The 54,510-nt window shown below is 68.7% G+C and carries 53 protein-coding genes and 4 pseudogenes; 36 read left to right on the top strand and 21 right to left on the bottom strand.

Features of this window, described 5'->3' with window-relative positions; genetic code table 11:
• Positions 1-756: hypothetical protein (locus JWN68_RS10695; RefSeq protein WP_297738520.1), on the bottom strand; the 756-nt coding region annotated here is incomplete at its 3' end.
• Between the two features lie 427 nt (positions 757-1,183).
• A pseudogene (locus JWN68_RS10690) lies at positions 1,184-1,362 on the bottom strand (IS256 family transposase); the annotation flags it as partial.
• Positions 1,363-1,713: 351 nt separating this feature from the next.
• Between JWN68_RS10690 and JWN68_RS10685 the strand changes: the two are divergent.
• The 3 genes from JWN68_RS10685 to JWN68_RS10675 all read left to right on the top strand — a co-directional run bounded on the left by JWN68_RS10685 (position 1,714) and on the right by JWN68_RS10675 (position 3,914).
• A complete protein-coding gene (locus JWN68_RS10685; RefSeq protein ID WP_297738518.1) occupies positions 1,714-2,430 on the top strand; it encodes a hypothetical protein in 717 nt (238 codons plus the stop codon).
• Between the two features lie 115 nt (positions 2,431-2,545).
• Positions 2,546-3,124: a sigma-70 family RNA polymerase sigma factor gene (locus JWN68_RS10680; protein ID WP_297738516.1), complete on the top strand. Its 579-nt coding sequence runs from the start codon at positions 2,546-2,548 to the stop codon at positions 3,122-3,124.
• Position 3,125: 1 nt separating this feature from the next.
• The gene (locus tag JWN68_RS10675; RefSeq protein WP_297738515.1) at positions 3,126-3,914 is read left to right on the top strand and encodes a hypothetical protein; all 789 of its coding nucleotides are present in this window, start codon (positions 3,126-3,128) and stop codon (positions 3,912-3,914) included.
• Positions 3,915-4,052: 138 nt separating this feature from the next.
• Here the strand turns inward: JWN68_RS10675 and JWN68_RS10670 are convergent, their stop codons facing one another.
• Both JWN68_RS10670 and JWN68_RS10665 read right to left on the bottom strand, forming a co-directional pair.
• Positions 4,053-4,193: a hypothetical protein gene (locus JWN68_RS10670; RefSeq protein WP_297738513.1), complete on the bottom strand. Its 141-nt coding sequence runs from the start codon at positions 4,191-4,193 to the stop codon at positions 4,053-4,055.
• A gap of 111 nt (positions 4,194-4,304) precedes the next feature.
• Positions 4,305-4,568 carry a hypothetical protein gene (locus JWN68_RS10665; RefSeq protein ID WP_297738511.1) on the bottom strand — a complete coding sequence of 88 codons (264 nt, stop codon included), beginning with the start codon at positions 4,566-4,568 and terminating at the stop codon, positions 4,305-4,307.
• Between the two features lie 646 nt (positions 4,569-5,214).
• Here JWN68_RS10665 and JWN68_RS10660 point away from each other — a divergent pair.
• Positions 5,215-5,919, top strand: a complete 705-nt coding sequence (locus tag JWN68_RS10660) for an HAD family phosphatase (RefSeq protein ID WP_297738509.1) — start codon at positions 5,215-5,217, stop codon at positions 5,917-5,919.
• A gap of 47 nt (positions 5,920-5,966) precedes the next feature.
• Here the strand turns inward: JWN68_RS10660 and JWN68_RS10655 are convergent, their stop codons facing one another.
• Positions 5,967-6,866: a PD-(D/E)XK nuclease family protein gene (locus tag JWN68_RS10655; RefSeq protein WP_297738507.1), complete on the bottom strand. Its 900-nt coding sequence runs from the start codon at positions 6,864-6,866 to the stop codon at positions 5,967-5,969.
• A 64-nt stretch (positions 6,867-6,930) separates the two neighbouring features.
• Here JWN68_RS10655 and JWN68_RS10650 point away from each other — a divergent pair, with 64 nt between their 5' ends.
• The 4 genes from JWN68_RS10650 to JWN68_RS10635 all read left to right on the top strand — a co-directional run bounded on the left by JWN68_RS10650 (position 6,931) and on the right by JWN68_RS10635 (position 11,328).
• A complete protein-coding gene (locus JWN68_RS10650; protein ID WP_297738505.1) occupies positions 6,931-8,073 on the top strand; it encodes a site-2 protease family protein in 1,143 nt (380 codons plus the stop codon).
• 24 nt (positions 8,074-8,097) lie between these two features.
• Positions 8,098-9,078, top strand: a complete 981-nt coding sequence (locus JWN68_RS10645) for a tRNA (adenine-N1)-methyltransferase (protein ID WP_297738503.1) — start codon at positions 8,098-8,100, stop codon at positions 9,076-9,078.
• A gap of 130 nt (positions 9,079-9,208) precedes the next feature.
• Entirely contained in the window at positions 9,209-10,963 is a 1,755-nt protein-coding gene (arc, locus tag JWN68_RS10640; protein ID WP_297738501.1) for a proteasome ATPase, read from the top strand.
• Positions 10,960-11,328, top strand: a complete 369-nt coding sequence (locus JWN68_RS10635; protein WP_297738499.1) for a hypothetical protein — start codon at positions 10,960-10,962, stop codon at positions 11,326-11,328. The genes arc and JWN68_RS10635 overlap by 4 nt, the downstream gene beginning before the upstream one ends.
• Here the strand turns inward: JWN68_RS10635 and JWN68_RS10630 are convergent.
• From JWN68_RS10630 to JWN68_RS10620, 3 genes are all read right to left on the bottom strand, one after another.
• On the bottom strand, positions 11,325-11,450 hold the full coding sequence (locus tag JWN68_RS10630; protein WP_297738497.1) for a hypothetical protein: 126 nt from the start codon (positions 11,448-11,450) through the stop codon (positions 11,325-11,327). The genes JWN68_RS10635 and JWN68_RS10630 overlap by 4 nt on opposite strands.
• A 209-nt stretch (positions 11,451-11,659) precedes the next feature.
• A complete protein-coding gene (locus JWN68_RS10625) occupies positions 11,660-11,899 on the bottom strand; it encodes a methyltransferase domain-containing protein (protein WP_297738495.1) in 240 nt (79 codons plus the stop codon).
• Positions 11,791-12,099, bottom strand: coding sequence for a hypothetical protein (locus JWN68_RS10620; protein WP_297738525.1), 309 nt, complete (start codon positions 12,097-12,099; stop codon positions 11,791-11,793). The genes JWN68_RS10625 and JWN68_RS10620 overlap by 109 nt, the downstream gene beginning before the upstream one ends.
• A 48-nt stretch (positions 12,100-12,147) precedes the next feature.
• Between JWN68_RS10620 and dop the strand changes: the two genes are divergently transcribed.
• From dop to prcA, 4 genes and pseudogenes are all read left to right on the top strand, one after another.
• Positions 12,148-13,659 (top strand): depupylase/deamidase Dop, encoded by a 1,512-nt coding sequence (gene dop, locus JWN68_RS10615; RefSeq protein ID WP_297738493.1) that lies wholly within the window; start codon positions 12,148-12,150, stop codon positions 13,657-13,659.
• A 162-nt stretch (positions 13,660-13,821) separates the two neighbouring features.
• Positions 13,822-14,019, top strand: coding sequence for a ubiquitin-like protein Pup (locus JWN68_RS10610; protein WP_297738491.1), 198 nt, complete (start codon positions 13,822-13,824; stop codon positions 14,017-14,019).
• 1 nt (position 14,020) lies between these two features.
• Positions 14,021-14,851, top strand: coding sequence for a proteasome subunit beta (gene prcB / locus JWN68_RS10605; protein ID WP_297738489.1), 831 nt, complete (start codon positions 14,021-14,023; stop codon positions 14,849-14,851).
• Between the two features lie 64 nt (positions 14,852-14,915).
• A pseudogene (gene prcA, locus JWN68_RS10600) lies at positions 14,916-15,614 on the top strand (proteasome subunit alpha); the annotation flags it as partial.
• A gap of 449 nt (positions 15,615-16,063) precedes the next feature.
• Here prcA and JWN68_RS10595 read toward each other — a convergent pair.
• Positions 16,064-17,536: an FAD-dependent oxidoreductase gene (locus tag JWN68_RS10595; protein ID WP_297738487.1), complete on the bottom strand. Its 1,473-nt coding sequence runs from the start codon at positions 17,534-17,536 to the stop codon at positions 16,064-16,066.
• Between the two features lie 91 nt (positions 17,537-17,627).
• On the opposite strand from JWN68_RS10595, the gene pafA reads away from it, so the two are divergent.
• The 9 genes from pafA (at position 17,628) to JWN68_RS10550 (ending at position 27,381) form a co-directional block, all read left to right on the top strand.
• On the top strand, positions 17,628-18,989 hold the full coding sequence (pafA, locus tag JWN68_RS10590) for a Pup--protein ligase (protein ID WP_297738485.1): 1,362 nt from the start codon (positions 17,628-17,630) through the stop codon (positions 18,987-18,989).
• Positions 18,990-19,133: 144 nt separating this feature from the next.
• A complete protein-coding gene (locus JWN68_RS10585) occupies positions 19,134-20,099 on the top strand; it encodes an FKBP-type peptidyl-prolyl cis-trans isomerase (protein WP_297738483.1) in 966 nt (321 codons plus the stop codon).
• Positions 20,100-20,129: 30 nt separating this feature from the next.
• Positions 20,130-21,101 carry a WYL domain-containing protein gene (locus JWN68_RS10580; RefSeq protein WP_297738481.1) on the top strand — a complete coding sequence of 324 codons (972 nt, stop codon included), beginning with the start codon at positions 20,130-20,132 and terminating at the stop codon, positions 21,099-21,101.
• A complete protein-coding gene (locus JWN68_RS10575; RefSeq protein ID WP_297738479.1) occupies positions 21,098-22,084 on the top strand; it encodes a WYL domain-containing protein in 987 nt (328 codons plus the stop codon). Before JWN68_RS10580 ends, JWN68_RS10575 begins: the two co-directional genes overlap by 4 nt.
• A 39-nt stretch (positions 22,085-22,123) precedes the next feature.
• On the top strand, positions 22,124-22,411 hold the full coding sequence (locus tag JWN68_RS10570; protein ID WP_297738477.1) for a Sec-independent protein translocase subunit TatA: 288 nt from the start codon (positions 22,124-22,126) through the stop codon (positions 22,409-22,411).
• A 24-nt stretch (positions 22,412-22,435) separates the two neighbouring features.
• Positions 22,436-23,275: a twin-arginine translocase subunit TatC gene (gene tatC / locus JWN68_RS10565; protein ID WP_297738475.1), complete on the top strand. Its 840-nt coding sequence runs from the start codon at positions 22,436-22,438 to the stop codon at positions 23,273-23,275.
• 34 nt (positions 23,276-23,309) lie between these two features.
• Positions 23,310-23,720, top strand: a complete 411-nt coding sequence (locus JWN68_RS10560) for a hypothetical protein (RefSeq protein ID WP_297738473.1) — start codon at positions 23,310-23,312, stop codon at positions 23,718-23,720.
• 53 nt (positions 23,721-23,773) lie between these two features.
• Positions 23,774-24,646: a diacylglycerol kinase gene (locus JWN68_RS10555; RefSeq protein ID WP_297738471.1), complete on the top strand. Its 873-nt coding sequence runs from the start codon at positions 23,774-23,776 to the stop codon at positions 24,644-24,646.
• Positions 24,643-27,381, top strand: coding sequence for a DEAD/DEAH box helicase (locus JWN68_RS10550; protein ID WP_297738469.1), 2,739 nt, complete (start codon positions 24,643-24,645; stop codon positions 27,379-27,381). Before JWN68_RS10555 ends, JWN68_RS10550 begins: the two co-directional genes overlap by 4 nt.
• A 4-nt stretch (positions 27,382-27,385) precedes the next feature.
• Here JWN68_RS10550 and JWN68_RS10545 read toward each other — a convergent pair whose 3' ends face one another.
• A complete protein-coding gene (locus tag JWN68_RS10545; RefSeq protein WP_366519789.1) occupies positions 27,386-28,315 on the bottom strand; it encodes a 5'-3' exonuclease in 930 nt (309 codons plus the stop codon).
• A 64-nt stretch (positions 28,316-28,379) separates the two neighbouring features.
• On the opposite strand from JWN68_RS10545, the gene JWN68_RS10540 reads away from it, so the two are divergent.
• Positions 28,380-28,817, top strand: coding sequence for an Lrp/AsnC family transcriptional regulator (locus tag JWN68_RS10540; RefSeq protein ID WP_366519791.1), 438 nt, complete (start codon positions 28,380-28,382; stop codon positions 28,815-28,817).
• A 75-nt stretch (positions 28,818-28,892) separates the two neighbouring features.
• On the opposite strand, the gene JWN68_RS10535 is transcribed toward JWN68_RS10540, so the two are convergent.
• Positions 28,893-29,639: a hypothetical protein gene (locus tag JWN68_RS10535; protein WP_297738465.1), complete on the bottom strand. Its 747-nt coding sequence runs from the start codon at positions 29,637-29,639 to the stop codon at positions 28,893-28,895.
• Between the two features lie 406 nt (positions 29,640-30,045).
• Positions 30,046-31,515, bottom strand: coding sequence for a lysine 2,3-aminomutase (locus JWN68_RS10530; protein ID WP_297738463.1), 1,470 nt, complete (start codon positions 31,513-31,515; stop codon positions 30,046-30,048).
• A gap of 172 nt (positions 31,516-31,687) precedes the next feature.
• On the opposite strand from JWN68_RS10530, the gene JWN68_RS10525 reads away from it, so the two are divergent.
• The 7 genes and pseudogenes from JWN68_RS10525 (at position 31,688) to JWN68_RS10495 (ending at position 38,687) form a co-directional block, all read left to right on the top strand.
• Complete coding sequence (locus JWN68_RS10525; RefSeq protein WP_297738461.1) at positions 31,688-32,722, top strand: L-erythro-3,5-diaminohexanoate dehydrogenase; 1,035 nt, start codon at positions 31,688-31,690, stop codon at positions 32,720-32,722.
• Positions 32,722-34,290: pseudogene (locus JWN68_RS10520) on the top strand (lysine 5,6-aminomutase subunit alpha). The gene JWN68_RS10525 and the pseudogene JWN68_RS10520 overlap by 1 nt, the downstream one beginning before the upstream one ends.
• On the top strand, positions 34,287-35,060 hold the full coding sequence (locus JWN68_RS10515) for an OAM dimerization domain-containing protein (protein WP_297738460.1): 774 nt from the start codon (positions 34,287-34,289) through the stop codon (positions 35,058-35,060). The pseudogene JWN68_RS10520 and the gene JWN68_RS10515 overlap by 4 nt, the downstream one beginning before the upstream one ends.
• Positions 35,057-35,449 carry a 3-aminobutyryl-CoA ammonia-lyase gene (locus tag JWN68_RS10510; RefSeq protein ID WP_297738458.1) on the top strand — a complete coding sequence of 131 codons (393 nt, stop codon included), beginning with the start codon at positions 35,057-35,059 and terminating at the stop codon, positions 35,447-35,449. The genes JWN68_RS10515 and JWN68_RS10510 overlap by 4 nt, the downstream gene beginning before the upstream one ends.
• Positions 35,450-35,873: 424 nt before the next feature.
• Entirely contained in the window at positions 35,874-37,406 is a 1,533-nt protein-coding gene (gene lnt, locus JWN68_RS10505) for an apolipoprotein N-acyltransferase (protein ID WP_297738456.1), read from the top strand.
• 40 nt (positions 37,407-37,446) lie between these two features.
• Complete coding sequence (locus JWN68_RS10500; protein WP_297738522.1) at positions 37,447-38,181, top strand: polyprenol monophosphomannose synthase; 735 nt, start codon at positions 37,447-37,449, stop codon at positions 38,179-38,181.
• Positions 38,178-38,687, top strand: a complete 510-nt coding sequence (locus JWN68_RS10495) for an FxsA family protein (protein ID WP_297738454.1) — start codon at positions 38,178-38,180, stop codon at positions 38,685-38,687. The genes JWN68_RS10500 and JWN68_RS10495 overlap by 4 nt, the downstream gene beginning before the upstream one ends.
• A 16-nt stretch (positions 38,688-38,703) precedes the next feature.
• Here JWN68_RS10495 and JWN68_RS10490 read toward each other — a convergent pair whose 3' ends face one another.
• The 5 genes from JWN68_RS10490 to JWN68_RS10470 all read right to left on the bottom strand — a co-directional run bounded on the left by JWN68_RS10490 (position 38,704) and on the right by JWN68_RS10470 (position 43,796).
• Positions 38,704-39,087 (bottom strand): RNA polymerase-binding protein RbpA, encoded by a 384-nt coding sequence (locus JWN68_RS10490; RefSeq protein WP_297738452.1) that lies wholly within the window; start codon positions 39,085-39,087, stop codon positions 38,704-38,706.
• A 194-nt stretch (positions 39,088-39,281) separates the two neighbouring features.
• Complete coding sequence (locus JWN68_RS10485; RefSeq protein WP_297738450.1) at positions 39,282-40,643, bottom strand: MFS transporter; 1,362 nt, start codon at positions 40,641-40,643, stop codon at positions 39,282-39,284.
• Positions 40,640-41,422: a glycerophosphodiester phosphodiesterase gene (locus JWN68_RS10480; protein WP_297738448.1), complete on the bottom strand. Its 783-nt coding sequence runs from the start codon at positions 41,420-41,422 to the stop codon at positions 40,640-40,642. The genes JWN68_RS10485 and JWN68_RS10480 overlap by 4 nt, the downstream gene beginning before the upstream one ends.
• 19 nt (positions 41,423-41,441) lie before the next feature.
• Positions 41,442-42,260 (bottom strand): GNAT family N-acetyltransferase, encoded by an 819-nt coding sequence (locus JWN68_RS10475; protein WP_297738446.1) that lies wholly within the window; start codon positions 42,258-42,260, stop codon positions 41,442-41,444.
• A gap of 9 nt (positions 42,261-42,269) precedes the next feature.
• Entirely contained in the window at positions 42,270-43,796 is a 1,527-nt protein-coding gene (locus JWN68_RS10470) for a UDP-N-acetylglucosamine 1-carboxyvinyltransferase (protein WP_297738444.1), read from the bottom strand.
• Between the two features lie 103 nt (positions 43,797-43,899).
• Between JWN68_RS10470 and JWN68_RS10465 the strand changes: the two genes are divergently transcribed.
• From JWN68_RS10465 to JWN68_RS10455, 3 genes are all read left to right on the top strand, one after another.
• Positions 43,900-44,916, top strand: a complete 1,017-nt coding sequence (locus tag JWN68_RS10465; protein ID WP_297738442.1) for a zinc-dependent alcohol dehydrogenase family protein — start codon at positions 43,900-43,902, stop codon at positions 44,914-44,916.
• The gene (locus JWN68_RS10460; protein WP_297738440.1) at positions 44,913-46,619 is read left to right on the top strand and encodes an alkaline phosphatase D family protein; all 1,707 of its coding nucleotides are present in this window, start codon (positions 44,913-44,915) and stop codon (positions 46,617-46,619) included. The genes JWN68_RS10465 and JWN68_RS10460 overlap by 4 nt, the downstream gene beginning before the upstream one ends.
• A gap of 339 nt (positions 46,620-46,958) precedes the next feature.
• Positions 46,959-47,858 carry an NAD(P)H-binding protein gene (locus tag JWN68_RS10455; protein ID WP_297738438.1) on the top strand — a complete coding sequence of 300 codons (900 nt, stop codon included), beginning with the start codon at positions 46,959-46,961 and terminating at the stop codon, positions 47,856-47,858.
• A 9-nt stretch (positions 47,859-47,867) separates the two neighbouring features.
• Here JWN68_RS10455 and JWN68_RS10450 read toward each other — a convergent pair whose 3' ends face one another.
• A complete protein-coding gene (locus JWN68_RS10450) occupies positions 47,868-48,518 on the bottom strand; it encodes a hypothetical protein (protein ID WP_297738436.1) in 651 nt (216 codons plus the stop codon).
• A 24-nt stretch (positions 48,519-48,542) separates the two neighbouring features.
• A complete protein-coding gene (locus JWN68_RS10445) occupies positions 48,543-49,712 on the bottom strand; it encodes a benzoate/H(+) symporter BenE family transporter (RefSeq protein ID WP_297738434.1) in 1,170 nt (389 codons plus the stop codon).
• Between the two features lie 89 nt (positions 49,713-49,801).
• On the opposite strand from JWN68_RS10445, the gene JWN68_RS10440 reads away from it, so the two are divergent.
• From JWN68_RS10440 to JWN68_RS10430, 3 genes are all read left to right on the top strand, one after another.
• Positions 49,802-50,443, top strand: a complete 642-nt coding sequence (locus JWN68_RS10440) for a hypothetical protein (RefSeq protein WP_297738432.1) — start codon at positions 49,802-49,804, stop codon at positions 50,441-50,443.
• Between the two features lie 179 nt (positions 50,444-50,622).
• Positions 50,623-50,889: a hypothetical protein gene (locus JWN68_RS10435; protein WP_297738431.1), complete on the top strand. Its 267-nt coding sequence runs from the start codon at positions 50,623-50,625 to the stop codon at positions 50,887-50,889.
• 44 nt (positions 50,890-50,933) lie between these two features.
• Positions 50,934-51,953, top strand: coding sequence for an LLM class flavin-dependent oxidoreductase (locus JWN68_RS10430; protein WP_297738429.1), 1,020 nt, complete (start codon positions 50,934-50,936; stop codon positions 51,951-51,953).
• Between the two features lie 3 nt (positions 51,954-51,956).
• Here the strand turns inward: JWN68_RS10430 and JWN68_RS10425 are convergent, their stop codons facing one another.
• Together JWN68_RS10425 and JWN68_RS10420 are read right to left on the bottom strand one after the other, a co-directional pair.
• A complete protein-coding gene (locus JWN68_RS10425) occupies positions 51,957-52,274 on the bottom strand; it encodes an AzlD domain-containing protein (protein ID WP_297738427.1) in 318 nt (105 codons plus the stop codon).
• The gene (locus JWN68_RS10420; RefSeq protein ID WP_297738425.1) at positions 52,271-52,972 is read right to left on the bottom strand and encodes an AzlC family ABC transporter permease; all 702 of its coding nucleotides are present in this window, start codon (positions 52,970-52,972) and stop codon (positions 52,271-52,273) included. Before JWN68_RS10420 ends, JWN68_RS10425 begins: the two co-directional genes overlap by 4 nt.
• 97 nt (positions 52,973-53,069) lie before the next feature.
• Between JWN68_RS10420 and JWN68_RS10415 the strand changes: the two are divergent.
• Positions 53,070-54,510, top strand: a pseudogene (locus JWN68_RS10415) (excinuclease ABC subunit UvrA); the annotation flags it as partial.

Here is a 54,510-nt window from a genome sequence, read left to right as displayed (position 1 = left end):
GTTGGGGGCCAGGTTGTCGGCCGCCTCGTCCGGGTCGGTGGCGGGGTCATCGAGCAACACGTGGTCGGGTCCGGCGATGAGCGGGTCGTCGGCCTGTAGCGGGACGAACACGCTGCCACCGCTCTTGACGGTCAGGTCGACCCCGTGGTCGAAGAACTGCCCGAACAGGGTGAACCAGGAGTTGTACGGCGGTGAAAGCCCCACGTCGGTGGTGACGTTGGGGATGAACAGCGTGTCGTGCGACGGCACACAGCCCTCCGGGACGCCGGGAGTGGCGCCCGAGGGGTCCGTGGTGCACGGGACTGCGGTCGGGTCGGAGTTGAGGGCCCGGTGCGGCCGACCAGCGGCCGCGATGGCTGCCGGGTTGGTCGCGGTCTGGTCGACGATGAGGTTGCTGATCACCCGCGGCTCGGAGTCGACCACGACTCCACCGCGCTGGCCGTACGAGGTCGCCGGCGCACCGGGAGGACCGAAGACCCCCGGCACCTCCGCGTCCCTCCACTGCGCCGCTGCGAACCGGGGGAAGGGCAGGCTCGCGGCGCCGAAGTGGCTCTGGCCGCCGATCCCGTTGTTGTCGGAGCCGTCGACGGTGCGCAGTCCGTACGGCAGAAGCGGGCTACTGATCTGTAGGAACTCGTTCGTTGCCGTGTCACGCTGGCTGCCGAACAGCGGCAGGCCTGCCGTCGGCACCCCAGCGGCGTTCTCGCGGGTCGCGTTGTTCTCGGCGTACCGGATCTGCCTGAGGATAAATCTCAAGTCGGATGCGTTAAGTTTGAATCCTTGCCCGGGTGGCGCAGCATGCGCCGGGGCGGTGAGCAACGCAGGTGCGAGCAACGCCAGCCACAACAGCAATGCGGACGCAGCAGCAAGAAGTTTCCTTCCGCCCTGCGTGACCCTTGTCAGGTCGCTCTTCGAGATGTTCATGTGCCCCTCGCCTCCGTGAGATTCTTCTTCGAGTCGGAGCCGCAGTCACGCCGACGTTTGGATCAAATTGACACCGCTCTCAGGAGGGGCGGCGTTGTGCAGACGGATTGCCCTACAATGGGGTACGCGCGAAGCGACTTCACGGCGAGACGGCGAGCGGTCATCTCGTGACCCCCCTCAGCTCCGGGCGATCCGGGAACCGCATCAGTGGGTCACGTCCGGTGACGTGGTGTACGCCGTGACCCTCGTCGTTGGCGGGTCAGGCCGTGAGGGCTTGGAGGACTGCTTGGTTCACCTCCTCGTCGGTGGTGATGTCGACCGCCCGTGATCGGGCGAAGACGTCGAGTCCGAGTAGCGGCGCCCTCCGGCCCATTCGTCGTGTTGCTCGGAGAGGACTGCCCCGACGAACCGGATGACTGATGTGGGGTCGGGGAAGATGCGACGACGTCGACGGTTCACGGTGTGCAACCGTGCGACCGACTGGATTCGTGGGGCGTTCGTGGCGTGACGTAGTGAGTAGATATTGAGTTCGTAGCCTCAATCGAAAGTGGGCGTACCCCTAGACGGTGGCCGGGCGATGTTCACCTGTGCCGGGCGGGAAGCGTGCGGCGCTCATCCAACGGAAGGCATCACATGTCACTGCAGTCCACTCGCCGGGTACGGCTTGTTGCACTCGCCACCGGGGCGGTTCTGGCTTTGGGAGGTCCAGGAATCCTCGCGTCGGCGGTTGCTGCGGCCGGAGCTAGCGACGGCGACGGAATGCCCAGCCGGTGGGAGACGCGCCATGGGTTGAACCCGACCCGTGCTGACGCCGGCCGCGACAAGGACCACGACGGTTTGCGCAACCTCACCGAGTACCGCCTCGATCTCGACCCCGTCGACGAGGACAGCGATAATGACGGCGCGGACGACGGCGACGAGGTCAAGGATGGGTCCCGATCAACCGACCCGCACGTGCGCGACACCGACAACGACGGAACGCGTGACGGCGATGAGGACGCTGACGGCGACGGCTTCGACAACGAGGACGAGGACGACTCCCTGGAGACGTGCCTCACCGATGACGATGACCGCGACGAAGATGGGGTCGACGACGAGGACGAGAACGAGCAGCATTCAGGTGCTCGCGACTCCGACTCCGACGACGACGGCATCGAGGACGGCGACGAGGACGGCGACCACGACGGCGAGCAGAACGAGGACGAGGACGACAGCGTCGAGGACAATTGTGAAGCCGAGCACGGTGAGGACGACAGCGACCTGATGGGTACCATCATCAGCTTTGATGCAGGAACCGGCGCTCTCGTGATCAACACACTCGCCTCTGAGGCACACCTCAGTCTGGTCGTGACCGAGGAGACCGAGATCGAGTTCGACACTTCGGGCTCCGGTTCGAACGACGAAGACGGTTCCGCAGCGGACCTGGTGCCGGGCGCTGAGGTGGCCGAGATCGGCATGGACGACGGCGCCACGTTGGAGGAGATCGAACTGGTCCGCGCGAGCTGACCACAACTTCGCCTGCACGCGGCCGCGCCACCGGCGGGGCCGCGCTGGGGGATCCGGTCCGGGGGACGTCATTCGGTTCACAGGAGATCGCGCGTTGTCCGAGGATACTGAGGTCGTGGACCGGGACGTACCACTGAATGATGTGCTCTTTCGGGCACGGTCAGGCAGCCCAGAAGCGTATGCGGAGATTTGGCGTCGACTCTCGCCCTCGGTCGGCGGCTTCGTCCGGTCACGCGGCTCGCGCGAACCTGACGACCTCACAAGTGAGGTGTTCTTGGCCGCTTTCCGGGCGCTGCCGAGTTTTGTCGGCGGAGAACGGGAGTTCCGTGGCCTCGTCTTCACGATCGCGAAGCGCAGGTTGGTCGACGAGTTCCGACGCCGGGGACGCCGCCCGATCGAGCTTCCGTGGAGCGCGGAAACCGACCATCGATCAGCGATCAGTGCCGAGCAGGCGGCTCTTCAGGTGCACGGCACCCACGAGGCCGCGGCTTTGCTCCGCGGGCTAGCGCCGGACCAGCGGGACGTTCTCGAACTCCGCATCCTCGGCGACCTCACCGTCGACCAGATCGCCGCGGTCCTTCACAAGTCTCCCGGCGCGGTGAAAGCCCTGCAGCGTCGGGGCCTCGAGAGTCTGCGTCGAAAGCTCGAGCCGTCGGGCCGTGCCCCCATTGCTCCCCAGATCGAAGGAAGGTGAGATGAGCATGTTCCTCACAGACGAGGACGTTGAGTCCCTGCTGTCGGGCGTAGCATCAGTCGACCGTCCGGACCTTCGGCGACTGGCCGATGCCCTCCTGGCCTACGAAGAGGCTACAACCGACATCCCGCCGGTCGCGTCCGCGGAGCTCGCCGCGTTCATCGCACGAGGTGGCCCCCCGACATCGCAGAAGACATGCAGCCGGAGACCGCGGCGGATGGCAGTAGCGGTTGGCTGCGTTGCGGCCCTCGTGGGCGGCCTTGGCATCGCAGGCGCGCTGCCGGCTGCGGCCCAAGCGACGTTCAATCGAGTGGTCTCCGACCTCACTCCATTCGAGGTGTCGATGAGGGCGCGCACGCCTGAGCCGACGGAGCAGCCGGGTCAGGCACCGCAAGAAGTCACGACGGATGACGCTGGCGTCCCAGCCGACCGAGATGAACCTGACGTTTCGCCGGCACCGGCACCGGCACATGAAACGAGGGAGCCAGGCACCGGACAATCGCACCCCGGCCACGACGTCGACGTCGACGACGACGAGGAAGGTTCGAAAGACCGGCCCTCGGAGTCGCGAGATGCCCGTCATGACGACGAATCCGATCCGGAGGAGCCGGACGACTCGGGGTCCGGCAATGATGAGGGGCCAAACGGGTCGGCCAGCGGCTCCGACGACTCCGCTGATTCGGAGGAGGCGGACGGTTTGGAGGAGGCGGACGGTTTGGAGGAGAGTTCCGGTTCGGAGGGCTCGGGTGGTTCGGAGGGCTTTGAGGAGTTGGAGGTGTCGGACGAGTAGCACGTGACGCACGGGGCGGCTCTCGTGGCATGGGACCGAGCCACGGATCCCGCAAGCGGCAATCCCGACCGCTGGGGACGTCCCAGGGGCGCGCGCCGAGTGGCAGCATTGCGGCGACCCGGCCGGGGGATGCGTTGACTACTCGGACTCGTCCGCGTCCTGGTGACCGGGCTCGTCGGGGTTGGCATCGGGACCTTGATCGAGACTGTCGTCGGCCTCCTCGACCTTGGTCGCGTCGGTGTCGAGCTCGCGGTCACCGTCGGACTGCTGCACGATCAAGGGGGCTTCGCTGTCTGGCCCGAGGTTGCCCGGCGTGTTTCGGGTTCACGAGATCCTGGCGACGATCGCTTCGTCCAGCGCCGCCAGAAAGATGGTGTTGACCCAGTTGGGCTAGCGGACGACCGTCGAGGTGGCGAGGCCTGTGCCGGCTCGTTTGGTTGACGGCGCTTGTCGGGTTCCGTTCTCCAGGTCGCGGTAGGCAGCCGCTAGGTCGGTGGCGCGGATCTCGACGAGGGGGACGGCTCCGATGTAGGGCGCCATCGCGTTGATGACGCGTTGGATGTAGACGCGGGTGCCGTTGGACCCGGCGTATCCGTCCAGCCAGCGTTGGGCGTAGGCCTGCCAAGTGTCGGCGCCCGGTCGGCGGGGAGACACGCCGCGGATGAGGTCGGCTCGAAGCAAGGTGAGCTCGGTGTCGGCTTCCTCGTAGCTGGCGAAGTCCCCCGGGTCCTTTTGCGCGCCTCGGCGCGTGGACCCGAGGAGTCGACGGGCAGCGCCAATTCGAAGCGCCAGCGGGTGCCCGTCTTGGTCTGGTACGACGTGATGGATCCGGAGCCCCGGTCCGGGCGGGTCGTCGACGCGATGTGGGCCTGCTGGTGTGGCTCATGACGCGTTCCCATCCGGGGGGAATGATCACCGGGGCGTGCGACCTCGCGTCCGGTGAGTCCGAGAACCGCAAGGAACGCGCGGCGGGGATAAGGACCCGGCGACCGAGCCGGATGCTTGGGAGGGTGCCGTCCTCGATGGCGTGGTCGACGGTGCGTGGGTCGACGGCGAGCAGGGTGGCGACCTCGGTCCGATTCAGGACCTCGCGGTCGCTGGAGCGCAGGTCGGCCCACGTGGTGATGGGGGTGGCGATGGTGTGGTTGGTCATGTCGGTACTACGTGCGCCTGAGTCGTGCCAACGGTCACCGCGCACCTAGAAGTTGTGTGGTTTGCGGGGTGCTCCGCTATGCGGGAGGGTGCCGATCTAGGGTGGTTCGTCGCATGGGACGTCGCATGAAGCGCTTTGGAGGGCATCGTGGGTACCGCCGATTCTGGGTTTTTCGCAGGTCAGCGCCGTGATGTTGATGCGAGGTGGCCGAAGGCCGTCCTGTGGGACATGGACGGGACCCTCGTCGACACCGAGCCGTACTGGATCGAGACCGAGTACGCGATGGCGGAGAAGTACGGCGGCACGTGGTCGGAGGAGCACGCACTCAACCTCGTCGGAAACGACCTGCTCGAGTCGGGCAACTACATCCGGGTGCACATGAACATCGACCGCACCCCGCAGCAGATCGTCGACGAGCTGCTCGACGGTGTCGTCGAGCGCGTCCAGCAGTCCGTGCCGTGGCGTCCGGGGGCCCTCGAGCTGCTGGCCGACCTCCGTGCCAACGACGTGCCCTGCGCCCTCGTGACGATGTCGTGGCAACGGTTCGTCGAGCCGATCCTGGGGCACCTCCCCGCTGACAGCTTCGGGACCATCGTCACGGGTGACCGAGTCGAGTTCGGCAAGCCGCACCCCGAGCCCTACCTCACCGCGGCGGCAGCGCTCGGGGTCGCCCCTGAGGACTGTGTCGCGATCGAGGACTCCAACACCGGCGCGAAGTCGGGCGTGGCCGCCGGCTGTCTGGTGCTGTGCGTGCCCCACCACGTGCCGATCCTCGAGGGGGAGCGCCGCGTCTTCCGCGACACCCTGCTCGGTATGACGACCGCCGAGCTGGCGCACCTCCAGCTGCCGTGACTCGGTGTTCCGGTGCCACCGGGTGGCACCGAATCGCCGTCATCTCGTCATGGCGCCGTGAGGCCTTCGTCGGTGTCGAGGTCGCCTGCCGGGTCGGGCACCGGGAGTCGCGCGGGGAGCGGCAGGATCGTGCCGCCGAACTCCGGGCAGTGCTTCTGGAAGGAGCACCAGGAGCAGAGGCGTGACCTGCGAGGGCGCCAGTCGCCCGACTCCTTGCACTCCGAGACGGCGCACCAGATCGCCTCGACCTTCCGCTCGGTGGCGAGCAGGTCGGCCTCGTCGGGCTCGTAGCGGAGGAGCTCCCCGTTGCCGAGATAGACGAGCTGCAGCATCGCCGGGACGACGCCGCGGGTGCGCCAGATGACCAGGGCGTAGAACCTCATCTGGAACAGCGCCTTGGCCTCGAACTCGGGGCCGGGACTGCGCCCGGTCTTGTAGTCCACCACCCGGATGCGGCCGTCGGCCGCGATGTCGAGGCGGTCCACGAAGCCGCGCAGCAGGAGCTTGCTGCTCAGGAGCGCCTCGACGTAGAGCTCGCGCTCGGCGGGCTCCAGGCGGGCCGGGTCCTCCAGGGTGAAGTAGCGCGTCAGCACCTCCCGGCAGCTGGTCAGCCAGGAGGCGACGTCAGGGCCCTCGCCGCCGAACATCTCGGCGAGCTCGGGGGCCTGGTCGAGCAGCGTGCCCCACGACGGCACGAGCAGGTCGGCCGCCCGGTCGGAGGTCCGCTCCGTCGCTGGGAGGTCGAAGAGGTCCTCGAGGACCTTGTGCACGAGCGTGCCTCGCACCGCGTCGACTGAGGGCTGCTCGGGGAGCCGGTCGATAGTGCGGTAGCGATACATCAACGGGCACGTCAGGAAGTCCGCTGCCCGGCTCGGCGAGAGCGCACCGAGGACCTCGACGCCGTCCACGGGCGTGGAGACGCTTTCGGCGGGCGACGTGCTCGGCATGACGGCCACCCTAGGACGCTGCACCGACATGGGCGGGCGACGTCCTCCCGGCTAGGCTCTGGTGGTGACGCAGACGCCTCCCGCGGGCCCGAACCGGCCTCCCGGGACGCTCCGGATCGGCTCCGTGGCCGGGATCGACGTGCTGGTCAACAGCTCGTGGTTCATCATCGCTGCGTTGATCGCGTTCGCCATCGAGCCGCGAATCGAGCAGGTGCAACCCGGTCTGGGGCCCCTCAAGTATGTGGCCGGGCTCATCTTCGCGATCGTGCTCTATCTCTCGATCCTGCTGCACGAGGCGTCGCACGCGATCATGGCGCAGCGTCTCGGCTTCCGGGTCAACTCGATCACCTTGCACTTCCTCGGGGGCATGACGGAGATCGAGGACACGGCGCGGCGGCCACGGCAGGAGTTCTGGATCGCGGTCGTCGGCCCGCTCACCTCGATCGCCGTCGGAGCCGCGGCCGTTGGACTCTGGTTCCTGCTCCCTGAAGGGCTGGTCCGGGTCGCGGTCGAAGGCCTCGCCGGGGCCAACCTGGTGATCGGGGTGCTCAACCTGGTCCCCGGGCTACCGCTGGATGGTGGGCGCGTGCTGAAGGCCCTGGTCTGGGGGGCCTCCGGCAACGCCACCCTGGGCACCGTCGTCGCAGGCTGGGGCGGGCGCCTGACGGCCGTCTTGGTGCTGGCTTGGCCGATGATCCAGCGCGAGGTCTTCGACGTGCCTGCCACGCTGTTCGACTACCTGCTCGTGATCGTGCTGGGCCTGTTCCTGTGGACCGGGGCCACCGCTGCCATGTCGCAGGCACGGCTGCGTGGTCGCATTCCGCTCCTCGTGGCCCGGCCGCTGGCCCGCCGTACCCTCGCCGTGCCCGGAGACACCCCGTTGGCAGAGGCCCTGCGCCGTGCCCAGGGGGTGGACGCCAGCAGCATCGTGACGGTCAGCCCGGCCGGGACCCCCACCGGGATCGTCAGTGAGTCAGCCGTCCGGGCGACCCCGCAGGAGCGCCGGCCATGGGTCACGACCAGCACGGTTGCCCGGACGCTCGAAGAGGGCCTCACGCTCCCGGCGACGATCGCGGGCGAGGACCTGATCTCAGCGATCAGCCGGCGTCCCGCCGAGCAATATCTCCTCATCGAGGACGACGGGTCTGTCCTGGGAGTGCTGTCGACCGCCGACGTCGACAAGGCCTTCCGCGAATCACGCCCTTGAGGGAGTCCCACTAGGGTTCCGCGCATGCCTGAGAGTTCAGTACAGCCCAGTCCCGACGTGCCCGCAGAGGCGTGGTCTGGCGTCCACCGCGGCCCGTTGCGCGAAGGCGAGTGGGTACGTCTCATGGACCAGAAGGGTCGCAAGCACAACTTCGAGCTGACTGCCGGCAAGCGCTTCTTCTCCAACAAGGGCCACCTCGACCACGACGAGATGATCGGCCGGGACGAGGGGTTCACGGTCGTCTCGTCCGCCGGCGGGGAATACCTCGTCTTCCGTCCGCTCCTCTCGGAGTTCGTCGTCTCGATGCCCCGTGGGGCGGCGGTGGTCTACCCGAAGGACGCCGCCCAGATCGTCGCGCTCGCCGACATCTACCCCGGTGCTCGGGTGGTCGAGGCCGGAGCCGGCTCGGGAGCGCTGACCTGCTCGCTGCTGCGGGCCGTGGGTCCGTGGGGCCGGGTCACGTCGTACGAGCTGCGCGAGGAGTTCGCCGAGGTCGCCAAGCGCAACGTCGACCAGTTCTTCGACGCACCCCCCGGCGCCTCGCACCCCGCCTGGGACCTCCGGCTGGGCGATCTCAAGCTTGAGCTGCCTGAGCTGGACGGTCAGGTCGACCGGATCATCCTCGACATGCTCGACCCGTGGAACTGCGTCGACGTCGTCGCCGACAAGCTCGTCCCTGGTGGCATCGTGTGCGCGTACGTCGCCACCACCACCCAGCTGTCGCGCGTGGTGGAGACCCTGCGCGCACACGGCGGCTTCACCGAGCCGCACCCCTGGGAGTCGCTCGTCCGAGACTGGCACGTCGAAGGCCTCGCCGTGCGCCCGGACCACAAGATGATCGGGCACACCGCGTTCCTGGTCACCGCCCGGAGGATGTCGCCGGGGGAGAAGCCGCCGCGCAAGACCCGCCGGCCTGCCCCCGGTGCGTACGGCCCGGACTACACCGGTCCTCGACCCGCCGACTTCCCACCCGTGACCGAGGCGGCCGACGAGTCGGTGGAGTGACCATCGAGTGGTCCCCTCGCGCCCGGCCCGCGCGGCGTACTGCATCTAAATCGTGACCAACACAGCGGGATAACCACTTCCGTCTCATCGGCCGGTGGGTAATGTCGAGAAGCAACAGGAGGTGACGCACATGTCCGATTCGACAGAAGCCGCCGCGGGTGCCGGGATGAGTCCCGACGAGCTCGCCACGCAGGTCCGCTTCCTGGAGTCCGAGGTCTCCGACCTTCGGCGCCGTCTGAGCGAGGGGCCGAGCCACGCGCGTGGCCTCGACCTGCGGCTCGCCGACACGCAGCGCTCCCTCGCGGCGGTCACCAGCCAGAACGAGCGGCTGGCACAGACCCTGCGTGAGGCCCGCGACCAGATCATGAAGCTCAAGGAGGAGGTCGACCGCCTGGCGCAACCGCCGGCGGGCTTCGGCACCTTCCTGAGCCGCAACGAGGACGACTCCGTCGACGTGTTCACCGGCGGTCGCAAGCTGCGGGTCAACGTCAGCCCGGCGGTCGCGCTCGACGAGCTCGTCAAGGGCCAGGAGGTCATGCTCAACGAGGCGCTCAACGTCGTCGCCGCGCTCGTGTTCGAGCAGGTCGGCGAGGTCGTGATGTTCAAGGAGCTGCTCGAGGACGGTGTGCGCGCCCTGGTCATCGCGAACGCGGACGAGGAGCGTGTCGTCCGCCTCGCCGCTCCGCTCCTCGCCGCCCTGCCCAAGGCGGGTGACTCGCTGCTGCTCGACGCGCGGGCGGGCTATGCCTACGAGCGGGTGCCCAAGTCGGAGGTCGAGGAGCTCGTCCTCGAAGAGGTGCCCGACATCGACTACTCGCGCATCGGTGGCCTGGTGACGCAGATCGACGCGATCCGCGACGCGGTCGAGCTGCCGTACCTCTATCCCGAGCTCTTCAAGGACCACAAGCTCAAGCCGCCGAAGGGCGTGCTGCTCTACGGACCTCCCGGCTGCGGCAAGACGCTGATCGCGAAGGCGGTGGCCAACTCGCTGGCCAAGAAGGTCAGCGAGAAGACAGGCAGCTCCGGCAAGTCCTACTTCCTGAACATCAAGGGCCCCGAGCTGCTGAACAAATATGTCGGCGAGTCCGAGCGCCACTTCCGCCTCGTCTTCCAGCGCGCCCGGGAGAAGGCCTCGGAGGGCACCCCGGTCATCGTGTTCTTCGACGAGATGGACTCCTTGTTTCGCACCCGCGGCTCGGGTGTCTCCTCCGACGTGGAGAACACCATCGTCCCGCAGCTGTTGAGCGAGATCGACGGCGTCGAGACGTTGGAGAACGTCCTGGTGATCGGTGCCTCCAACCGCGAGGACATGATCGACCCGGCGATCCTGCGCCCGGGGCGTCTCGACGTGAAGATCAAGATCGAGCGTCCCGACGCCGAGTCCGCGCGCGACATCTTCACCAAGTACCTCACCGCCGACCTGCCGCTGCACGCCGTGGACCTTGCCGAGTTCGGCGGAGACGCCGAGGCGTGCGTGGGCGCGATGATCCAGGCCACCGTCGAGCGGATGTACACCGAGTCCGAGGAGAACCGCTTCCTCGAGGTCACCTACGCCAACGGCGACAAGGAGGTCCTCTACTTCAAGGACTTCAACTCCGGGGCGATGATCCAGAACATCGTCGATCGCGCCAAGAAGATGGCGATCAAGGACTTCCTCGACCAGCAGCAGCGCGGCATCCGCGTCCAGCACATGCTCCAGGCGTGTGTCGACGAGTTCAAGGAGAACGAGGACCTGCCCAACACGACCAACCCCGACGACTGGGCACGGATCTCCGGCAAGAAGGGTGAGCGGATCGTGTTCATCCGCACGCTCGTCACCGGCAAGCAGGGCACCGAGCCCGGCCGGTCGATCGACACGGTCGCCAACACCGGCCAATATCTGTGACACCCGGCGACGAGCTGGAGCGGTCCGAGATCGAGGCGGTCCTCGAGACCCGCCGCGAGCTCGGCCTGCGGTACGACGCCGAGCTGGTCGACGGGTTCGCGGACCGCATCCAGGCGGAGGTCGAGCGTCGCGTCGGCAACGAGGTCCAGAGCCGAGACGCGCGTCAGGCTGCGCAGAAGTCGGCCGGCGCCCGCCAGCTTGCGCTGGGCATCGTCTCGTTGATCGCCGGGATCCCGATCACCGCGATCAGCCTCGGTGCGACCGAGAGCGGTGACCTCTCGTTCTTCACCCTGGTGCTTTCGTGGGGTGGCATCACGGCCGTCAATCTCGCGCACGCGCTCCAGGCGCGTCAGTCACGCTCCTAGCGGCTGACGAGGGCTACAGTGCCGAGACCGGGCACAGCGAAGTGCCCCTCATCCCCGGGAGTTCCCATGCTGCGCACCATCATCATCATCGCCGTCATCGTCGTCGTCGTGCTGCTGGTCATGGGCATGCTTCGCGGACGCCGCTGACTCAGCGCGCTCGCGCCACACCGAAGTAGACGTAGCTCCACGGCCGGGACAAGCGCACGCCGGGAGCGTAGGGTTTCTCGAGCGTCTCGATCTCGAAGCCTGCCTCGCGCACCAGGCCCGGGATGTCTCGAGTGAGGTGACAGCCGCCCGCCATCCGGCGTTGCATCGGCTCCAGTCGCTGCTGCTACGTGTGGACCCGCGCATCAGGGGCCAGTCCGTGCTCGAGGAAGTGCAGCGCGGCGCCGGGTGCGATCACGCGCCGTACCTCCGCGAGTGCCCGCGCTGGATCCGGGATCGTGCAGAGGCTGAAGGTGCTCAGCGCGGCGTCGTGCGAGCCGTCCGGCTCGGTGAGGCGTTGTCCGTCCAGGCCAGACCTTGGATCGGTATGTCGCTGGCAGCCCGTCGCTTCGTGGAGAGACCCCACCCGACGTCGGAAGGCTCCACGGCGCTGACGCTGGTCACCTCCAGGCGATAGCAGGCGATGTTGAGACCGCTGCCGAAGCCGATCTCGAGCACCTGTCCGTGCAGCCCGGGACACACGCGCTCCCGCAGCTCCGTCACCTCCGACGTCCGCAGCGAGGCATCGGCCAGTCGGGGGACGACCCGATCGGTCCAGAGCGACATGACGCCTCCCGTGGCGCGCCGGTGGTGGTGTGCTCGTAGGCTCGGACCATGAGCGTACGGCGCGTGATGGGCACCGAGGTCGAATACGGGATCTCGGTCCAGGGCCTGCCCCTGGCCAATCCGATGGTCGCGTCCTCCCAGGTGGTCAACGCCTATGCCTCGGCCACCGTCAAGGCCAGGCGCGCCCGCTGGGACTTCGAGGAGGAGTCGCCGCTCCGTGACGCGCGGGGCTTCGACATGGCACGGCAGATCGCGGATCCGAGCCAGCTCACCGACGAGGACCTCGGTCTCGCCAACGTGATCCTCACCAACGGCGCGCGGCTCTACGTCGACCACGCCCACCCCGAGTACTCCACCCCCGAGGTGACCAGTCCGCTGGACATCGTCATCTGGGACAAGGCAGGGGAGCAGGTGATGCTCGACGCCCAGCGGCTCGCCTCCCAGGCCCGGAGCTCGACGCCGATCGTGCTCTACAAGAACAACACCGACAACAAGGGAGCCTCCTACGGCGCCCACGAGAACTACCTGATGCGCCGCTCAACGCCCTTCGGCGACATCGTGCGCCACCTCATCCCATTCTTCGTCAGCCGCCAGGTCGTGACCGGCGCGGGGCGGGTCGGGATCGGGCAGGACGGCCGCGAGCACGGGTTCCAGATCAGCCAGCGGGCCGACTTCTTCGAGGTCGAGGTGGGCCTCGAGACGACGCTGAAGCGACCCATCATCAACACTCGCGACGAGCCGCACGCCGACCCGGAGAAGTACCGCCGGCTCCACGTGATCCTTGGCGACGCCAATCTCGCCGAGGTGTCGACCTACCTCAAGGTCGGCACGACCGCGCTCGTGCTGTCGATGATCGAGGACCGTTTCATCACCACCGACTTCGCCGTCTCGTCGCCGGTCGCCTCCCTGCGGGCCGTGTCCCACGACCCGACGCTCCAGCAGCTGTTGACCATGCACGACGGCCGCACCATGACCGCCGTCCAGCTCCAGCTCGAATACCTCGACCTGGCCAGGAAGTACGTCGCAGAGCGACTCGGCGACGATGCGGACGCCCAGACCCGTGACGTGCTCGCGCGGTGGGAGTCCGTGCTCACCAGGCTCGAGCAGGACCCCCTGCAGTGCGCGGGGGAGCTCGACTGGGTGGCGAAGCTCAAGCTGCTCACCCAATATCGCGATCGCGACAACCTCGACTGGAACGACGCCAAGCTGCACCTCATCGACCTGCAGTACAGCGACATCCGGCCCGAGAAGGGTCTCTACTCCAAGCTGGCGGCGGCTGGCCGGATCGAACGGCTGGTGGACGACCCGACGATCGAGCGGGCCATGCACGACCCGCCCACCGACACACGTGCGTACTTCCGCGGTCGGTGCCTGGAGAAGTTCGCCGGCGATGTCGCGGCCGCCTCCTGGGACTCGGTGATCTTCGACCTTCCCGGCCGGGAATCCCTGCAGCGCGTGCCGACGATCGACCCGCTGCGCGGCAGCAAGGAGCACGTCGGCGATCTTCTCGACGAGTGCGACACCGCCCTCGAGCTGGTGTCTCGACTCACCGCCCGCTGAGTGTCTGCCGGCGATCGACAGGTCTCGGGCCTTCCTCAACCGCCGTGCTGCTGCTGTTTCGCGCGGGTCTTCGGCCGTCCATGACCTCTGGCCGCACGTCGACGTTCCTGGACCTCCGGCGGGGTGGCGTGCATGGCTTCCCCTTCTGGATAGGGTCGGGACATGGCCCAGGAGCAGAAGCAACCGCGCAAGTCCACCCAGGACGAGACGTCGACCGAAGAGGTCGTCGAGACCGACGTCGCGGAGCGGAAGGAGGTCATCGACGACGACGTCGACGCGATCCTCGACGAGATCGATGACGTCCTCGAGACCAACGCCGAGGACTTCGTGAAGTCCTTCATCCAGAAGGGCGGCCAGTGAGGTGAGCGAGCCTCGACTGCCGTCGGCCTATCTCATGCCGGGGTCCGCGTCCTTCAGCGAGTTCCTCGCCGGCCAGGCGCCCGACCTGTTGCCGTCTCGACGGGCAGTCCCGGCGGGCCATGCAGGCGACCTCGCGCCGCACGCTACGACGATCGTCGCCGCCACCTTCCCGGGCGGCGTCGTGATGGCCGGTGACCGGCGCGCCACCATGGGCAACATCATCGCCCAGCGCGACATCGAGAAGGTGTTCCCCGCTGACGAGTACTCCGTGGTCGGCATCGCCGGGACGGCCGGCCTCGCCGTCGAGATGGTCCGGTTGTTCCAGACGGAGCTCGAGCACTACGAGAAGATCGAGGGAACCACGCTGTCCATGGACGGCAAGGCCAACCGGCTCGCAGCACTCATCCGTGCCAACCTCGGCCTTGCTATGCAGGGCCTTGCGGTCGTTCCCCTCTTCGCGGGTTTCGACCTCGCGGCCGACCAGGGCCGCATCTTCAGCTACGACGTCACCGGCGGACGCTACGAGGAGCAGGCCTTCCACAGCGTCGGCTCGGGTTCGCTGTTCGCACGGGGGTCGCTGAAGAAGCTCTATCGCGAGGACTTCTCGGCCGACGATTGCGTGATGGCCGTGATCCAGGCGCTCTACGACGCCGCCGACGACGACTCCGCGACAGGCGGTCCCGACCTGACGCGCCGGATCTTCCCGGTGGTCCACGTGGTGACGGCCGAGGGCGGTCATCGCGTCCCCGAGGCCGAGGTCGCCGAGATCGCCGACCGCATGCTCGCCTCCCGCATGCAGCGCCCCGACGGCCCCGCTGCCGCACTGATCTGAGGACTGCCATGAATCCATCGAGCTGTTCCATGCTCTCCGCCCGTACTGCCACGGAGGCGTCACGATGAGCACACCGTTCTACGTCTCGCCCGAGCAGATGATGAAGGACCGCGCCGACTTCGCCCGCAAGGGCATCGCGCGGGGACGGTCGGTCGTTGTCATCCAGTACGCCGACGGCATCCTCTTCGTGTCCGAGAACCCCTCGCAGGCCCTGCACAAGGTCTCGGAGATCTACGACCGGATCGCCTTCGCCGCCGTGGGCCGCTACAACGAGTTCGAGAACCTCCGGATCGCCGGCGTGCGACTGGCCGACATGCGCGGCTACGCCTACGACCGGCGCGACGTCACCGGTCGTGGGTTGGCCAACGCCTACGCCCAGACGCTCGGCTCGATCTTCTCCAGCGGCGGTGAGAAGCCCTACGAGGTCGAGATCTTCGTCGCTGAGGTCGGGGACACACCGGCTGGGGACCAGATCTATCGGCTCACCTATGACGGACAGATCGCCGACCAGCAAGGCTTTGCCGTCATGGGCGGCAACGCGGAGTCCACGGCCAGCCACCTCGAGGAGCACTACACCGAAGACGCCACCCTCGAGGATGCGCTGCACGTCGCGGTCGCGGCCCTGGGTCACACCGATGCCGGCGACCGCGTGATCCCGGTGGCCGACCTCGAGGTCGCCGCCCTGGACCGGACGCGGACCAAGCCCAGAAAGTTCGTCCGGCTCCGAGCGGAGCGCCTGGCCTCGATCCTGGGCGACCGCGGACCGGAGGAGGCCGGTGCCCCACAGCCCGAGGACAACGGGGGCGCGACGCCGCCCGGGTCCGGAGCCACCGACGACCCGAGTGACCCGACCGACCAGGTGAGCGGCGGAGTGCCCCCGCTGGAGGACCCGACGACGGGCGAGCCCCTGGAGCACCCGGTGGCCCCACCGAGCGGCCCTGCCGGCACGTCCCCGGTGCCGCAGCCGACCGATCCGGCCCAGCCCGGAGAGGCGCCGCCACCCGCGCCACAGCCGTTCGTCCCTGACCCGACCGGGCCACCCGGTCCGGCGGCGCCTCCGCCCGAGCCGACGGGCCCGGCTGACCTGACGGACCCGCTGCCCTGAGGGACTCGCACCCCGGACTATTCACCACGGTATGCAGACGAATGGGGCACTGCCATGGTCAATTGACCGTGGGAAGTGTCCATTCAGCAACATCCCATGGTGAACCGTCAGTGCGGCGGCAGTGGCCGCGTCGCCGGTCCCTCCAGCACGTGCCCGTCAGGAGCGAAGCGCGAGCCGTGGAGTGGACAGTCCCAGGACTGCTCGGCATCGTTCCAGCACACGATCCCGTGCATGTGGGGGCAGACGGCCGAGACCTCGTGGGTGACGCCGTCAACGGTGCAGACCGCCGCGGGCTTCCCGGCGCGTTGCGCGACCGTGCCGGTGCCCTCCGCCGGCTGGGGAGGCTGGCCCCCGACGTAGGCCCGCAGCCAGCCCTGCGCCATGCGGTAGCCGACGGCTCCATTGGCGACGAGGGCCCGGGGGATCCCGGTCGCCTCCCACGGCGACCAGCTGCGCATCGCCTCGGAGTCGAGCTCGCGCCCGGTCATCCTCGCCGTCAGCAGCTCCGCGGCGCCGGCGGCGTTCGTGAAGCCCCACTTGTCGAAACCGGTGGCGACCAGCACCCGGTCGTCCCCCGGAAGCAACGGCCCGACGTAGGGCAGCTCGTCCACCGGGCTCTGGTCCTGGGCGGACCACGTGTGGGTGACCTCGCCGGCGCCCAGGTCCGAGTGCGCCCAGTCGAGAAGGTCAGCCAGGTGGCCCGCCTCTGAGTCGACCCGGCCGGTGACGTGGCCGTAGCCCCCGACGAGCAGGACGGCATCGCCCTGCCACTCGGCGCGCCTGATGGACCGGGACGGCGCCTCCGCCGACAGGTACATCGCGTCGGGGAGCCACCGCGGTCGGAGTGCTGCGGCGTAGGAGCGCTGGGGCGTCTGCCGCGCGAAGAAACCGCCGCGGTCGAGGACGGGCATGCTGGTGGCGACGACCAGGTGGCGTGCTGTGACGGTCCCGGTCCCGGTCCGGGCCTCGACCCCGGCGTCGCTGCGCGAGACGTCCTGCACCCGGGAGTGCTCGTGGAGCACCCCACCGTTCGCCTGGAGGTCGGCGGCCAGCGCCTCCACCAGCTCGATCGGATGGATCTGGAACTGGTCCTCCAGCCGCACGCCGCCGATCACGGGGAAGGGCAGCTCGGCGGCGTCGGTCCACCCGGCGTCGAGGCCGACTTCCCGAGCCACGTCGAGCTCGGCGCGGACCCGCGCCTCACCGGCGGCGGACGTCGCGTAGGTGATGGCGGCCTGGGTCTCGGCGACGACGCCCGATGCTTCGCAGAAGTCCCACAGCCATTCCTGGCCGCGGCGGTTGGCGTCGACGTACGACCTCACGATCGAGAGGGGATGCGCGCGCCGGATCCGCCGCAGCTTCGTGCCTTGGAGGAGGCTCACCTTGGCGGTCGTGTTGCCGGTCGTGGCTGCCCCCGCCGTGCGGGCCTCCAGGACGATCACCGACAGCCCGGCGCGTGCGGCCTGGACAGCGGTCACGAGGCCGGTGACCCCCGCCCCCACGACCACGATGTCGCACGTGGCGTCGTCGGGGAGGACGGCGCGGGCGGCCTGGGGGTGTTCGAGCCACAAGGAGGTCATGTCCCTTGTCTACCCAGTTCCGGCTCCAGATGCGCCAATCCCTCACCCGAATGAGCGGGACCGGCGACCGTGTGCGGCCTAGGGTGGAGTCATGGACCGACGCATCTTCGGGATCGAGAACGAGTACGGCGTCACGTGCACGTTCAAGGGGCAGCGACGACTCAGCCCCGACGAGGTGGCGCGCTACCTCTTCCGCAAGGTGGTCAGCTGGGGGCGTTCCAGCAACGTCTTCCTCCGCAACGGCGCACGGCTCTACCTCGACGTCGGCAGCCACCCCGAATACGCGACGCCGGAGTGCGACGACATCACCGAGCTCGTCACGCACGACAAGGCCGGCGAGCGGATCCTCGAGGGGCTGCTCCTGGACGCCGAGCAGCGCCTGCACGACGAGGGCATCGCCGGCGACATCTACCTCTTCAAGAACAACACGGACTCCGCGGGCAACTCCTACGGCTGTCACGAGAACTACCTCGTCGGCCGGGCGGGGGAGTTCAGCAAGCTCGCGGACGTCCTGATCCCCTTCCTGGTGACGCGGCAGATCGTGGTGGGGGCAGGCAAGGTCACCCAGACCCCACGTGGGGCGTCCTACAGCGTCTCCCAGCGTGCCGAGCACATCTGGGAGGGCGTCTCCAGCGCCACCACCCGGAGCCGGCCGATCATCAACACGCGCGACGAGCCCCACGCGGACGCGGAGAAGTACCGCCGCCTGCACGTCATCGTCGGCGACTCCAACATGAGTGAAACCACCACCATGCTCAAGGTCGCCTCCTGCGAACTCGTCCTCCGGATGATCGAGGAGGGGGTGGTGATGCGCGACCTCACGATGGAGAACCCCATCCGCGCCATCCGGGAGATCTCCCACGACGTCACCGGGCGCCGCAAGGTCCGCCTGGCCAACGGTCGCGAGGCGAGCGCGCTGGAGATCCAGGGCGAATACCTCGGCAAGGCTCGCGATTTCGTCGATCGCCGGCAGATCAGCACCCCCCTCATCGAGCGGGCCCTGGACCTCTGGGAGCGCGGGCTCAAGGCCGTCGAGTCCGACGACCTCGGACTCGTCGACCGCGAGATCGACTGGGTGATCAAGTGGAAGCTCATCGACCGCTATCGCGCCAAGCACGGGCTGCCGATGGGCCACCCGCGGATTGCCCAGCTGGACCTGGCGTACCACGACATCCACCGCGGTCGCGGGCTCTACTACCTCCTCGAGAAGCGCGGGGCGGTCGCGCGGGTGACCACCGACCTGAAGATCTTCGAGGCCAAGAGCGTCCCTCCCCAGAACACCCGGGCCCGACTGCGCGGGGAGTTCATCCGCAAGGCCCAGGAGCGGCGTCGTGACTTCACGGTCGACTGGGTGCACCTCAAGCTCAACGACCAGGCGCAGCGCACCGTGCTGTGCAAGGACCCGTTCAAGGCGTACGACGAGCGCGTGCAGCGACTCATCGACGGCATGTGAGTCGTATCCGGCGGTCGCGACAGCGGAGCACTCAAGATGCTCAACGGTCGCGACAGCGGAGCACCGACTACTCCGCGGCGGCTCGGGGCGGCCGGATAGGGTGGCGCCGCTGTCCTGCACACCAACCGATTAGGTGACTCCATCGTGTCTCGCTCTGCCGCCACCCGCGCCCTTCCTCGCACCCGACTCGCTGCGGTGGGTGGTGTGCTGCTGTTGTCCGCCCTCAGCCTCACTGCCTGCGGTGACGACGACGGCTCCGGGGCCGACGCGGCCGGAGGGTTGGACACCATCAAGGTCTCAGGTGACGTCGGCAAGGCGCCCAAGGTCACCTTCGACGGTGAGGTGTCGCCCGACGAGATCGAGACCGACGTCCTCACCGAAGGTGAGGGGGAGGAGCTCTCCGCCGAGAGCAGTGCGCTCGCGCACATCTGGATCGGCAACGGCTTCAGCGAGGAGGAGGTCTACAACACCTACGACTCCGAAGCTCCTCAGCTTCTGCTCTCGGGCGCTGTCTCCGAGCCGTTCAAGAAGGCCATCGACGGCCACACCGTCGGTTCCCGGGTGGCCGTCGCCAGCTCGGCGGAGGACGCGTTCGGTGAGGGGGGCAACCCCCAGATCGGCATCGGCAACAAGGACGGCGTCGTCTTCGTGATCGACCTGCTCAGCGCGGTCGCCACCGAGCCCACCGGTGAGGAGCGCCCTGCCGCCAAGTGGGCGCCGACCCTGATCGAGTCCGACGGCACCATCACCGGGTTCGACTTCGTTGACGCGAACAAGCCGAGCAAGAACCTCCTCGACACCACCCTGATCAAGGGCGAGGGCGCCGTGGTCGAGAAGGGTCAGACCATCGCCGTCGACTATCTCGGCCAGGTCTATGACGCCAAGAAGCCCTTCGACGAGAGCTACGCCAAGGACCCGACGTCGTTCCCCATCGGCATCGGCCAGGTGGTGGCCGGCTGGGACAAGGCCCTCGTCGGCAAGACCGTCGGCTCCCGCGTCATCCTCTCGATCCCGCCGGCCGATGGCTATGGCGAGGCGGGCAACAAGGACGCCGGCATCAAGGGCACGGACACCCTCTTCTTCGTGATCGACATCCTCGGCGCGGCCTGAGGCTCGTCCGGCGAGGGTGGGAGGCGAGTCATGGCGGAGAAGTCCGAGCGGTTGCTCAACCTCTACATCATGCTGCTCGCCCAGACCCGCTTCGTCTCCAAGCAGGACATCCGTCGGGCGCACTACGGCGAGTACTCCGACAACACACGCGGCGACGAGGCCTTCGAGAAGGCCTTCGAACGTGACAAGGAGGACCTGCGCGAGCTCGGGGTCGTGATCGAGGTCGGCTCCCTCGACCACTACTTCGACGACGAACAGGGCTATCGCATCTCACCCGACACGTCGTCCCTGCCCGAGATCCGCTTCGAGGCCGACGAGGCCGCGGTGCTCGGCATCGCCGCGCGGGCGTGGGAGCAGCACACGCTTGCTCGGGCCACCACCGAGGCCATGCGCAAGCTTGCGGCCCAGGGCGTCGAGATCGACACCAGCAGGCTCGATCTCGTGCCGCCGAGCCTGCGGGCCGAGGAGCCGGCCTTCGACGCCTGCTGGGAGGCCACGCAGAAGCGTCGCGAGATCGCGTTCGATTACCGTCGACCCGGCCAGGAAGCCACCCGTCGCCGGCTGCAGCCCTGGGGCGTCGTGCGCTCCTCGGGGCGTTGGTACGTCGTGGGACATGACGTCGACCGGCAGGCCGAGCGGGTCTTCCGACTCTCGAGGGTCCGGGGCAAGGTGACGATGCTCGGCAAGTCCGGGGCGTACGCCGTCCCGCCCGGCACCGACGTGAAGGCCATCGCCGACCAGCTCGTGCACACCACCCCGGACATCGACGCGACGGTCCTCGTCCGCCAGCGAGCCGGCGTCGCGCTGCGCCGGTCCGCCACGTCGATCGAGGAGGACGTGACCGGACCCGACGCCCTCTCCGGCTGGGACCGTCTGGGCCTCACCGGGCAGTTCCGCGACCTCGTCAACGCGGTGCTGTCGCTCGGGCCGAGCGCACTGGTCGAAGGTCCTCAGGAGCTTCGCTCCGACGTGCTCGCCCGGCTCACCGAGGTGGCGCGATGACGACCCCCCGTCCGGTGACCCACGCGGCCCGGGAGCAGGTCGGTCGGCTCCTGGCCCTGGTGCCCTACCTCCACCAGCGGGGAGAGGTCCGCGTCTCCGAGGCGGCTGAGGCCCTCGGTGTCGACGCGGCCCAGCTCGACAAGGACCTGCGGGTGCTCTTCATGTGTGGCCTGCCGGGCGGGTTTCCCGACGACTTGATCAACGTCGACCTCGACGCCCTCGAGGGGGAGGGCATCATCCGCGTCGACAACGCCGACTACCTGGCTCGTCCGGTTCGGTTCGGTCCCTCCGAGGCGGCCGCCCTCGTGGTGGCGTTGCGCGCGATCGAGCAGAGCGCGTCGGCGGAGACTCGCGAGGTCGTCGAGCGGACGCTGGCCAAGCTCGAGGCAGCGGGAGCCGCGTCGGCAGCCCAACAGATCCACGTCGCTGCCGAGGTCAACCCCGGCGAAGAGCTGTTGCCCATGTTGCAGGGCGCGCTCGACCAGGCCCGTCAGCTCGAGATCTCCTACTACGTGCCGAGCCGCGACGAGCAGTCGACCCGCGTCGTGGAGCCGCGTGCCATCACGCGGGTCGGCGACGCGACCTACCTCGACGCGTGGTGCCACACAGCGCAGGGAGACCGCGCCTTCCGGCTGGACCGCATCCTGAGCGCTACGGAGCTTCCCGACGCGGTCTCCGAGCTGGGGGCCCAGCCTCGGGACCTGTCAGCAGGGTGGTTCCGCGGGGAGGGGGAGACAGTGGCAGTGACACTGCGGTTGTCCCCGGAAGCCCAGTGGATCCCGGAGTACTACCCCGTGGTCGTCACCGCCACCGGTCCCGGGGGCACCCTCGACGTCACCCTCGACGTCGCGAGCGAGGCCTGGCTGCAGCAGCTGCTCTTCCGGGTGGCGCCGCACGCCCGGGTCGTGGCGCCCGAGGAGTTTGCCGAGTCCTTCACGGCCAACGCGCAGGCAACGCTGCGCCTCTACGAGGGCACCGCGTAGGATGGGGCCGACAGCCGTCCTCGACTTTTGGAGCATCCCATGATCAACCCGATGTTTGGCATGCCGGCTGGCGCGGAGTGGCTGATCATCCTTGCGATCGTGGTGCTCGTCTTCGGTGCGGCCAAGCTCCCGGAGCTCGCCCGGGGCACCGGTCAGGCGCTGCGCATCTTCAAGACCGAGACCAAGGGCCTGAAGGACGACGACGAGAAGGACAAGCCGTCTGCCGTCGCCCCTGCCGAGCTGCCGCCGACCTCGAGCGCCCAGGCCCAGCCCACCTTGCAGTCGGACGTCGAGCCGGAGATCCGCACCGACAAGCACCCCGGCTGACGCCGGCCGCTTCACCACACGTCTGTGAGCTTCGTCGGGCGCTTCGCCCGTCTCTACTCGGCCAAGCCGTCGAGCCCCGTCAGTCCTGACGGCCGGATGGCGCTGGGCGACCACCTCCGGGAGGCGCGCGCCCGCGTCCTGCGCACGGCCACCGTCATGCTGGTCACCTTCGGCCTGGCCCTGTACTTCTTCGACCCGCTCAACGACATCGTCTACGGGCCCTACTACACGGCCAAGGACGCCCTCGCCGATGGCTCGACGATGCCCACGACGGGCGGTGCCTCCGGCGCGCTCATGCTGTACCTGAAGCAGTCGGGCTTCACCGCGTTGGTGGTGACGGCGCCATACTGGCTCTACCAGATCTGGGCCTTCATCCTGCCCGGCCTCCACGCGACCGAGCGCAAGTGGTCACGCATCTTCGCAGCGATCGCCGGCCCGTTGTTCCTCGTCGGCGTCACTCTCGGCTACGTCACGCTGCCCAAGGGGCTCGAGGTGCTGATCGGGTTCAACCCCGAGGGCGTCACCAACCTCCTCGACGTCAACGAATACCTCCAGTTCTTCACCCGCACCCTGTTCGTCTTCGGCCTGGCCTTCGAGATCCCGGTGTTCGTCGTGCTGCTCAACCTGGCCGGCGTCGTCTCCGGGAAGACGCTGGGGGAGCACCGGGCCTGGGTGATCGTCGGCATGTTCATCTTCGCCGCGGTGGCGACCCCGTCCGCTGACCCGTTCACGATGACGTTCATGGCCGTGCCGATGGTCTTCCTCTACTTCATCTCCGAGGTCATCGCCCGCTGGAACGACCGCCGGAAGGCGTCCCGCAGCGTCAACGCCAACCTCTCCCCGGACGAGCTCTCACCCATCTGAGCCCGCCCGACCCCGCTCTGACACAGTGGCCGGCATGGAGTCAACGCCGATCATCGACGTCGATCCCTTCGACCTGCCGGACTGGCTGGGCGTCGGTCAGGTGGTCTGGCACGCCGACCAGGGCCTGCGCACCGGCCACCTGGTGGCCGGCCGTCTCGTCTCCGGCGACGACGTCCTCGCCTGCGACCTGCTCGCCGTCGACGAGGCCTATCCCGCTCCCGTGACCGACGACGAGTCCCGCCACCGCGCGCACCGGGCATGGCGTCACGGACAGGTGCTGGTGGGGCAGTACGCCGACCGGCTGATCCTTGCCGTGCCCGGTACCCGGTTCGACGCCGAACGTGTCCTCGACAGCCTCTCGCGGCTGGCACGAGCCGTCGGTGGGTCGCCCGAGCACATGGCGGCGCTGCTGCGCATCGGCTCGGACAGGACCGATCGCCGCTAGGTCGTCCACGTGTCCGCAGCTCGCCGACCATGCTGGTGGATAGGGTCGAGGACATGGCTCGCGAGATCGCTTTCCTCACCAACCCGACCTCCGGCCGGGGCGACGGCGCGCGCTACGGCGCCGTGGCAACCGCCCGCTTGCGCGACAGCGGTCTCGTGGTCCGCAACCTGCAGGGCCGCGACGCGGACGAGGCGCAGGACCTCGCCCGGGCGAGCGTCGCCGACGGCGTCGACGCCGTCGTCGTCTGTGGCGGAGACGGCCTCGTGCACCTCGCGACCCAGGTCCTGGCCAACACCGGCATCCCGCTGGGGATCATCCCGGCGGGCTCCGGCAACGACGTGTCGCGATACTTCGACCTTCCCCGCAAGGACCCGGTGGCCGCGGCAGATCGGGTCATCGCGTCGCGCCTGCGCACGATCGACCTGGCGCGGGCCGGTAGGCGCTACTACGTCACCGTGCTGGCCGCGGGCTTCGACGCGGTCGTCAACGAACGCGCCAACCAGATGGCGTGGCCGCGCGGGCAGATGCGCTACAACGTCGCGACGCTGGCGGAGCTGAGGACCTTCCGCCCGCTGCCGTTCACCCTGGACCTCGACGGCACCCCGCTGCGGGTGGACGCCATGCTCGTCGCGGTGGGCAACGGCACGTCCTACGGCGGTGGCCTCCGCATCACCGAGGGTGCCCTGCTCGATGACGGCTTGCTCGACGTGGTCATCATCAAGGAGATGACCAAGACCAAGCTGATCCGCACCTATCCCAAGCTGTTCTCGGGCACCCACGTGCACGAGGCCGAATACGTCCACCACCGGGTCCGATCTGTCACGGTCGCCGCGCCGGGCGTCGTGTCGTACGCCGACGGCGAGCGATTCGGTGAGCTGCCGCTGACGGTCACGTGCGAGCCCGGCGCCCTGGCGGTGTACGCATGAATCTCACGGTCGACTTCGCCGACCTCTACGACTTCCCGCTCGACGACTTCCAGGTCCGCGCGTGCGGGGAGATCGAGGCGGGTCGGGGTGTCCTCGTCGCTGCCCCCACTGGGTCGGGCAAGACGATCGTCGGCGAGTTCGCCGTACACCTCGCGCTCGCGACCGGCCGCAAGTGCTTCTACACGACCCCGATCAAGGCGCTGAGCAATCAGAAGTTCAACGACCTCGTCGCCCGCTACGGGCCTGACAAGGTCGGTCTGCTGACGGGCGACAACGTCGTCAACGGCGAGGCCCCGATCGTCGTGATGACCACCGAGGTGCTGCGCAACATGCTCTACGCCGGGTCCCGCACCCTGCTGGGCCTCGGCTACGTCGTGATGGACGAGGTCCACTACCTCGCCGACCGGATGCGTGGCGCGGTCTGGGAGGAGGTCATCATCCACCTCCCCGAGTCGGTCACCCTGGTGTCACTCTCCGCGACCGTCTCCAACGCCGAGGAGTTCGGCGAGTGGCTGGCCACGGTGCGCGGGGAGACGACCACGATCGTCGAGGAGCGTCGCCCCGTGCCCCTCTTCCAGCACGTCATGGTCGGACGCCGACTGTTCGACCTGTTTGCCTCCTCCGACGTCGACGCGAGCGCGGGCTTCGTCAAGGAGGGGGCCCCGGTCAACGACGAGCTCGTCCGCATCGCCCGTGACGACTGGGCGAGCTCGCGGCTCATGCGCGACCGACGCTCGCCACGCAAGGGCAAGCCCGGCTCCTCGAAGAACGCCCGCAGTGTCGGCAACGGGCGCCGGGTATGGATCCCGAGCCGGGTGGAGGTCCTCGAGCGATTGGACAGCGAGGGGCTGCTGCCCGCGATCATGTTCGTCTTCAGCAGGGTCGGCTGCGACGCCGCGGTGACGCAGTGCCTGTCAGCCAACGTCCGCCTGACCTCGGCCGAGGATCGCGACACGATCCGTGCCTTCGTCGAGGAGCGCTGCCAGCACCTGCCTCCGGACGACCTGGAGGTGCTGGGCTACCACGAGTTCCTCGAGGGCCTGACGCGCGGCGTGGCTGCACACCACGCCGGGATGCTGCCGACCTTCAAGCAGTGCGTCGAAGAGCTGTTCGTCCGCGGGCTGGTCAAGGCCGTCTTCGCCACGGAGACGCTCGCGCTGGGTATCAACATGCCGGCACGCACGGTGGTGATCGAGAAGCTCTCGAAGTGGAACGGTGAGACCCACGCCAACATCACACCGGGGGAGTACACCCAGCTGACGGGTAGGGCCGGGCGCCGCGGCCTCGACGTCGAGGGCCACGGCGTGGTGCTGTGGCAGCCCGGCATGAACCCCACCGAGGTCGCGGGTCTCGCCTCGACCCGTACCTACCCGCTCCGCAGCTCCTTCCGGCCGTCCTACAACATGGCCGTCAACCTGGTTCACCAGTTCGGGCGGGAGCGCTCGCGCGAGCTCCTCGAGCAGTCCTTCGCCCAGTTCCAGGCCGACAAGGCAGTCGTCGGGCTGGCCCGGCAGCTGCACAAGGCCCAGGAGGCGCTGGACGGCTACGCCGAGTCCGCCACGTGCCACCTGGGTGACTTCATGGAATACGCAGCGCTCAGGCGTCGGATCACCGACGTCGAGAAGGGGGCTGCGCGCGACCGCCGGACCGACCGCCGCAGCGAGGCGGTGGAGTCGTTGACCAGACTGAAGCCCGGTGACGTCATCATGGTGCCGAGCGGGAAGTTCTCCGGCTTCGCCGTGGTCATCGATGCGGGACTCGGGGGCCACGAGCCACGGCCCTACGTGCTCACCGCCGATCGTCAGGCGCGACGCCTGGCCGCGATGGACTTCCCGACCCCGGTGGAGGCCATCGCCCGGATGCGGCTGCCCAAGTCCTTCAACGGCCGCAACCCCGCGATGCGGCGCGACCTGGCGTCGGCACTGCGGACCAAGACCCACAACCTGACGCCGCCTCCTCCGCGGCGTACGCCGAAGGGCGAGTCGTTCTCCGACTCGCCGGTCGACCGCGAGATCGCCGAGCTGCGCACCCGCCTCAAGCAGCACCCATGCCATCAGTGCCCCGAGCGGGAGGACCATGCACGATGGGCCGAGCGGTGGTTCAAGCTCAGTCGCGACGCCGAGACGCTGAAGCGCCGCGTCGAGGGGCGCACGAACACGGTGGCGCGGACCTTCGACCGCGTGTGCACCGTCCTGATGGCGCTCGGCTACCTGGACGGCGACACGGTCACGGAGCGCGGCAAGCACCTCATGCGGATCTACACCGACATGGACCTGGTCGCCGCGGAGTCGCTGCGCGACGGGCTGTGGGACGACCTGACCCCTTCCGAGCTCGCGGCGGTGCTGTCGTCGCTCGTCTACGAGGCGCGGCGGCCCGACGACGCGTCCGCGCCCCGGGTCCCCGGTGGCCGCGTGCAGCCGGCGCTCGCGGAGACGGTGCGGGTGTGGGGACAGCTGGATGCGCTGGAGCGGCAGAACAAGCTCGACTTCTTGCGCGAGCCGGACCTCGGATTCGCCTGGGCGGCCTACCGCTGGGCCGAGGGCGACGATCTCGACGAGGTCCTCGGTGGGACCGACCTGGCAGCCGGCGACTTCGTCCGTTGGATGAAGCAGCTGCTCGACCTGGCCGGGCAGGTGGCGGACGCGGCCGGCGACGCGCCGCTGCGCAAGACAGCCCGGGAGACCGTCCACGCGCTCAAGCGCGGGGTGGTGGCCTACTCGTCGCTGACGGAGTGACCGGTCACCTGGTGGCAAGCACGGTCGTGAGTCGCTCCACCGGGCTCGAGAGGCCCCAACGTTCCGTGAGCACTGCGAGCGCCTCTGGGTCCTTCGGTTCGCGGGGGAGAGCCGCATCCGGGGTCCCGAGGTCGACGTCACGCGCGACCGCCACGACCGTCGGGGCGACGTCGAGGTAGTCGGCCGCCGCCAGGATCTTGCCGCGCAGGCCCCCTCCGAGGGCCGAGGCGAAATCGGCCGCTGCCGCTCGGACGGCTGCCAGGTCGCCGTACTGCAACAGCAGGCTCGCCGCCGTCTTGTCGCCGACCCCGGCCACACCGGGCAGCCCGTCGGACGCGTCGCCGCGCAGGGTGGCGAAGTCGGCGTACTGCTGGGGCAGGACTGAGTACTTCTCCACGATGGTGTGCTCGGTGACCCGCTCGTGCTTGCCGACCCCGCGGGCGGTGTAGAGCACGCGGACTCCCGCCTGGTCGTCCACCAGCTGGAAGAGGTCGCGATCCCCAGTCACGATGTCGACGGGCATGCCGGCACCTGTGGCCAGGGTGCCGATGACGTCGTCTGCCTCGTAGTGGTCGGCCCCGACGATGCACAGCCCGAAGGCCTCGAGCACGTCGACGATCACCGGGATCTGGACCTCCAGCGGGTCCGGGACCTCCTCGATGTCGGGCACGTCGCCGGGGCGTACGGCGACAACGCGGTGCTGCTTGTAGGAGGGGATCAGGTCCACCCGCCACTGCGGGCGCCAGTCGTTGTCCCAGCAGCACACGAGGTGCGTCGGCTGGTAGTCCTCGACCAGCCTGCTGATGAAGTCGAGCAGCCCGCGGACAGCGTTCACGGGCGTGCCGTCGGGGGCCTGCACGGAGTCGGGGACGCCGAAGAACGCGCGGAAGTAGAGCGAGGCCGTGTCGAGGAGCATCAGTCGGTGTTCGGTCACCTTGGGATCCTTGCATGATCCTCCCGCCCGACATCGCTACCCTGAGCGCGTGACGAGCCCTGCAGTGGAGACCACCGACCGCCTGATCCTCTCGCTCCTCGCGACGAACGGGCGGATGTCGTTCACCGACCTGGGCAAGGCGACGGGACTTTCGACTTCTGCGGTGCACCAGCGGGTCAAGCGCCTCGAGTCACGCGGGCTGATCCTCGGGTATGCCGCCCTCGTCGACCACGAGCAGCTGGGCCGGCCCCTCACCGCGTTCGTCTCCATCACCCCGATCGACGCCTCGCAGCCCGACGACTACCCCGAGCGGCTCGTCGACATCCCCGAGATCGAGGCCTGCTGGTCGGTGGCCGGCGACGAGTCGTACATCCTCAAGATCAGGGTCGCCACCCCCCGCGCCCTCGAGGACCTGCTCGGTCGAGTCCGCTCCGCCGCCAACGTCTCGACCCGGACCACGATCGTGCTCTCGACGCCGTACGAGAACCGTCCCCTCGGCTGAGTGGCTGGGCGGGTCCTGATCCCCCGGCTAGCCGGGGGAATCGAACCTTCGCGCGTGTTGCAACACGAGTGAAGGTTATGGAGCCCGGGTGAAGCTGTCCGGTTTCAGCACTCGGGACTCGAGCAGCCTTCTGATCCGGCGGGCCGTAGAGGCAGGCGTGGCAAGATCGGCCCACGAGATCCGGATGCACACCCAGCCGGTCGCCTGACAGATGCGCTCCTCGCGCAGCTTCTCCCGACGCAGGTACTCGTCCAAGGTCTCGCCAGGGCGTCTGAACTGTTCGTACTTGATTTTGCCGTCGAACTCGAGGAAGACCCCGAAGTCTCGCCACAGGAAGTCCACGATGCCGAGCAGGTCATTGAACTCATCGCGAACTTCCACCTGCGCCTCCGGCCGTGGAACGTGCTGTGACCAGAACAGAAAGTCAGTGCGCGACTCCGCCACCGATCCCATGCGCCCGTCGACCAGGTGGAGGAGAACATGGTTGCCGAGTGTTTCCGGCCAATACCGAAGCGCATGGGCCTCGGCGCGCAGTTCTTCCTCGGTCACGAGACCCATGCTCAACGTCGCGTTGGCCACGACCAACGTGGCCTCCAGTCCGTTTGTGGCCGACACCTCGATCACGGTTCGGGCTGTCCGTGACACCCGAACGCCGTTGACGACCTCAACGTCCTTGTCCGTGAGTGCGCCGACGTGATGGATGACGCCAGCCTCCCTACGTGAGCTCTTCGCGTCCATACGCGTGGTGTGCACCTCGTCGAGTCCGATGCTCCACACAGGCACGCCCCGTTCGATCGCAGCCGACACGTGCGTCAGCACCATCAGCGGGTGGCCTGCTCGGAGGACGGCGCGGCAGCGGATGCGGTGCTGGTCCTCACCGGAGGAGTCGTTCCAGAGCTGAGCATTGACGTACGCCCCGCGCCGGATCCGGTGCAGTGCGCCGGCCTTCACCAGGCCGCGAATCTGCTGGTCCGTGTAGCCGTCGGCCAGTAGGTCTCGTCGGAGGCGAACGACTCCCGTGAGGTCACGCTGAGGTGGGCTGTGCACACTGGCCGGTGTACCCGGGCGGCGTACCGCACGAACTCGCGATCTCGACCTTGTGGACAACTCGGGTATGCGACCCTTCGCCGGGCTTCACCCGGCGACCATCACCTTCACACGTGTTGCAGCCCTGGCGAACGTTCGAATCCCCCGGGTAGCCGGGGGATTCGAACGAGGAACCGACGGCTCACCAGGCCTGGAGAGCGGCGGTACGGCGCGAGGCCTCGGCCATCTCCGCGGCCTTGAGGGCCGTCGTCTCCAGGCCACTGTGCTCGGCCCACCACTGCTGACCGGCTTCGGGGAGGGTGTGGATCGGGTCGTAGTACTCATAGGTGCGCGACAGCGCGTCCTCGGAGGTGGCCTCGATGGACGTCTTGTAGTTCTTCGTCCAGTAGGAGATGCCGCGCTCGGTGTCGTAGTCGGCGAGCTGGTGGACCCAGCGCTTGCCGACGAAGGGCACGTCGCACACGATCCGCGGCGTCGCGAAGCCCGGCAGGTAGCCCATGATGTGGTGCTGCAGCCGCTGCGCCTCGGCGACCGAGACCCGCCAGTGCTCCGAGAACGGGATCATGTCGCACATGTAGAAGTAGTAGGGCATGATCTGCGCGCCGTCGAGCAGGCGGAAGCACAGGTCGAGGAGCGTGTGCGAGTCGGCGTTGACGCCGTTGAGCAGCACCCCCTGGTTGCGCACGTCGCGGACGCCGGCGTCGAGCATCGCGCGCGTCGCCTGCGCCACGATCGGGGTCACCGAGTTGGCGTGGTTGGCGTGCGTGTGGATGGCAAGCGAGACGCCGCGCGAGCGCGCGAGGGAGGCCACCCGGGCCACGCCGTCGACGACATCGGGCTGGAGCCAGTGCTGCGGGAGCCCGATCAGGGCCTTGGTGGCCAGCCGGATGTCGCGGATGTTCTTGACCTCGAGCACCGACGTCAGGAACGCCTCGAGCCTGGGCCACGGCATGTTGGCGACGTCGCCGCCCGAGACGACCACGTCACGCACCGACGGCGTACGGCGCAGGTAGTCGATCATGTCCCCGAGCCGGTCGTTCGGCTTGCCGGTGAACTTGAGCTTGTCGATCACGGCCGTCGAGTTGCCCACGAGGTCCATGCGGGTGCAGTGACCGCAGTACTGCGGGCAGGTGGGCAGGAGCTCCGCGAGCACCTTGGTCGGGTAGCGGTGGGTGAGGCCCTCGGCCACCCACATGTCGTGCTCGTGCAGGGAGTCGCGCGTCGCGTGGGGGTGCGAGGACCACTCGGTCCGTCGGTCGCTGAACACCGGGATCATGTAGTTGCGGATCGGGTCGGCGTAGAACGCCTCCGTCAGCGACCCGGCGCCGGCCGGGGTGACGTCGGGCACCATGGTGTTCATCATCTGCGGGGGGATGAGCATCGACATCGTGGCCCGCTCGGCCTGGTCGCGCTCGAGGTCGGCATAGAAGCGGTCATCCACGAGGTCACCGAGGAGCTCGCGCAGCTGCTTCACGTTCTTGACGCAGTGGGCGCGCTGCCACTGGACCGACGCCCAGTCCTCCGCGGTGACGGAGGCCCATCCTGGGAAGCGGGTCCAATCGGGCTCGACGAGCTCGACAGCCTGGTAGGGATAGGGCTGGGGAGAGTCACTGTGCCGACCGGTGGGGGCGACGGTGGTCTCGATGCTCATTGCGGGCTCCATGCGGCTGCGGGCTGGGTGGGTCGTTGCAAGGTGATCTCTGGGCGCGCCAGTTGTGTGCGACACGTCTTATCTGTCAGAGTACGAGGATATTGTCCGGCAAGTCCAATGACCCGCCGTAAGAATTACTGTTCCTGTACACATCATGCGGAGGATGAACGGTATGGCGCGCGCGTCCACGAGCGATCCCACCGGTTTGCACCGCGTCCTCGACGACGCGCTCGTGCTGCCTCAGGCTGCCCAACGCCTCGACACCCGCGAGGAGCTGTGGCCCGACGAGGTGCGCATCCGCGTAGAGAAGCTCAACCTCGACGCAGCGTCGTTCCGTCAGCTCGAGCGCAAGCACGCCGGTAACGGCGACCAGGTGCGAGCCGAGGTGCTCGACATCCTCCGCACCCGCGGGAAGATGCAGAACCCGGAGACCGGCTCGGGCGGCATGCTCGTCGGCACGGTCGAGGAGGTCGGGCCCGAGTCGACGCTCGGCCTCTCGGTCGGCGATCGGGTCGCCACGCTGGTCAGCCTGACCCTGACCCCCCTCGTCATCCAGGACGGCCTGAGCAGCTGGGACGGCCACGGCGAGCAGGTGCCCTGCGACGGCTACGCCGTGCTGTTCGGGCGATCGATCGCGGCCGTGATCCCCGACGACCTCCCGGCAGACCTCAGCCTGTCGGTGATGGACGTCTGCGGTGCTCCGGCACTCACGGCCAGGGTGGTGGCCGACTACGCCGAGCCGACCGTGGCCGTGATCGGTGGGGGCGGCAAGTCCGGTTCGCTGAGCCTGGCCGCTGCCCGTCAGGCGGGAGCCGGCCGTCTCATCGGAGTCGTGCCGCACCAGGCCGAGGCAGACCTGCTGCGCGCAGCCGGGCTCGCCGACGAGGTGGTCATCGCCGACGCGCGTGACCCGATCGCCCTGCGCGACGCCGTCCAGAAGGCCGGGGGCCCGGCGGACGTCACCGTCGTGTGCGTCGACGTCCCGGGCTGTGAGGGCGGGGCGATTCTGGCCACCGCCGAGCAGGGGACCGTCATCTTCTTCTCGATGGCGACGTCGTTCTCGGCCGCCGCGCTCGGCGCGGAGGGGTTGGCCGCCGACGTGAAGATGATCGTCGGCAACGGCTACGTCCCGGGCCACGCCGCCTACGCCATGGAGCTGCTCCGCTCCAACGACGGCGTTCGCGGGCTCTTCGAGGGACGTCTGTGATGGCCGGCGGCAAGCTGCAGCTCGACGCGGCGCAGATCCGCGAGGCGCGGACCCTGGCACGGCGCGTGGGCAAGCCCATCGTCAACACGGCCAAGAAGCACACCACTGTCTCGGTCGAGCGGGCCACCCTGCGGCTCGCGGGTCTCCAGGGGGCCGACTCGGAGGGGACCCCCTGGGTCAACCGGTTGGCGGACGTGGTGCGCGCTGACGTCGGGCTCGAGCACGGTGTCGCGCTTCCCGTCTGGGACGCTCTGCGACGCGGCGAGGCCGGGGACCTCCTCGAGCTCGCCCAGAAGGCGTCCGCCGGCTCCATCACCTTCCGTCTCCCTCAGGACAAGGACGCCGTCCGCGCCAGCGCTGCCGCACGGACCGCGGTCGGCAAGGGCATCAAGCAGATCGACCGCCGCCGCGTCGAGCGGGAGCGGATGATCGCGAAGGTCGGTGACGCCCCGCGCAAGCCATGGATCTACCTCATCGTCGCCACCGGCGACATCTACGAGGACATCCCCCAGGCGCAGGCGGCGGCCCGCGAGGGCGCCGACGTGATCGCCGTGATCCGCAGCACCGGCCAGTCGCTGCTCGACTTCGTGCCCGAGGGCGCCACGCGTGAGGGCTTCGCCGGCACGTACGCCACCCAGGAGAACTTCCGCCTGATGCGGGCCGCTCTCGACGAGACGTCCAAGGAGCTCGGCCGCTACGTGCGGCTCACCAACTACGCCTCCGGCCTCTGCATGCCCGAGATCGCTGCGCTGGCGGGGCTCGAGCGGCTCGACATGATGCTGAACGACTCGATGTACGGCATCCTCTTCCGCGACATCAACCCGATCCGCACCTTCGTCGACCAGCGCTTCAGCCGTCAGGTGCACGCGCGCGCCGGGATCATCATCAACACCGGTGAGGACAACTACCTCACGACCGCCGACGCGGTGGAGGCCGCTCACACCGTCACGACGAGCCAGCTCCTCAACGAGTACTTCGGCAAGGAGGCCGGCCTCGAGGACTGGCAGCTCGGGCTCGGCCACGCGTTCGAGATCGACCCCGAGGTGCCCGACTCGTTCCGGCTCGAGCTCGCCCACGCGATGCTGGCCCGCGACCTGTTCCCCAATGCCCCGCTCAAGTGGATGCCCCCGACCCGCCACATGACCGGCGACGTCTTCCGCGGCTAGCTGCTCGACGGGTTCTTCACCCTCGTCGGGGCACTCACCGACCAGAGCATCCTGCTCGTGGGCATGATGACCGAGGCGGTGGTGACGCCGTGGCTCTCGGACCGCGACCTCGCGCTCCAGAACGTCCGCTACGTCATGAACGCCGCCGGCAACCTGCACGAGGACTTCCACCCCGCCCCGGGCGGCTTCATCGTCAACCGCGCGCGCGAGGTGTTGGGCGACTCGATCCAGCTGCTCACGGACATCGAGAACCACGACAACGGCCTGCTCGACGCGATCGCCGACGGCACCTTCGGGCTGATGAAGCGTCCCGCCCACAAGGGCCGCGGCCTCGACGGTGTGGCGAAGAAGGCTCGCGACTACTACAACCCCGCGACCGAGATCCTGGAGGGCACGTCGTGAGCGAGAGCGCGAGCGAGCAGGGCCACATCATCCGCCCGTACGGCGACACGACCGGCGACGGCATGGTGCAGCTCTCCTTCACGCTGCCCATGGCCAACTCCAAGGTCGCCGAAGGCGCTGCCGCCCAGCTTGCCAACAAGATGGGCATGGACCCGGCGATGGTGGTGCACGCCAAGTCCATGGGGGACAACTTCACGTTCTTCGTCGTCTACGGCCGGGTCAACCACCTGGTCGACACCAGCATCGTGGAGGTCGTCGAGCGCGACTACCCGCTGCTGACGCCCAAGGAGGCCAACGCCGCCATCAAGCGCAGCCTCCGGCGCCGGCTAGTCGTCGTCGGGGGCTGCATCGGCACCGACGCCCACACCGTGGGCATCGACGCCATCTTGAACATCAAGGGCTTTGCGGGGGAGAAGGGTCTTGAGTACTACCGCGAGCTGAAGGTCGTGAACCTCGGGGCCCAGGTCTCGGTGCCTGACCTCGTGGAGGCCGCGCATGCGGAGAAGGCGGACGCCGTCCTGGTCTCGCAGGTCGTGACCCAGCGCGATGCCCACCTCCTCAACACGCGCGAGATGTCGGCCGCGTTCCGCGAGTCCTATCCGGCTGCTGAACGTCCGCTGCTCGTCATCGGCGGCCCGCGCTTCGATGAGACGATGGCCGCCGAGCTGGGGGTCGACCGGGTCTTCAGTCGTGGCACCACGCCGGGCGAGGTCGCCTCCTTCATCGTGCACCGCCTCACGACCGCCGCCAAGGACAGGACCGCCTCATGAGTCAATCGCGTGTCGGTACGACGATCACGCACCGCCGCTACGTGCCGTACAGCCACGCGCACTACGCCGGCAACCTCGTGGACGGCGCCTATTCCCTGGGCCTGTTCGGCGATGTCGCGACCGAGATGTGCATCCAGCTGGACGGCGACGAGGGTCTCTTCGCCTCCTACTCCGACGTGCAGTTCAAGGCTCCCGTGCACGCCGGGGACGTCCGGGAGATCACCGCCACCCTGGTCGAGGAGGGCACCCGGAGCCGGGTGATGGCCTTCATGGTGAGCGTCGTCGCGCGGGGCGCGGCGACCGCCGAGTCGCCCGGGGCTGCCGCCCTGGTGACACCGCCCGTCGTGGCCACCACTGCGACCGGCACCGTCGTCGTTCCCGCTCGCTAGCAGCTCGTCCGCGAAGGTCCAGACCAGCATCCGGCGTGTCTCGCGGCGACACGCCGACGCGTATGCAAAATCAGAAATGAAGTTGGCACCTGGCCCATGACCCTGACCTGCGATTTCGCGTGTTCTCGCAGGTCAGCGGGCGGTTGACAGCCGGTTCGAGGCGAGCGAAGGTTCCGTGTCCGCCCAAGCAGATCGTGGCCTGCGGACCGACGTCCGAGTGGCCGGCGCGGAAGATGTGAAGCCAGCATCTGAGCCGCACCTGTTCACGGAGGTCGGTCTCGCTCCACGAGGACGGACACGGGAGGGGCGCACGCTCCGTAGACAACTTCCTGCGGGCCTCAGCCAGAGGTCAACGGGTTGGTCCGAAGGGCATGTGCACCTCCCGTACCACTGCGCCTGATGGGTGCACAGATAGCGTGTGGGCGTGGTCCTCCGCTGCCTTGCCGCTGTCGTCGGCGGCCTGCTGCTGTCGCTGGGGTTCGCGCCGGTCGGGCTGTCGCCCGCGCTCCCGCTCGGCGTGGCTGTACTGCTGCTGAGCGTGCGCGGCTGCCGGCTCACCCGAGCCTGGCTACCGGGGTGGCTCTTCGGTCTCGCGTTCTTCGGCGCCCACCTCTGGTGGCTGCGGGCTGTCGGGACGGACGCGTGGGCCACGCTGACGTTGGCCCAGTCCGTCTACTTCGTGCCACTGGGGCTCGCCTGCGCTGCTGTGGCACGACTGCGCTGGTGGCCGGTATGGAGCGCATGCGCCTGGGTGGCGGTCGAGACGTGGCGAGGGTCCTGGCCGTTCGGTGGTCTCACGTGGGGTCGATTGTCGTACGGCACTGCCGACACCGTGTGGTCCGCGTCCCTGCCGTGGCTCGGGATGAGCGGGGTCAGCCTGCTGATCGCTCTCACCGGCGCCACCCTGGCCTGGCTGCTCGCCAGCAGGCTGCGGCGCCCGCTGGCGGCCGGGCTCGCGGCGGCTGGACTGGTCGCGGTGACCGCCCTGCCGGTCCTCTTCTCGTTCGAGATGACGCGCGGGCGGACACTGTCCGTGGCCGCCGTCCAGGCCGACGTACCGGGCGATGGCACCGACGTCGTGGCCCACCACCGGGACATCACCCGGGCCTTCTCCGAGTCCACTGTGGAGCTTGCCGAGTCGGGCGAAGAGGTCGACCTGGTCGTGTGGTCGGAGAACTCCACCGCAGTCGACCCGTTCACCGACTCCGAGACGGGACAGGCGATCGACCGAGCGTCACAGGCCATCCAGGTGCCCATCCTCGTGGGGGCGATGGTGGACTCGCCTCGCGAGGAGGAGGTGCTGAACCAAGGCATCGTCTGGCATCCCGACATCCGGGGCGGCGACCGATACACCAAACGGCACCCGGTTGCCTACGGCGAATACATCCCGTTCCGGGGCTCGATCATCCCCGACACCTACGGTCAGCTGGACCTGATCGGCCGGGACATGGCCCGCGGCACCAGTGTCGAGCCCCTGCGGATCGCGGGTGCACGGGTGGCCGACGCGATCTGCTTCGACGTCTCCTACGACGACGTGATCCACGGCCAGGTCGCCAGCGGGGGACAGCTCATCACCGTCCAGACCAGCAACGCCCTCTTCATCAACACTGCCCAGATCGACCAGCAGTTCGAGATCAGCAGGCTGCGTGCCGTCGAGACCGGGCGCTATGTCGTCGTGGCTGCCATCAACGGGGTCTCGGGCATCATCGCTCCCGACGGCGAGGTCATGGAGGTGGCGGACCCCCGCAGTCGTGCGGTCCTCGTCGGCGACGTCACGCTGGCCGACGCGCTCACGCCCGCGGTCATCCTGGGGCCGTGGACCGGCAGGGTTGTCGTCCTGGTCACCGTTCTCACCTCGGCGGCGGGCCTCATCACGTATCGTCGTCAGGCACGACATGATGACCCCGGCACGATCCCGAGACGTGAACCGCGTCTCCAGCCCAGCGAGAACGGATGAGGGACCACCCGTGAGCACAGCGGAACTGGGCCGCGTCGTGATGGTGGTCCCCACCTACAACGAGGCGACCAACCTCGAGCTGATCGTCGGCCGCCTGCGCCGGGCACATCCGGACGTGGACGTGCTTGTGGTCGACGACAACTCCCCAGACGGCACGGGCGACCTCGCGGACCGGATCGCGGCAGGTGACGGTCAGGTCCAGGTCCTGCACCGGACGGTCAAGGCCGGGCTCGGGGCGGCCTATGTCCACGGCTTCACCGTTGCGCTCGGCCAGGGCTACGACGTCATCGGCGAGATGGACGCCGACGGGTCGCACCAGCCGGAGCAGCTCCACCGGCTGCTCACCGCCCTCGGGCACGCCGACCTGGTCATCGGGTCCCGCTACGTCCCCGGGGGAAGCGTCGTCAACTGGCCCCGGCACCGCGAACTCCTCTCGCGCGGCGGCAACCTCTACGTCCGGCTGCTCCTCGGTATGGGCGTCAAGGACGCCACTGCGGGCTTCCGCGTCTTCCGCCGAGCGGCGCTGGAGAAGATCGACCTCGCCACCGTGATCTCCACCGGCTACGTCTTCCAGACCGACATGGCCTATCGGGCGATCAACGCGGGCATGAGGGTCGTCGAGGTACCGATCGAGTTCGTCGAGCGCGAGCGTGGGGACTCCAAGATGAGCGGCCAGGTCGCGACCGAGTCGCTCAAGCGGATCACCACCTGGGGGCTGCGCGAGCGCAACAAGCAGTTCCGAGGCGCGCTGCGCAGGCGGAGGCACACCCCATGACGCGGCGCAGGTTCCCCGTCTGGCTGCTGCTGGTGGCGTTCGTCATCGTGCCGTTGCTGGAGATCTTCGTATTGATCCAGGTCGGGCAGGTGATCGGCCCCTGGTGGACGATCCTCCTCCTCATCGCCGACAGCATCCTGGGCACGTGGCTGATCCGGCGCGAGGGTGGCCGCGCCTGGGAGGCGCTTCGCACGGCGCTCAGCACCGGCGCCATGCCGGCACGCGAACTGGCGGACGGTGCGCTGATCCTCGTGGGCGGCACCCTGATGCTCAGCCCGGGGTTCGTCACCGACCTGCTGGGCATCCTCCTGATCCTGCCCGTCACACGTCCGCTGGCCCGCCGGGCGCTGACGCGGGTGGTGGCTCGCAGGCTGATGGGCGGCGGCATGGCGGCGTACGCGCCACGGACCGGTCCTGGCGGCGCCTTCAGAGACGCCGGCGGAAATGCACGACGCCCCCACCCGGACCCGGGTGGGTCCGTCGTGGAGGGCGAAGTGGTCGAGTAGTGCTCCTGCGAGACTGCTAGGAGACCTTGCGCTTCTTGGCGTTGGCGCGGTGCAGGTGCGCCGGACCGATCTCACCGCCGCGTAGCAGGTCGAGGCGCTCCTTCAGGATGTCCTCGAGCTCTTGGGTCGAGCGCCGCTCCAGGAGCATGTCCCAGTGGGTACGCGCGGGCTTCTCAACCTTTTCCTCGGGCAGGATGCCGGCGGTGCTGAGTGCCTTTGCCCCACAGCGCGGGCACTCCCAGTTGGCGGGAACGTCCGCCTCGACCGACATCGTGATCTCGAACTCGTGCCCGTTCTCGCAGCAATATCCCGACTGCTGCCGGGCTGCGAACTCGATGCCGCGTTCGTCTTCGAAGCTCTGGCCGCCGAGCCTTGCGCCGCGTAGTGTGCGCTCCGCCATTGTGCCACCTCCACAGTGTGCTGACTGTCCGTCCGGTTGGGTGAACGAACGGTATTGAGACGCACGGATCGGGTTGTCCTGACGCCGAACGAGCAGGCGCTTTACGTCTCGATTCGTTCAACGTTAGCGCTGTCGCCAAGATTCCGGGGAATCATCAGGGTGGAAGCCACCTCTTGGGGTGCTCCGACGCCTCCTCAGATGACGGCAGGCACGTCGTTGCCGGCGTCGCGGATGCCGCGCTCGGTGTCGACGCGCATGAGCAGCAGGCCGCCGATGACGAAGAACACGATCAGGGCGAAGATCGCTGGTCGGTAGGAGTCGGTGAACTGGTAGGTCAAGCCGAACACCAGGGTCCCGAACCACGATGTGCCTCGGTCCATCGCGTGGTAGAAGCTGAAGTACTCGGCTTCCTTGCCGCGGGGAATCAGCATCGAGAAGTAGGAGCGCGCCAGGGCCTGGGTGCCTCCGAGGACGATGCCGATCGCGGCGCCCAGGAGCAGGAACGGAATCAGCGACTCCTCGGGCAGGAACAGCGCTGCGGTGACGATCAGCATCCAGATGCCGAGACCGGCCAGGATCGTGTGCTTGGCACCGTGTCGCTTGGCCAGGCGACCGAACAGCAGCGCTCCGCCGAAAGCAACGAACTGGACGAGCAGGATGGTGCCGATCAGGACGGACTGGCCGAATCCGAGCTCCTCGGATCCATAGGTGGACGCCGAGGCGATGACTGTCTGGATACCGTCGTTGAAGAAGAGGTAGGCGAGCAGGAAGTTCAGGGCGACCGGATATCTCGGGAGCTCACGAAGGGTCTTTCCGAGCTGGCCGAAACTTTCGGCGACGATTCCCCGGTTGCCGCCCTCGCTCTCGGCCAGGGGGATCGGCTCGTGGTCGTTGAGCCGGAAGAAGGGGATCAGGGTGAACGCTGCCCACCAGATGCACGCGGAGAGCATGCTGACTCGCGCTGCCATCCCCGTGCTCAGGCCGAACGGGAGGATGGTCACGAGGGCGAGGTTGACCGTCAGGAGCAAGCCACCACCGAGATAGCCCCAGGCCCACCCTCGCGACGAGACCCGATCGCGGTTCTCCTCGTCGGAGATCAACGGGAGGATCGAGTCGTTCACGACGAGGGAGGCACCGAGAAAGATGTTGGCGAGGAAGAACCCGAGCGCGCCGATCTGCCAGTTGCTTCCGGTGGCGAAGAAGACCAGCGAGCCAGACAGGGCACCGAGCCAGGCGAAGGTCGCGAGCAACCGCTTCTTGTTGGCGGTCCGGTCGGCCACGGGTCCCATCAAGGGGAGAACGACGGCCGAGATGATGGTGGAGATGGTGACCAGGTAGGACGGCAACGAGCCCGGCGCGACGGAGATGCCCAGCAGTGAGACCCGGTTGTCGACCGCGGCCTCCTTGGCGATCGCGATGATGTACGGCGCGAACAACACGGTCCCGACCGTGGTCACATAGGCGCTGTTGGCCCAGTCGTACCAGTACCAGGCCTTCTGCTCCTTCTCCTGCGCAAGCGGCCGGAGATCGGCGACACCGCTGGGTGCTTGGCTCATGTTGGTCCCTCCCATTGGCCGCGGGATCGCAGCACGTCGCTGAGTATGTCGGTGCGGTCGGTCACAAGGCCATCGACACCACGATCGAGCAGCATCGACATCTCTGCGGGATCGTCGATGGTCCATACGTGGACCTGGAGTCCGTTGGCGTGGGCGCGGCGGATGACACCCTCCGAGGCCACGGTCAGCCGACCATGGCGGTGGGGGATCTGCAGCGCGTCCGGCTTGCCCGGCGTCAGTATCCGGGCGAGGCGGGCGGTGGGGGCCAGCACGTAGGCAGCCACCTCGAGGGGGTGTGCGGACGTCGCGACGCGGCCCCCGGTAAGGCGCCGGAACGTGGAGAGCCGACGGGCCGAGAAGGAGCCCACGAGCACCCGGTCCCACGCGTCGTGGACCGAGATGAACTCGGCCAGGGCCGGCACCGACCCTGCCGACTTGATGTCGATGTTGAAGCGCACCTTCGGGAACTCCTCGAAGAGCTGCGTGAGGGTCGGCACCCGTTCGCGGCCATTGATGAGGGCGGCCTTCACATCGGCGTACGACGTGCTGGCGATGCTGCCGGTGCGATCGGTGACCCGGTCCAACACCTCGTCGTGGAAGGCGAGCAGCACGCCGTCGCTGCTGACGTGGACATCGGTCTCGAGATAGACGTATCCCAGGTCCACGGCATGACGGAAGGCAGCCATCGTGTTCTCCAACCCCTCCAGCTCGGGGTGGAACGCACCTCCGCGGTGTGCGAAGGCCAGCACACGTGGGTGGTCGAGGTAGACGCGATTCACCCGGGCAGTATGAACGTGCTCAGCCGGCCTGAGGTGAGCGCCGCCACATGAAAGGAGTAGTGGTGGTGACTCTTGACAGACCGGACCGCTCCAGGATCGGTCGGGACATCGGCGTGCAGTCCGACTGCAGATAACGGACGCCGCGCTCGACGGCCCACCCCGCCCGGGCGCTGACGAGGGCGCGGTAGATCCCGCGACCCCGCCATGGCTCCAGCGTGCCGCCACCCCAGAGGCCGGCGAACTCGGTCCCGGGGACGATCTCGAGGCGGCCCGCGCAGATGGCCTCGCCGTCGGCCTCGGCAATCCACGCCTGCGTCAGGTCGTCAGGGCCGCTCAGCAGCTTGATCAGCGAGGCGGAGCTGGGTCCACCACCGAAGACGCGGATCTGCATGGCGGCACTTCGGCGCGCGTCGTCGAGGAAGGTTGTCGAGTGCCGATCGATGCGGCGCACGGTCACTCCTTCCGGGAGCGCGACGGGGACCGCGAGCGCAGCTGCCTCCCCCATCATCACCGTCTCCTCGGGATCGGGGGTCAACCCCGCAGCCATCAGGTGCTCGGCCAGGTCGGCCGGCGCGTCGTGGCCCCGCGTCTTCCACTCGAACTCCGGCACCGCGGTCTCGTCGCGGAAGTAGGCGATCGTCCGCTCGATCAGCTCGTCGAGCGCCGACCCGGTGAGCCCGTCGAGGTCGCGATAGCTCACGAAGCCTCCGCGGTCGAAGATCCCACGCACCAGCGGCCCGTCGACAGTGACGTCGCTGGCTCCCGTCAGCTCGGCCTCGCGGCGGAGCTGGGCGTCGTACGCCTCGAGCAAGGTGTGGGGAGTCGCCGCGGCCGTCACGCCCTCGCCTCAGATGTCGCGGAACGTCTCGATGTTGGCACCGAGCTGGTTGAGCCGCTCGGCGAGGTCCTCGTAGCCACGGTGGATGACGTAGGTCGAGCGCAGGACCGAGGTGCCCTTGGAGGCGAGCATCGCAAGCAGGATGACCACAGCGGGACGCAGGGCCGGTGGGCAGACGATCTCGGCGCCCGACCAGTGAGTGGGGCCTTCGATCATCACGCGGTGCGGGTCGAGCAGCTTCACCGAGGCGCCGAGCTTGCTGAGCTCGGTGAGGTAGATGGCGCGGTTCTCGTAGACCCAGTCGTGGAGCAACGTCTGTCCGTCTGCCACGGCAGCGATGACCGCGAAGAACGGCAGGTTGTCGAGGTTGAGGCCCGGGAAGGGCATCGGGTGGATCTTGTCGAGCGGTGCCGTCAGGTCGCTGGGGTGCGTGGTCATGTCGACGAGACGGGTGGCGCCGTTCGCCGCGACGTATTCCTCGGTGAGGGAGTAGCGGAAGCCCATCCCCTCGAGGATGGCGAGCTCGAGCTCGAGGAACTCGATGGGCACCCGCTCGATGGTGATCGAGGACCTGGTCACGATGGCGGCGGCCAGCAGGGACATCGCCTCGATCGGGTCCTCGGAGGGGGAGTAGTCGACGTCGACGTCGATCGACTCGCAGCCGGTGACGCGCAGGGTGGTGCTGCCGATGCCGTCGACCTCGACACCGAGCTTCTGCAGGTAGAAGCAGAGGTCCTGGACCATGTAATTGGACGAGGCGTTGCGGATGACGGTGGTGCCCGGGTGGAGCGCGGCCGCCATGAGCGCGGTCTCGGTGCCGGTGTCGCTGCGCTCGGTCAGGACGATCGGGCGCTCGGGCTCGATCGCCCGGTTGACCGTGGCGTGGTAGTGCCCCTCGGAGGCCTTGACCTCCAGGCCGAACGGCCGCAGCGCAGCCATCAACGGCTGGATCGTGCGGATGCCCAGGTTGCAGCCGCCGGCGTAGGGGAGCTCGAAGGAGTCGCTGCGGTGCAGCAGTGGCCCGAGGAACATGATCACCGACCGGGTACGGCGGGCCGCGGCCTCGTCGATGTTGGCGAGGTCGAGCTCGGCCGGCGGGATGATCTCCAGGTCGTTCTGGTCGTTGAGCCAACGCGTCTGGACCCCGAGGGAGGCCAGCACCTCGAGGAGCCGGTTGACCTCTTCGATGCGAGCGACCTTGCGCAGCGTGGTGCGGCCTCGGTTGAGGAGGGCCGCGCAGAGCAGCGCGACCCCTGCGTTCTTCGAGGTCTTCACCACGATGGAGCCCGACAGGGTCGTCGGTCCGTTGACCCGTAGGTGCGTCGGGCCCGCGCCGAGGGCGACGATCTCGGAGTCGAGAGCGGCACCGATCCGGGCCAGCATCTCGAGGGAGAGGTTCTGGTGACCCTTCTCGATCCTGTTGATCGCGCTCTGGCTGGTGGCCAGCAGCTCGGCCAGCTGGTGCTGGGTCAGCCCCCGGTGCTTGCGGGCATCGCGAATGAGGTTGCCGATGCGCCCTTTGTAGTCCATCTGCATGCCGAGAACGGTATCTCAGATATGAGATACGACAAGTTGGGCTCACCCCGGCGGGTTATCACGCACCTGCCGCCGGTGCGGCTCCCGTGCAAGGATTCGAAGCATGCGCGCAACCACCATCCATGCCCCCGGCGACATCCGCGTCGAGGAAGTCCCCGACCCGACCATCACCAAGCCCACGGACGCCATCGTCAAGGTCACGGCCGGCTGCATCTGTGGGTCCGACCTGTGGCCGTACCGCGGTCACAACGACATCACGCCGGGGGACACCATCGGCCACGAGTGCATCGGTGTGGTCGAGGAGGTGGGTTCGGAGGTCACCGACTTCAAGGCCGGCGACTTCGTCATCGTGCCCTTCGACCACTGCGACAACACGTGCGCCCACTGTCGCAACGGCATGCAGGCCGGGTGCGTCAACCTCGGCTTCACCATCAGCGGGCAGGCCGAGTACGCCCTAGTCACCCAGGCCAACGGGTCGATGGTCAAGACCGGCGGCATGCCCGACGCGGCCCTGCTGCCCTCGTTGCTGACGCTCTCGGACGTGATGGCCACCGGTTGGCATGCGGCGGTGGCAGCCGGCGTGAAGCCCGGGAGCACGGCGGTCGTGGTCGGCGACGGCGCGGTGGGACTGTGCGGGGTCCTGGCCGCTGCCCAGATGGGTGCCGAGCGCGTCATCGCGATGTCGCGGCACGAGTCCCGTCAAGCGATCGCCCGCTCGTTCGGCGCCACGCACGTCGTCGCCGAGCGCGGCAAGGAGGGCGCCGCCAAGGTGGCCGAGATCACCGACGGCATCGGGGCGGACGCGGTGCTGGAGTGCGTCGGCACCGACGACGCGATCAAGACGGCCTTCGCGGTCGCGCGTCCAGGAGCGACGGTGGGCTTCGTCGGTGTCCCGCACGACGTGGAGCTGCCCGTGCGGAAGATGTTCCAGAAGAACGTCGGCCTCGCCGGGGGTATGGCGCCCGTGCGCAAGTATCTCCCCGAGCTGCTTGAGCTGACGCTCTCCGGGGCGATCAACCCCGGTCTCGTGTTCGACCTGACGCTGCCGCTCGACCAGACGCCCGACGGCTACCGCGCGATGGACGAGCGCCGGGCGATCAAGGTGCTCATCCAGCCGTGAACGGGTTGCGGCTGGGTCCGCTCCTGCGGTACGTCGACGACACGTCCGCCTCCGTGTGGGTCGAGACTGAGGCGGCAGCCACGGTCACGGTGGTCCGGGGCGCCGTCACGGCGACCGCACGGACCTTCGCCGTGCACGGCCACCACTACGCGCTCGTGGAGCTCGAGGGGCTCGAACCCGCGTCCCGGGAGACCTACACCGTCTCCGTCGACGGTGAGCAGGTCTGGCCCGACGACGACGCCGCCACGTCGATCATCGCGACGCTGCAGCCGGGCAAGCCCCTGCGGATGGCCTTCGGCTCGTGCCGGACGAGCGTGGGTCACGACGCGGCCGGGGTGAAGAGCCACGGGGTGGATGCGCTCCGCAGCTACGCACTTCGGATGTCGGACACGGTTCCGGTCCAGGCCGACCACCGCGAGGACCGAGACCTGTCCGACCCGCGGTGGCCCGACCTGTTGCTCCTGCTCGGCGACCAGGTCTACGCCGACGAGACGACCGACGAGATGCGCGAGTTCATCGCGTCCCGTCGCGACATCGAGGAGCCGCCGTGGGAGGAGCTCAAGGACTTCGAGGAGTACGCGCACCTGTACTCCCTCGCCTGGTCCGACCCCACCAACCGGTGGCTCCTCTCGACGCTGCCGAGCGCGATGATGTTCGACGACCACGACATCCGCGACGACTGGAACACCTCGCAGGCGTGGCGCGACGAGATGCAGGCCACGTCATGGTGGCACGGACGCATCGTGGCCGGCCTGGCGTCGTACTGGGTCTACCAGCACCTCGGCAACCTGTCGCCGACCGAGCGCCGGCAGGACGAGATCTACCGACTGGTCCTCGCCCACGAGGGATCGGACGAGCTGGACCTGAGCGACGTGCTGGACGCCTTCGCCGACCGGGTGGACCGCGAGCCGACGACCTATCGCTGGTCCTACTGCCGGGACTTCGACACCCAGGCCCGTCTCGTCGTGGTCGACTCCCGCGCCGCGCGTGTCCTCGAGCCGTCGAAGCGGGCACTGCTGGACCCCGACGAGCTGGCCTGGCTCGACGAGCGGATGCGCGGCGACGTGGACCACCTCCTGATCGGGACGTCGCTCCCGTTCATGCTGGCCAGGGGCCTGCATCACCTCGAAGCCTTCGGCGAGGCCCTCGCCGGCGGGACGTGGGGGAGACGGGGCGCGAAGGTGGGGGAGAAGCTTCGGCAGGCCGTTGACCTCGAGCACTGGGCGGCCTTCCAGGAGACCTTCGCCGCGGTGGCAGAGATGACGATCCAGGTGGCCGCCGGCGAGCGCGGTCGCGCCCCGGTGAGCGTCAGCTTCCTGTCGGGGGACGTCCACCACAGCTATGTGAGTGAGGCGCGCCTGGCGCGCCGCGCAGCGCGCAGCGGCAGGACCCTGACGAGCGCGGTGCTCCAGGCTGTCTGCTCCCCAATCCGCAACCCGCTCTCACCGAAGACCCGATTCGCGACAGCGGCGCTGTCCTACGGGGTGGCGGGTCCGTTGGGGCGGATGGTCTCGAAGTCGACGAAGGTCCCGGACGGTCCGCTCAGGTGGACCTACGTCAAGGGTCCGTGGTTCGACAACAACCTCGCGTGCCTCGAGCTCGAGCCGCGCGGAGTGCGCATGTGGTGGGTCAAGGGCGAGGTCGTGGACAACCCGGGCCTGCCTCAGCTGGTGAAGGTGGCCGACTACCGGCTGGGTGATTAGCGGGCGACTAGCGAGGGCTGCCGAGGAGGACGCGGCCGTGGACGCACGCGCACGAGTCGGAGCAGGGCAGGTAGCTGTGTTGTCCGTGTCCGCAGCCGGCGCACGGACGATCGTGCGAAAGGTGGCTGCTGTCGGTGACGACGGTGTCCCACATGATCTGCTCCCACGAATCCTCGAGTTGACTGGACCACTTCACAGTGACACCCCGTCATCCCGCTGGAAGCGGAACGTGGCGACAGCAGTGCGATCAGGTCAGCACAACCACCCGATGTGACTAGTCGGCCGTGACCGAGCGCCCGGTCCGGGACGCCCGCTTCGCCCATCTGCGAGGGTGAAGGCATGCCCTCCATCGTCCTGGTCACCGGAGCCACTGGATTCGTCGGTCGCCGTCTCGTGCCTGTCCTCCTCAAGCACGGTCACGTCGTACGCGCCATGACCCGGAACCCGGGTTCCTACTCAGGCCCCGGCGACCCGGTGCGGGGCGACGTGTCGGATCCCGCGTCCCTGGCCGAGGCGCTCGAGGGCGTCGACGTCGCGGTCTACCTGGTCCACTCACTCGACCACGCGGACTTCGAGCGGCGTGATCGCGAGGGGGCGCGAAACTTCAGCACGGCCTGCGCGGCCGCCGGCGTCTCGCAGATCGTCTACCTCGGCGGCCTGGGCTCCGAGGACTCCGACCTGTCAGCGCACCTGCGCTCCCGGCGCGAGGTCGAGGACCTGCTTGCTGCGGACGGCGTGCCGGTGACGACCCTTCGAGCCGCGATCGTCGTCGGGCACGGCGGGATCTCGTGGGAGATCACCCGCCAGCTGGTGAAGAACCTGCCCGCGATGGTCGTCCCGAAGTGGGTCAACACCCGCACCCAGCCCATCGCCCTCGACGACGTGGTGCGCTACCTGGCGGGCGTCGTCGACAACGAGCGAGCGATCGGACGGACCTTCGAGATCGGCGGCCCGGAGTCGATGAGCTACCTCGAGATGCTCCAGAAGGCAGCGGTCGTGTCCGGGACGGCGGCGCTGCCGATCGTGCAGGTCCCGGTGATGACGCCGCGCCTGTCGTCGTACTGGCTCGCGCTGGTCACCGACGTCGACGTCACGACCGGTCGCAACCTGATCGACTCCATGGCGACCGAGGTGATCGTCACCGACACCTCCATCCACGACGTCGTGCCCGGGGAGCCGATGTCGTACGCCGAAGCGGTCCGCGTCGCCCTGAAGGAACGGGCCGCAGCCGACCGCTGAGAGCCGTGCTCACCTCCAGCTGGGACCGGTGCCGCCGACGCGCTCCTGCAGCTGCGCGGAGACGAAGGCCGCGTTGGCGCGAAGCACCCCGGGCGGGACGACCGGCAGGTTCTCCTCCCAGTCGATGAGTGTCGACCCACGCAGCTGCAGCATCCGGTCGGGTCGGCCGAAGAAGAACAGGTGCAGGTGGGCCCCGCCGTCGCCGTACTTCGCGAGTTGCATCCGTCCGACGCTCGGCAGCTCCTCGATCGCGACCGACAGAGCCACGATCAGCTGCCCCATCTCGGCGGTGAGGTGGTCGGGCACGGTGGTGAGGTCGCAGTGCTCGCGGGGCATCAGGTTACAGGCGAGCGGGAGCCTCATCTGGTGGTCCAGGGTCACCAACCATCGCTCGTTGCTCCACAGGACGTTGTCAGCGATGCGCTCGGGCAACGAGCCCGCTACGCACCAGCACTCCGTCGGGTCCTCGCCCCGACGCGCGGGCTCCTCGTCCGCCAACGGCTGCAGCGGCTTGATCCGCAGCGAGTCGAGCTCGAAGGGGAAGATGTCCCATCCCGGCATCTCCTCGACGGCGACGGCCAGGCGCCCTTCGTCGTCGGTCGCTGCCATGACGCGGGCATGGAACTCGTCGGCGGTCTCGAGGGTGTCCCGGTCGGTCATGCGGACCATCCAAGCAGGGGTTGGTCAGTGCGCGCGCAGTCGCAATGCGGCCAGGACGATGGCGCCCGCCACGAGTGCCCAGAAGGCGGGACTGATGCCTGCGTAGGACAGACCGGAGGCAGCGACCAGGAACGTCACGGCACCTGCCTCGCGGTGGCGGACGTCCACCAGGGCCGCCGAGGCAGCTGCCGCGAAGGTGCCGATCAGGGCCACTCCCGCGACCGAGGCGATGATCCCGGCGGGCGCGGCGGCGCTGATGCTCGTGACCAGCACCGAGAGCGCAGCCAGCAGCACGTAGACCACGCCGCAGGTGACGCTGGCGATCCAGCGTCGGTCCCGGTCCGGTCCCGCCTCGGGACCGGCGGCCAGGGCCGCAGAGATCGCGGCCAGGTTGAGGCTGAAGCCGCCGGCAGGTGCCGAGAGGACCGTGCTCGTGCCTGCCCAGAGCAGCGCAGGACGCAGCGGGTTGCGGTAGCCGAACGACTCCATCACGGCAACACCGGGAATGTTCTGGCCGGTCATGGTGACGAGGTAGAGGGGAACGCCCAGAGCCAAGGTTGTGCGCCAGCTGAACTCTGGGGCCGTCCAGGTCAGTGCGGGGAGCAGGGAGCCGCTGCCGAGCGGCTCGCCCAGGACGGCGATGACGACGCCGGCGGCAACGAGTGCCCCCGGAACCGCCCAGCGGCGGGCGAACCGCAGCAGCACCAGCCACGTCACGAGCACCGGCGCGATGGCTGCCGGGTCGACGGCGAGCGCTTGGAACGGCGCCACGCACAACGTGAAGAGCACGCCGGCGAGCATGGCGCTGGCCACGGCGCTGGGGATCCGTCCCACCCAGTCGCCGAGGGGCTTGACGAGGGCGGTGAGGAGGTAGAGGGCGCCCGCCACGAGAAACGCTCCGATGGCTCCCGCCCACCCGGCGACGGGGAGGGTCGCTCCGGCCAGGAGCGCGGCGCCGGGCGTGGACCAGGCGATCGTCACGGGGATTCGCAGGATCAGCGACAGCACGATGCAACCCAGCCCCATGGTCAGCGTGACGACAGCGAGCCCGGACGCTGCCTGGTCCTGGCTGGCGCCCACGGCAGCGAGGCCGGTGAGCACAACGGGGAAGGACGAGGTGAAGCCGACCAGGGCTGTGATCACGCCGGCGCCCATCGCGTGCGACACACTGCTGTCCCGGCTCCGCACGCTCATGCGTGGAGGGTAGGGCCCACACGACCTGCGGTGGCACTCGCGTGGACGCGGGCCCACTGGCGCCAGGGCAGGCGTGGCACGATCGACCCGTGCGGTCTGCCTCGGCTGTGTTCCTCTCGGCCCTCCTCGTGCTGCCGCTCGGTTGTGACGCCGGACCGGACTCGGTCGACCCCGAGCCGCAGGCCCCCGACTGGCACGCGGTGGAGCTCCCGGGTCCCCGCGGCCTGCCGGGGCAGCTCGCGGTGCGGGACGCGGTGCGCTGCGGCGGAGCGTGGACGGCCGTGGGCGGGGTACAACTGGCAGACCCGCTCGAGACGCGGGACACACGCCCTGCGGCCTGGCGATCCCAGGACGGGGTGACCTGGACGGCCCTGGACGTGACCGCGACGACCTATTGGAGCCGGCGCGCGGTCCCGTCCACCGTCGCCTGCGCCGACGGCCGGGTCGTGGCGGTGGGAGCGAGGTTCGGGGGAGCCCACGGCAACCCCCGGATCACCACGTTCTTCGAGAAGAACGGCGGGCTGGACGACCAGCGTGCTGCCTTCAACCTCACCGGCAACCGGATCAGCGGCCCGGCCGTCTGGCACTCCACGGACGGGCGCGACTTCACGATCGAGGAGGACGTGCCGGGTCTCGCCGACGAGGAGGGCTTCAGCTCCTTGGCCCAGGCGGGGTGTGGGACGGCGCGAGCTGGGTGGTGGTCGGCGGGGGGAATGCGCGGACGACGCTGAACCGGCAGCCGCGTCGTCTGGACGTCGCCGGACGCCACGTCGTGGGAACGCCTGGAGGTGCCCGGCAGCGATGAGTTCGACGACCTCGAACGCGTGGTGACGGTCGGCGACGACCTGGTCGCCCTGGGCCTGCGGGGTGACGCCTTCGGGTATGGCGACGCGACGACGACGGCTGGCGCATGGGCCAGACCTTCGGCTCGCTGCCCGACGAGGCGAGGAGCAGCCCCTTCGTGTCGTCCTTGGTCACCGGCGAGAGCGGGCAGTGGGCCACAACGAGCGACGGGGTCAGCTATGCGGCGTGGCACAGCCCCGACGGCGACACCTGGACCCCCGTCGAGCTCCCGTCCTCATCCGTGGAGACGGCCGGCGAACGCATCGTCACGGTGGCTGCGGACGACGACGTCGTCCTGCTGGTCGCCGACAACGGGTTAGGTGGCGGGCTGTGATGGACCGCGGAATAGCTGGCGGCCCCTACGTCGTTGAAAGGTATATGAAGAATATCGGTTTCCTGTCGTTCGGTCACTGGAACCCCTCGCCCCACTCGATGACACGCAGCGCCTCTGACGTGCTGCACCAGTCGATCGACCTCGCCGTCGCAGCCGAGGAGCTCGGTGCCGACGGCGCCTACTTCCGGGTCCACCACTTCGCCCGCCAGCTCGCGTCGCCCTTCCCGCTGCTTGCGGCTGTCGGGGCTCGCACGAGCCGGATCGAGATCGGCACCGGGGTGATCGACATGCGCTACGAGAACCCCTGCTACATGGCCGAGGATGCCGGGTCCGCCGACCTGATCTCGGACGGGCGGCTGCAGCTGGGGATCAGCCGCGGCTCACCGGAGCAGGTGATCGAGGGCTACCGCTACTTCGGCCACCACCCGGCGGAGGGCAGCGACCACGCCGCGATGGCCCGCGAGCACACCGCCACGTTCCTCCGGCTGCTCGAGGGAGAGGGGTTCGCGGAGCCCAACCCCCGGCCGATGTTCCCCAACCCGCCGGGCCTGCTCCGCCTCGAGCCACACTCCCCGGGGCTGCGGGACCGCATCTGGTGGGGCGCCGCCACTCGCGCTACGGCCGAGTGGACCGCTGAGCAGGGGATGAACCTGATGAGCTCGACCCTGCTCAGCGAGGACACAGGCGTGCCCTTCCACCAGCTGCAGGCCGAACAGATCGAGCGATTCCGGAGTGAGTGGAAGGCTGCCGGTCACCTGCGGGAGCCCCGCGTCTCGGTGAGCCGCAGCATCATGCCGTTGGTCACCGAGATGGACCACGCCTACTTCGGCAACGAGCGACAGAGCACCGACCAGGTCGGGATCCTGGACGGCGGCAGGGCACGGTTCGGCAAGACGTACGCCGCAGAGCCCGACGTCCTCGTCAAGGAGCTCGCGGAGGACGAGGCCATCGCTGCCGCCGACACGTTGCTGCTGACGGTGCCCAACCAGCTGGGGGTCGACTACAACGCGCAGCTCATCGAGAGCCTGCTCACCCACGTAGCCCCCGAGCTCGGCTGGCGCTGAGCCTCAGAGCGCCCGGAGCCCGGCCGTGATGGCGACCGCGACGGCGACGCACAGCACCAGCGAGTGTCGACGCCAGAGCAGGACAGCAGCCACGGCCACGCCGACGGTGTGCGCGCCGACGGACAACGACCGCCCTCCCGCGAACGTCGAGGTGACGACCAGCGCGCAGAGCAGGCTCGGAGCAAGCAGGAGGACGACGCGGTCGAACCACGGTGGCAGCACCCGGCCGCCCACCAGCACCGGCCCGCAGGCCTTGATGAGGACGGTGACGACGGCAGCGCCACCGATGAGCAGCCAGACTTCGGCGTACGACAGCGTCATGGATTCCTCCGCACGAGACCGACCAGCGCGACCGCACTGGCGGCCAGGATCGGGACGCCGGGTGGCGTGATCGGCACCAGCGCGAGGGCAAGGAGGCCGCCCGCTGCGGCCACCGGGCGCAGGGCGGGGTCGCGCAGCTCGGCGATGAGCAGCGAGAGGAAGAACACCGGATAGATGGCGTCGAGACCGAGCCCGTGCGTGTCACCAAGCGCATCGCCGAAGACGGCGCCGGCGACCGCGCCGGTGGTCCACGTGACGTATTGGGGCAGCGTCGTGCCGTACATCAGCCAGCGGTCGAAGGTGCCGTCCCCGCGGCTGGCCAGGGCCCACGACGTGTCGACGCTGGCCTGGGCCTGTGCCGCCCGTTTCAGGGCACCGCCCGGGAGGGACGGCGCGAGCGCCACACCCATGGCCAGGAACCGTGAGTGCATGAGGCCGGCTGCAATCAGGGCGGCAGGGATGCCACCGCCCGCGCTCACCACCGACAGCATCGCGAACTGCGCGGACCCGGCGAACATGATGGCCGCAGTGACGATGGCCTGGGCGGTGCTGAAGCCCGCCTGCTTCGCCAGCACGCTGAACGACAGGCTGAGCAGGAACCCGACCATGCCGAAGGGGACACCCAGGCGCAGTCCGCGGCGGAACGAGGTCCAGTGGTCGTCGGCGAGACCTTCCTCCCCCCTGCTCCTCGTCGTCACTGCTGCAGTCTAGGAAGTCGCGGCGGCTCCGACTCGTTGCCCCCGAGCCGTCCACGAGGGACGATCACCTGCACGCCCACCCGCACAGAGGAGCTCCATGACCCCGACGCACGCTGCCGACCGTCACGACCGGATCCGGGTGCAAGGAGCGCGGGAGAACAACCTCAAGGACATCAGCGTCGAGATCCCCAAGCGCCGCTTGACGGTGTTCACGGGTGTGTCCGGATCGGGCAAGAGCTCCTTGGTCTTCGCCACGATCGCGGCAGAGTCGCAGCGGATGATCAACGAGACCTACAGCGCCTTCGTGCAGGGGTTCATGCCCTCGCTCGCGCGACCCGAGGTGGACTCCCTCGAAGGGCTGACGACCGCCATCATCGTGGACCAGGAGCGGATGGGAGCCAACCCCCGATCCACGGTCGGCACCGCCACCGACGCCAACGCGATGCTGCGCATCCTCTTCAGCCGGGTGGCGACGCCCCAGATCGGTCCGCCGACCGCGTACTCGTTCAACGTGCCGACGCGCAAGGCGAGCGGCGTCATGTCGACCGACAAGGGTGGGCGGGTCGAGAAGAGCGTGGTCCGCGACGCCGTCTACCTCGGTGGCATGTGCCCGCGCTGCGAAGGCATGGGAACCATCAACGACATCGACCTGACCGCGTTGTACGACGACACGCTGTCGCTCAACGGCGGTGCGCTGCGCGTCCCGGGCTACTCGATGGACGGCTGGTACGGCCGCCTCTTCGAGGGCATGGGCCTGCCCATGGACACGCCCATCTCGACGTTCACCAAGAAGGAGCTCGACACGATGCTCCATGCCGAGCCGACGAAGATCAAGGTGGAGGGGATCAACCTCACCTTCGAAGGGATCATCCCGAAGGTCCAGAAGTCGATGCTGTCCAAGAACCCCGAGGCGATGCAGCCGCACGTGCGCCGGTTCGTGGAGCGCGCGGTCGCCTTCCAGACCTGTCCCGACTGCGAGGGGGCGCGGCTCACCAAGGAGGCGTTGTCGTCGAGGATCAAGGGCAAGAACATCGCCGAGCTGTGCCAGATGCAGATCAGCGACCTGGCTGACTGGATCTGCGACCTCGACGAGCCCTCCGTCACGCCGCTGGTCAAGGGGCTCCAGCACCTCCTGGACGCCTTCGTCGACATCGGCCTGGGCTATCTCTCGCTCGACCGGCCGGCAGGCACCTTGTCCGGGGGAGAGGCACAACGGACGAAGATGATCCGGCACCTCGGGTCGTCGCTCACCGACGTCACCTACGTCTTCGACGAGCCGACCATCGGGCTGCACCCGCACGACATCGAGCGCATGAACAAGCTGTTGCTCCAGCTGCGCGACAAGGGCAACACCGTGCTGGTGGTCGAGCACAAGGCGGAGACGATCTCGATCGCCGACCACGTCGTCGACCTCGGGCCTGCGGCCGGTACGGCCGGCGGCGAGGCCCAGCGCACCAAAATGATCCGGCATCTCGGGTCCTCGCTTACCGACGTCACGTACGTCTTCGATGAACCCACCATTGGGCTCCATCCGCACG

This window comes from Nocardioides sp., from assembly GCF_025964975.1.
Taxonomy (GTDB): Bacteria; Actinomycetota; Actinomycetes; order Propionibacteriales; family Nocardioidaceae; genus Nocardioides.
This window is presented reverse-complemented; position numbering and strand designations above follow the sequence as displayed.

Excerpts from the sequence above, each read along its gene's own strand:
- JWN68_RS10555 (WP_297738471.1), top strand. The coding sequence starts at position 23,774 with ATGGCTCGCGAGATCGCTTTCCTCACCAACCCGACCTCCGGCCGGGGC.
- JWN68_RS10500 (WP_297738522.1), top strand. The coding sequence starts at position 37,447 with ATGGTGGTCCCCACCTACAACGAGGCGACCAACCTCGAGCTGATCGTC.
- JWN68_RS10645 (WP_297738503.1), top strand. The coding sequence starts at position 8,098 with ATGCCTGAGAGTTCAGTACAGCCCAGTCCCGACGTGCCCGCAGAGGCG.
- JWN68_RS10465 (WP_297738442.1), top strand. The coding sequence starts at position 43,900 with ATGCGCGCAACCACCATCCATGCCCCCGGCGACATCCGCGTCGAGGAA.
- JWN68_RS10595 (WP_297738487.1), bottom strand. The coding sequence starts at position 17,536 with ATGACCTCCTTGTGGCTCGAACACCCCCAGGCCGCCCGCGCCGTCCTC.
- JWN68_RS10430 (WP_297738429.1), top strand. The coding sequence starts at position 50,934 with ATGAAGAATATCGGTTTCCTGTCGTTCGGTCACTGGAACCCCTCGCCC.
- JWN68_RS10495 (WP_297738454.1), top strand. The coding sequence starts at position 38,178 with ATGACGCGGCGCAGGTTCCCCGTCTGGCTGCTGCTGGTGGCGTTCGTC.
- JWN68_RS10455 (WP_297738438.1), top strand. The coding sequence starts at position 46,959 with ATGCCCTCCATCGTCCTGGTCACCGGAGCCACTGGATTCGTCGGTCGC.
- JWN68_RS10435 (WP_297738431.1), top strand. The coding sequence starts at position 50,623 with ATGGGCCAGACCTTCGGCTCGCTGCCCGACGAGGCGAGGAGCAGCCCC.
- dop (WP_297738493.1), top strand. The coding sequence starts at position 12,148 with ATGAGCGTACGGCGCGTGATGGGCACCGAGGTCGAATACGGGATCTCG.
- JWN68_RS10550 (WP_297738469.1), top strand. The coding sequence starts at position 24,643 with ATGAATCTCACGGTCGACTTCGCCGACCTCTACGACTTCCCGCTCGAC.
- JWN68_RS10630 (WP_297738497.1), bottom strand. The coding sequence starts at position 11,450 with ATGACCAGCAGCACGACGACGACGATGACGGCGATGATGATGATGGTG.
- JWN68_RS10530 (WP_297738463.1), bottom strand. The coding sequence starts at position 31,515 with ATGAGCATCGAGACCACCGTCGCCCCCACCGGTCGGCACAGTGACTCT.
- JWN68_RS10535 (WP_297738465.1), bottom strand. The coding sequence starts at position 29,639 with ATGGTGCTGACGCACGTGTCGGCTGCGATCGAACGGGGCGTGCCTGTG.
- JWN68_RS10445 (WP_297738434.1), bottom strand. The coding sequence starts at position 49,712 with ATGAGCGTGCGGAGCCGGGACAGCAGTGTGTCGCACGCGATGGGCGCC.
- JWN68_RS10675 (WP_297738515.1), top strand. The coding sequence starts at position 3,126 with ATGAGCATGTTCCTCACAGACGAGGACGTTGAGTCCCTGCTGTCGGGC.
- JWN68_RS10470 (WP_297738444.1), bottom strand. The coding sequence starts at position 43,796 with ATGCAGATGGACTACAAAGGGCGCATCGGCAACCTCATTCGCGATGCC.
- JWN68_RS10425 (WP_297738427.1), bottom strand. The coding sequence starts at position 52,274 with ATGACGCTGTCGTACGCCGAAGTCTGGCTGCTCATCGGTGGCGCTGCC.
- JWN68_RS10655 (WP_297738507.1), bottom strand. The coding sequence starts at position 6,866 with ATGCCGAGCACGTCGCCCGCCGAAAGCGTCTCCACGCCCGTGGACGGC.
- pafA (WP_297738485.1), top strand. The coding sequence starts at position 17,628 with ATGGACCGACGCATCTTCGGGATCGAGAACGAGTACGGCGTCACGTGC.
- JWN68_RS10485 (WP_297738450.1), bottom strand. The coding sequence starts at position 40,643 with ATGAGCCAAGCACCCAGCGGTGTCGCCGATCTCCGGCCGCTTGCGCAG.
- JWN68_RS10570 (WP_297738477.1), top strand. The coding sequence starts at position 22,124 with ATGATCAACCCGATGTTTGGCATGCCGGCTGGCGCGGAGTGGCTGATC.
- JWN68_RS10450 (WP_297738436.1), bottom strand. The coding sequence starts at position 48,518 with ATGACCGACCGGGACACCCTCGAGACCGCCGACGAGTTCCATGCCCGC.
- JWN68_RS10575 (WP_297738479.1), top strand. The coding sequence starts at position 21,098 with ATGACGACCCCCCGTCCGGTGACCCACGCGGCCCGGGAGCAGGTCGGT.
- JWN68_RS10620 (WP_297738525.1), bottom strand. The coding sequence starts at position 12,099 with ATGTCGCTCTGGACCGATCGGGTCGTCCCCCGACTGGCCGATGCCTCG.
- JWN68_RS10560 (WP_297738473.1), top strand. The coding sequence starts at position 23,310 with ATGGAGTCAACGCCGATCATCGACGTCGATCCCTTCGACCTGCCGGAC.
- JWN68_RS10580 (WP_297738481.1), top strand. The coding sequence starts at position 20,130 with ATGGCGGAGAAGTCCGAGCGGTTGCTCAACCTCTACATCATGCTGCTC.
- JWN68_RS10610 (WP_297738491.1), top strand. The coding sequence starts at position 13,822 with ATGGCCCAGGAGCAGAAGCAACCGCGCAAGTCCACCCAGGACGAGACG.
- JWN68_RS10525 (WP_297738461.1), top strand. The coding sequence starts at position 31,688 with ATGGCGCGCGCGTCCACGAGCGATCCCACCGGTTTGCACCGCGTCCTC.
- arc (WP_297738501.1), top strand. The coding sequence starts at position 9,209 with ATGTCCGATTCGACAGAAGCCGCCGCGGGTGCCGGGATGAGTCCCGAC.
- JWN68_RS10490 (WP_297738452.1), bottom strand. The coding sequence starts at position 39,087 with ATGGCGGAGCGCACACTACGCGGCGCAAGGCTCGGCGGCCAGAGCTTC.
- JWN68_RS10510 (WP_297738458.1), top strand. The coding sequence starts at position 35,057 with ATGAGTCAATCGCGTGTCGGTACGACGATCACGCACCGCCGCTACGTG.